This is a genomic window from Enterobacter cloacae complex sp. SHL018, assembly GCF_049237905.1.
GTDB lineage: Bacteria > Pseudomonadota > Gammaproteobacteria > Enterobacterales > Enterobacteriaceae > Enterobacter > Enterobacter hormaechei_C.
On record NZ_JBMKJE010000001.1, the window covers coordinates 1,536,397 to 1,592,200 of the forward strand.

59 protein-coding genes, 1 pseudogene and 1 other annotated feature (2 of these 61 running past the window's edge) are annotated in these 55,804 nt (G+C 54.2%); of the genes and pseudogenes, 30 read left to right on the forward strand and 30 right to left on the reverse strand.

What is annotated here, in order from left to right; genetic code table 11:
- On the forward strand, positions 1-513 hold the 3' portion of the coding sequence (sapD, locus tag ACOTY5_RS07455) for a putrescine export ABC transporter ATP-binding protein SapD (protein WP_003856840.1). Its footprint begins 480 nt before the window's first position; 513 of the gene's 993 nt are visible here — the last part of the coding sequence; its start codon lies off the left edge, out of view; it ends in the stop codon at positions 511-513.
- 1 nt (position 514) lies between these two features.
- Complete coding sequence (gene sapF / locus ACOTY5_RS07460) at positions 515-1,321, forward strand: putrescine export ABC transporter ATP-binding protein SapF (protein WP_003856838.1); 807 nt, start codon at positions 515-517, stop codon at positions 1,319-1,321.
- Here the strand turns inward: sapF and ACOTY5_RS07465 are convergent.
- On the reverse strand, positions 1,318-1,908 hold the full coding sequence (locus ACOTY5_RS07465) for a TetR/AcrR family transcriptional regulator (protein ID WP_015570397.1): 591 nt from the start codon (positions 1,906-1,908) through the stop codon (positions 1,318-1,320). The two genes, sapF and ACOTY5_RS07465, sit on opposite strands and share 4 nt — an antisense overlap.
- 132 nt (positions 1,909-2,040) lie before the next feature.
- Between ACOTY5_RS07465 and ACOTY5_RS07470 the strand changes: the two genes are divergently transcribed.
- From ACOTY5_RS07470 to pdeR, 5 genes are all read left to right on the forward strand, one after another.
- Positions 2,041-2,442, forward strand: coding sequence for a RidA family protein (locus ACOTY5_RS07470; protein ID WP_023296708.1), 402 nt, complete (start codon positions 2,041-2,043; stop codon positions 2,440-2,442).
- Between the two features lie 280 nt (positions 2,443-2,722).
- The gene (gene fabI / locus ACOTY5_RS07475; protein WP_003856831.1) at positions 2,723-3,511 is read left to right on the forward strand and encodes an enoyl-ACP reductase FabI; all 789 of its coding nucleotides are present in this window, start codon (positions 2,723-2,725) and stop codon (positions 3,509-3,511) included.
- 147 nt (positions 3,512-3,658) lie between these two features.
- Entirely contained in the window at positions 3,659-4,645 is a 987-nt protein-coding gene (locus ACOTY5_RS07480) for a CMD domain-containing protein (RefSeq protein ID WP_045142570.1), read from the forward strand.
- Between the two features lie 88 nt (positions 4,646-4,733).
- Positions 4,734-6,668, forward strand: coding sequence for an exoribonuclease II (locus ACOTY5_RS07485; RefSeq protein WP_039270613.1), 1,935 nt, complete (start codon positions 4,734-4,736; stop codon positions 6,666-6,668).
- 204 nt (positions 6,669-6,872) lie between these two features.
- Entirely contained in the window at positions 6,873-8,864 is a 1,992-nt protein-coding gene (gene pdeR / locus ACOTY5_RS07490; RefSeq protein ID WP_032103394.1) for a cyclic di-GMP phosphodiesterase, read from the forward strand.
- On the opposite strand, the gene ACOTY5_RS07495 is transcribed toward pdeR, so the two are convergent.
- Complete coding sequence (locus ACOTY5_RS07495) at positions 8,861-9,730, reverse strand: crotonase/enoyl-CoA hydratase family protein (RefSeq protein ID WP_017384209.1); 870 nt, start codon at positions 9,728-9,730, stop codon at positions 8,861-8,863. The two genes, pdeR and ACOTY5_RS07495, sit on opposite strands and share 4 nt — an antisense overlap.
- Before the next feature lie 191 nt (positions 9,731-9,921).
- On the opposite strand from ACOTY5_RS07495, the gene ACOTY5_RS07500 reads away from it, so the two are divergent.
- From ACOTY5_RS07500 to osmB, 3 genes are all read left to right on the forward strand, one after another.
- The gene (locus ACOTY5_RS07500; protein WP_003856825.1) at positions 9,922-10,104 is read left to right on the forward strand and encodes a hypothetical protein; all 183 of its coding nucleotides are present in this window, start codon (positions 9,922-9,924) and stop codon (positions 10,102-10,104) included.
- A gap of 37 nt (positions 10,105-10,141) precedes the next feature.
- On the forward strand, positions 10,142-10,894 hold the full coding sequence (locus ACOTY5_RS07505; protein ID WP_421631888.1) for a DNA-binding transcriptional regulator YciT: 753 nt from the start codon (positions 10,142-10,144) through the stop codon (positions 10,892-10,894).
- 262 nt (positions 10,895-11,156) lie between these two features.
- Positions 11,157-11,375, forward strand: coding sequence for an osmotically-inducible lipoprotein OsmB (osmB, locus tag ACOTY5_RS07510; protein ID WP_017384212.1), 219 nt, complete (start codon positions 11,157-11,159; stop codon positions 11,373-11,375).
- Between the two features lie 104 nt (positions 11,376-11,479).
- Here the strand turns inward: osmB and yciH are convergent, their stop codons facing one another.
- From yciH to pgpB, 5 genes are all read right to left on the reverse strand, one after another.
- Positions 11,480-11,806 (reverse strand): stress response translation initiation inhibitor YciH, encoded by a 327-nt coding sequence (yciH, locus tag ACOTY5_RS07515; protein ID WP_003856822.1) that lies wholly within the window; start codon positions 11,804-11,806, stop codon positions 11,480-11,482.
- Complete coding sequence (pyrF, locus tag ACOTY5_RS07520; RefSeq protein WP_023296715.1) at positions 11,806-12,543, reverse strand: orotidine-5'-phosphate decarboxylase; 738 nt, start codon at positions 12,541-12,543, stop codon at positions 11,806-11,808. Before pyrF ends, yciH begins: the two co-directional genes overlap by 1 nt.
- 184 nt (positions 12,544-12,727) lie before the next feature.
- On the reverse strand, positions 12,728-13,897 hold the full coding sequence (gene lapB, locus ACOTY5_RS07525; RefSeq protein ID WP_045142568.1) for a lipopolysaccharide assembly protein LapB: 1,170 nt from the start codon (positions 13,895-13,897) through the stop codon (positions 12,728-12,730).
- Between the two features lie 6 nt (positions 13,898-13,903).
- A complete protein-coding gene (locus tag ACOTY5_RS07530; protein ID WP_003856817.1) occupies positions 13,904-14,212 on the reverse strand; it encodes a LapA family protein in 309 nt (102 codons plus the stop codon).
- Positions 14,213-14,360: 148 nt separating this feature from the next.
- A complete protein-coding gene (pgpB, locus tag ACOTY5_RS07535; protein ID WP_003856815.1) occupies positions 14,361-15,128 on the reverse strand; it encodes a phosphatidylglycerophosphatase B in 768 nt (255 codons plus the stop codon).
- Between the two features lie 197 nt (positions 15,129-15,325).
- On the opposite strand from pgpB, the gene ribA reads away from it, so the two are divergent.
- Positions 15,326-15,916, forward strand: a complete 591-nt coding sequence (gene ribA / locus ACOTY5_RS07540; protein ID WP_003856813.1) for a GTP cyclohydrolase II — start codon at positions 15,326-15,328, stop codon at positions 15,914-15,916.
- Between the two features lie 37 nt (positions 15,917-15,953).
- On the opposite strand, the gene acnA is transcribed toward ribA, so the two are convergent.
- The 6 genes from acnA to topA all read right to left on the reverse strand — a co-directional run bounded on the left by acnA (position 15,954) and on the right by topA (position 23,439).
- On the reverse strand, positions 15,954-18,629 hold the full coding sequence (acnA, locus tag ACOTY5_RS07545) for an aconitate hydratase AcnA (protein ID WP_017693321.1): 2,676 nt from the start codon (positions 18,627-18,629) through the stop codon (positions 15,954-15,956).
- A 165-nt stretch (positions 18,630-18,794) separates the two neighbouring features.
- The gene (gene ymiC, locus ACOTY5_RS07550; RefSeq protein ID WP_032103392.1) at positions 18,795-18,893 is read right to left on the reverse strand and encodes a small membrane protein YmiC; all 99 of its coding nucleotides are present in this window, start codon (positions 18,891-18,893) and stop codon (positions 18,795-18,797) included.
- Between the two features lie 137 nt (positions 18,894-19,030).
- Complete coding sequence (locus ACOTY5_RS07555) at positions 19,031-19,201, reverse strand: hypothetical protein (RefSeq protein ID WP_006810843.1); 171 nt, start codon at positions 19,199-19,201, stop codon at positions 19,031-19,033.
- A 2-nt stretch (positions 19,202-19,203) separates the two neighbouring features.
- The gene (locus ACOTY5_RS07560; RefSeq protein ID WP_213083754.1) at positions 19,204-19,344 is read right to left on the reverse strand and encodes a YmiA family putative membrane protein; all 141 of its coding nucleotides are present in this window, start codon (positions 19,342-19,344) and stop codon (positions 19,204-19,206) included.
- Positions 19,345-19,680: 336 nt separating this feature from the next.
- On the reverse strand, positions 19,681-20,655 hold the full coding sequence (gene cysB, locus ACOTY5_RS07565) for an HTH-type transcriptional regulator CysB (protein WP_006810844.1): 975 nt from the start codon (positions 20,653-20,655) through the stop codon (positions 19,681-19,683).
- 186 nt (positions 20,656-20,841) lie between these two features.
- Positions 20,842-23,439, reverse strand: a complete 2,598-nt coding sequence (gene topA, locus ACOTY5_RS07570) for a type I DNA topoisomerase (RefSeq protein WP_003856806.1) — start codon at positions 23,437-23,439, stop codon at positions 20,842-20,844.
- Between the two features lie 398 nt (positions 23,440-23,837).
- Between topA and ACOTY5_RS07575 the strand changes: the two genes are divergently transcribed.
- Positions 23,838-24,089, forward strand: a complete 252-nt coding sequence (locus tag ACOTY5_RS07575; protein WP_003856804.1) for a YciN family protein — start codon at positions 23,838-23,840, stop codon at positions 24,087-24,089.
- Positions 24,090-24,124: 35 nt separating this feature from the next.
- Here ACOTY5_RS07575 and sohB read toward each other — a convergent pair whose 3' ends face one another.
- Entirely contained in the window at positions 24,125-25,171 is a 1,047-nt protein-coding gene (gene sohB / locus ACOTY5_RS07580) for a protease SohB (RefSeq protein ID WP_023296716.1), read from the reverse strand.
- Positions 25,172-25,423: 252 nt separating this feature from the next.
- Here sohB and ACOTY5_RS07585 point away from each other — a divergent pair, with 252 nt between their 5' ends.
- Positions 25,424-26,185 carry a YciK family oxidoreductase gene (locus tag ACOTY5_RS07585; protein ID WP_017384219.1) on the forward strand — a complete coding sequence of 254 codons (762 nt, stop codon included), beginning with the start codon at positions 25,424-25,426 and terminating at the stop codon, positions 26,183-26,185.
- Positions 26,182-26,772, forward strand: a complete 591-nt coding sequence (gene cobO / locus ACOTY5_RS07590; protein WP_015570385.1) for a cob(I)yrinic acid a,c-diamide adenosyltransferase — start codon at positions 26,182-26,184, stop codon at positions 26,770-26,772. The genes ACOTY5_RS07585 and cobO overlap by 4 nt, the downstream gene beginning before the upstream one ends.
- A 34-nt stretch (positions 26,773-26,806) precedes the next feature.
- Here cobO and rluB read toward each other — a convergent pair whose 3' ends face one another.
- The 3 genes from rluB to rnm all read right to left on the reverse strand — a co-directional run bounded on the left by rluB (position 26,807) and on the right by rnm (position 29,290).
- Positions 26,807-27,682: a 23S rRNA pseudouridine(2605) synthase RluB gene (gene rluB / locus ACOTY5_RS07595; RefSeq protein WP_003856794.1), complete on the reverse strand. Its 876-nt coding sequence runs from the start codon at positions 27,680-27,682 to the stop codon at positions 26,807-26,809.
- A gap of 97 nt (positions 27,683-27,779) precedes the next feature.
- Positions 27,780-28,400 carry an L-threonylcarbamoyladenylate synthase gene (locus ACOTY5_RS07600; protein ID WP_003856793.1) on the reverse strand — a complete coding sequence of 207 codons (621 nt, stop codon included), beginning with the start codon at positions 28,398-28,400 and terminating at the stop codon, positions 27,780-27,782.
- Positions 28,397-29,290 (reverse strand): RNase RNM, encoded by an 894-nt coding sequence (gene rnm / locus ACOTY5_RS07605; protein ID WP_026080677.1) that lies wholly within the window; start codon positions 29,288-29,290, stop codon positions 28,397-28,399. Before rnm ends, ACOTY5_RS07600 begins: the two co-directional genes overlap by 4 nt.
- Before the next feature lie 127 nt (positions 29,291-29,417).
- Between rnm and trpL the strand changes: the two genes are divergently transcribed.
- The 8 genes from trpL (at position 29,418) to yedF (ending at position 37,705) form a co-directional block, all read left to right on the forward strand.
- The gene (trpL, locus tag ACOTY5_RS07610) at positions 29,418-29,462 is read left to right on the forward strand and encodes a trp operon leader peptide (RefSeq protein WP_071524153.1); all 45 of its coding nucleotides are present in this window, start codon (positions 29,418-29,420) and stop codon (positions 29,460-29,462) included.
- Positions 29,439-29,533, forward strand: a sequence feature (Trp leader region). Its footprint overlaps the gene before it by 24 nt.
- A gap of 23 nt (positions 29,534-29,556) precedes the next feature.
- Positions 29,557-31,119, forward strand: a complete 1,563-nt coding sequence (locus ACOTY5_RS07615) for an anthranilate synthase component 1 (RefSeq protein WP_045142567.1) — start codon at positions 29,557-29,559, stop codon at positions 31,117-31,119.
- A complete protein-coding gene (gene trpD, locus ACOTY5_RS07620; protein WP_017384223.1) occupies positions 31,119-32,714 on the forward strand; it encodes a bifunctional anthranilate synthase glutamate amidotransferase component TrpG/anthranilate phosphoribosyltransferase TrpD in 1,596 nt (531 codons plus the stop codon). The genes ACOTY5_RS07615 and trpD overlap by 1 nt, the downstream gene beginning before the upstream one ends.
- 3 nt (positions 32,715-32,717) lie before the next feature.
- Entirely contained in the window at positions 32,718-34,076 is a 1,359-nt protein-coding gene (gene trpCF / locus ACOTY5_RS07625; RefSeq protein WP_045142566.1) for a bifunctional indole-3-glycerol-phosphate synthase TrpC/phosphoribosylanthranilate isomerase TrpF, read from the forward strand.
- A 10-nt stretch (positions 34,077-34,086) separates the two neighbouring features.
- Positions 34,087-35,280, forward strand: coding sequence for a tryptophan synthase subunit beta (gene trpB, locus ACOTY5_RS07630; protein WP_003856780.1), 1,194 nt, complete (start codon positions 34,087-34,089; stop codon positions 35,278-35,280).
- On the forward strand, positions 35,280-36,089 hold the full coding sequence (trpA, locus tag ACOTY5_RS07635) for a tryptophan synthase subunit alpha (protein WP_015570379.1): 810 nt from the start codon (positions 35,280-35,282) through the stop codon (positions 36,087-36,089). Before trpB ends, trpA begins: the two co-directional genes overlap by 1 nt.
- Positions 36,090-36,263: 174 nt before the next feature.
- A complete protein-coding gene (gene yedE, locus ACOTY5_RS07640) occupies positions 36,264-37,475 on the forward strand; it encodes a selenium metabolism membrane protein YedE/FdhT (protein WP_023296721.1) in 1,212 nt (403 codons plus the stop codon).
- Entirely contained in the window at positions 37,472-37,705 is a 234-nt protein-coding gene (yedF, locus tag ACOTY5_RS07645; RefSeq protein ID WP_003856774.1) for a sulfurtransferase-like selenium metabolism protein YedF, read from the forward strand. The genes yedE and yedF overlap by 4 nt, the downstream gene beginning before the upstream one ends.
- A gap of 286 nt (positions 37,706-37,991) precedes the next feature.
- Here yedF and ompW read toward each other — a convergent pair whose 3' ends face one another.
- A complete protein-coding gene (gene ompW, locus ACOTY5_RS07650; protein ID WP_017693317.1) occupies positions 37,992-38,624 on the reverse strand; it encodes an outer membrane protein OmpW in 633 nt (210 codons plus the stop codon).
- Between the two features lie 282 nt (positions 38,625-38,906).
- Between ompW and ACOTY5_RS07655 the strand changes: the two genes are divergently transcribed.
- The 5 genes from ACOTY5_RS07655 to yciA all read left to right on the forward strand — a co-directional run bounded on the left by ACOTY5_RS07655 (position 38,907) and on the right by yciA (position 43,494).
- Complete coding sequence (locus ACOTY5_RS07655) at positions 38,907-39,311, forward strand: YkgJ family cysteine cluster protein (protein ID WP_017384228.1); 405 nt, start codon at positions 38,907-38,909, stop codon at positions 39,309-39,311.
- Positions 39,312-39,336: 25 nt separating this feature from the next.
- Positions 39,337-40,080 carry a YciC family protein gene (locus ACOTY5_RS07660; protein WP_015570376.1) on the forward strand — a complete coding sequence of 248 codons (744 nt, stop codon included), beginning with the start codon at positions 39,337-39,339 and terminating at the stop codon, positions 40,078-40,080.
- 13 nt (positions 40,081-40,093) lie between these two features.
- Positions 40,094-40,633, forward strand: a complete 540-nt coding sequence (locus ACOTY5_RS07665) for a septation protein A (protein WP_003856762.1) — start codon at positions 40,094-40,096, stop codon at positions 40,631-40,633.
- A 180-nt stretch (positions 40,634-40,813) separates the two neighbouring features.
- Positions 40,814-43,000 carry a TonB-dependent siderophore receptor gene (locus tag ACOTY5_RS07670; protein ID WP_062933962.1) on the forward strand — a complete coding sequence of 729 codons (2,187 nt, stop codon included), beginning with the start codon at positions 40,814-40,816 and terminating at the stop codon, positions 42,998-43,000.
- Positions 43,001-43,098: 98 nt separating this feature from the next.
- A complete protein-coding gene (gene yciA, locus ACOTY5_RS07675; protein WP_003856759.1) occupies positions 43,099-43,494 on the forward strand; it encodes an acyl-CoA thioester hydrolase YciA in 396 nt (131 codons plus the stop codon).
- A 38-nt stretch (positions 43,495-43,532) separates the two neighbouring features.
- Here the strand turns inward: yciA and tonB are convergent, their stop codons facing one another.
- Entirely contained in the window at positions 43,533-44,261 is a 729-nt protein-coding gene (gene tonB, locus ACOTY5_RS07680; protein WP_017384230.1) for a TonB system transport protein TonB, read from the reverse strand.
- Positions 44,262-44,482: 221 nt separating this feature from the next.
- Between tonB and ACOTY5_RS07685 the strand changes: the two genes are divergently transcribed.
- Positions 44,483-44,779, forward strand: a complete 297-nt coding sequence (locus ACOTY5_RS07685) for a YciI family protein (RefSeq protein WP_045142564.1) — start codon at positions 44,483-44,485, stop codon at positions 44,777-44,779.
- 33 nt (positions 44,780-44,812) lie between these two features.
- On the opposite strand, the gene leuE is transcribed toward ACOTY5_RS07685, so the two are convergent.
- The 4 genes from leuE to ACOTY5_RS07705 form a co-directional block, all read right to left on the reverse strand.
- On the reverse strand, positions 44,813-45,448 hold the full coding sequence (gene leuE, locus ACOTY5_RS07690) for a leucine efflux protein LeuE (protein WP_006810877.1): 636 nt from the start codon (positions 45,446-45,448) through the stop codon (positions 44,813-44,815).
- 67 nt (positions 45,449-45,515) lie between these two features.
- Positions 45,516-45,926 carry an Exc2 family lipoprotein gene (locus ACOTY5_RS07695; protein WP_015570374.1) on the reverse strand — a complete coding sequence of 137 codons (411 nt, stop codon included), beginning with the start codon at positions 45,924-45,926 and terminating at the stop codon, positions 45,516-45,518.
- 11 nt (positions 45,927-45,937) lie between these two features.
- Entirely contained in the window at positions 45,938-46,063 is a 126-nt protein-coding gene (locus ACOTY5_RS07700) for a KPN_01571 family protein (protein ID WP_208971014.1), read from the reverse strand.
- 118 nt (positions 46,064-46,181) lie between these two features.
- Complete coding sequence (locus tag ACOTY5_RS07705; protein ID WP_017384232.1) at positions 46,182-46,355, reverse strand: YciY family protein; 174 nt, start codon at positions 46,353-46,355, stop codon at positions 46,182-46,184.
- 143 nt (positions 46,356-46,498) lie between these two features.
- Here ACOTY5_RS07705 and cls point away from each other — a divergent pair, with 143 nt between their 5' ends.
- The gene (gene cls / locus ACOTY5_RS07710) at positions 46,499-47,959 is read left to right on the forward strand and encodes a cardiolipin synthase (protein WP_003856750.1); all 1,461 of its coding nucleotides are present in this window, start codon (positions 46,499-46,501) and stop codon (positions 47,957-47,959) included.
- 33 nt (positions 47,960-47,992) lie between these two features.
- Positions 47,993-48,322 (forward strand): HI1450 family dsDNA-mimic protein, encoded by a 330-nt coding sequence (locus tag ACOTY5_RS07715; RefSeq protein ID WP_003856748.1) that lies wholly within the window; start codon positions 47,993-47,995, stop codon positions 48,320-48,322.
- A gap of 31 nt (positions 48,323-48,353) precedes the next feature.
- Here ACOTY5_RS07715 and ACOTY5_RS07720 read toward each other — a convergent pair.
- The 7 genes and pseudogenes from ACOTY5_RS07720 to ACOTY5_RS07750 all read right to left on the reverse strand — a co-directional run.
- Positions 48,354-49,221: pseudogene (locus tag ACOTY5_RS07720) on the reverse strand (ion transporter).
- 14 nt (positions 49,222-49,235) lie between these two features.
- Positions 49,236-50,240, reverse strand: coding sequence for a murein tripeptide/oligopeptide ABC transporter ATP-binding protein OppF (gene oppF, locus ACOTY5_RS07725; RefSeq protein ID WP_017384233.1), 1,005 nt, complete (start codon positions 50,238-50,240; stop codon positions 49,236-49,238).
- A complete protein-coding gene (locus ACOTY5_RS07730; protein WP_017384234.1) occupies positions 50,237-51,250 on the reverse strand; it encodes an ABC transporter ATP-binding protein in 1,014 nt (337 codons plus the stop codon). Before ACOTY5_RS07730 ends, oppF begins: the two co-directional genes overlap by 4 nt.
- 11 nt (positions 51,251-51,261) lie before the next feature.
- On the reverse strand, positions 51,262-52,170 hold the full coding sequence (oppC, locus tag ACOTY5_RS07735) for an oligopeptide ABC transporter permease OppC (RefSeq protein ID WP_003856740.1): 909 nt from the start codon (positions 52,168-52,170) through the stop codon (positions 51,262-51,264).
- A 12-nt stretch (positions 52,171-52,182) separates the two neighbouring features.
- Positions 52,183-53,103, reverse strand: coding sequence for an oligopeptide ABC transporter permease OppB (oppB, locus tag ACOTY5_RS07740; protein WP_003856738.1), 921 nt, complete (start codon positions 53,101-53,103; stop codon positions 52,183-52,185).
- Between the two features lie 82 nt (positions 53,104-53,185).
- Positions 53,186-54,817, reverse strand: a complete 1,632-nt coding sequence (gene oppA / locus ACOTY5_RS07745; protein ID WP_003856736.1) for an oligopeptide ABC transporter substrate-binding protein OppA — start codon at positions 54,815-54,817, stop codon at positions 53,186-53,188.
- 770 nt (positions 54,818-55,587) lie between these two features.
- Positions 55,588-55,804, reverse strand: the final stretch of a protein-coding gene (locus ACOTY5_RS07750; RefSeq protein ID WP_017384236.1) for a YchE family NAAT transporter. It continues 431 nt past the right edge of the window; only the last 217 of its 648 coding nucleotides appear in the window; its start codon lies beyond the right edge, outside the window; it ends in the stop codon at positions 55,588-55,590.

Below are 55,804 nucleotides of genomic sequence, written 5' to 3' on the forward strand. Positions count from 1 at the left end.
GACGGTGAATGCCAGAAAGTGATGATTGCCATCGCCCTGGCGAATCAGCCGCGTCTGCTGATTGCGGACGAACCGACGAACGCGATGGAGCCAACCACCCAGGCGCAGATTTTCCGCCTGCTCACGCGTCTGAATCAAAATAACAACACCACTATTTTGTTGATCAGCCACGACCTGCAAATGCTGAGCAAGTGGGCGGATAAAATTGACGTAATGTATTGCGGCCAGACGGTAGAAACCGCGCCAAGCGAAGACCTGGTGACAACGCCGCATCATCCCTACACGCAGGCGCTGATCAGGGCGATCCCGGACTTTGGCAGCGCGATGCCGCACAAAAGCCGTCTGAATACGCTGCCTGGCGCGATACCGCTGCTGGAATCGCTGCCCATTGGCTGCCGTCTGGGTCCGCGTTGCCCGTATGCTCAGCGTAAATGTATCGAAACACCGCGCCTGACAGGGCCGAAAAACCATCTGTTTGCCTGTCATTTCCCGCTGAACATGGAGAGAGAGTGAAATGGTCGAAACCTTACTGGAAGTACGTAACCTGAGTAAGACCTTTCGCTATCGCACCGGCCTGTTTCACCGTCAGACCGTCGAGGCTGTTAAACCGCTGAGCTTTACGCTGCGCGAAAAGCAGACGCTGGCGATTATCGGTGAAAACGGCTCGGGCAAATCGACCCTGGCAAAAATGCTCGCGGGTATGGTCGAGCCGAGCGGCGGTGAAATACTGATTGACGATCATCCTCTGGAATTTGGGGACTACTCTTTTCGCAGTCAGCGCATCCGGATGATTTTTCAGGATCCGTCGACGTCCCTGAACCCGCGTCAGCGTATTTCCCAGATTCTGGATTTCCCGCTGCGGTTGAATACCGACCTGGAGCCGGAAGCGCGTCGCAAACGGATTGTCGAAACCCTGCGTCTGGTAGGCCTCCTGCCCGACCATGTCAGCTATTACCCGCACATGCTGGCCCCTGGCCAAAAACAGCGTCTCGGTCTGGCCCGCGCGCTGATCCTGCGCCCGAAGGTCATCATCGCCGACGAAGCGCTGGCGTCGCTGGATATGTCGATGCGTTCGCAGCTCATTAACCTGATGCTGGAGTTACAGGAAAAACAGGGGATCTCGTATATCTACGTGACTCAGCACCTGGGCATGATGAAGCACATCAGCGATCAGGTGCTGGTAATGCACCAGGGAGAAGTTGTTGAGCGCGGCAGTACCGCTGACGTGCTGGCCTCCCCGCTCCACGATCTGACAAAACGCCTGATTGCCGGCCACTTTGGTGAAGCGTTGACAGCGGACGCGTGGCGTAAAGATCGTTAGCCGCTGCGTAACCCGCTTGCCAGCAGAGTAAACACCTCTATGGCATGCGGGAGAGTCTTCTGCGGTTCATCACTCGCGGCAATCAGCAGAGCCGCATTCAGAGCAGCGCCATTCAGCAGATGGGCTGCGACTCTGGCATCCATCTTTTTGATTACGTTGCACTCCATCATTTTTTCGATGGTCTGACGGGTCGACTCAAGGCAGCTGTTCTGGCTGGGCCATTGCGCCGGGTCGCCCAGAACAGCCGGGCCGTCAAGGAGGACGATACGCTGAACTTCCGGAACGAGCGCCATTTTGATATAGGCGATGCCCTCCGCCAGCAGTCGCTCCCAGTCATCTTCGGCGGCGGCGGCAATCGCTTTTGCGTTTGCTGCCATTTCGCTGTCTATCTGCGCGACCACCGCCGCCAGTAATCCCTTCTTGTCGTTGAAATTATGATATAGCGCGCCGCGTGTTAACCCCACGCTTGCCGTGAGTTCATCCATTGACGCTGCGGCATAGCCTTTTTCAGCAAATGCCTTTCGCGCCGCCTGAATCATTTTCTCGCGATTTTCCTGGGCCGTTTCAGCGCGACGTTTTGTAGCCATGCGACTTCCTTAATTAAGCGATAACTATAATTTGACATACGCGACGTATGTGAATTACATTTTTCACATACATCGCGTATGTTACTTCTACCGCGTAAGCACAACAATACCTCTGACAGAAAAGGAAAAGCCATGCCTTCACGTGATCCCGTCTTCCCGGCTAATCGCCATGCCCTCTATGAAGAGCATGGCTATTCAGCTGCAATCCGCTCTGGCGATCTGTTATTTGTTTCCGGTCAGGTTGGCAGCCGCAGCGATGGCACACCTGAACCCGACTTTCCCGCTCAGGTGCAGCTGGCGTTCGATAATTTACGGGCGATCCTGGCAGCCGCGGGATGTACTTTTGACGATCTGATTGATGTCACGACGTTTCATACCGATCCTGAAAACCAGTTCCCCGTTATCATGGAGGCGAAAAAACTGGCATTTCCCCACGCTCCTTACCCAAACTGGACAGCAATAGGCGTTAACTGGCTTGCGGGTTTTGATTTCGAAATTAAGGTTATCGCCAGAATCCCCTCGTCAGCGAATTAAGATCCGGCTGTATAAGCGTGAAGCTCCGGGCAGTCTCTGGTTGGATGAGGCGAACCCCGCGTGCGGTGATATACTGCTGAAATACACACGAAACAGCCTGATGAAGAGTCAGTTCAACCTCTTCCGTGAGCCCATTCACGGCGCAGGAGCGAAAAATATCGTGACACATGGGGCTGTGAGTGGGCTATAATTTCGAGCTAATTTCGAATGATTTTGAAATACTGCCTGTAACGCTATGAATTACAAGGCAAAATAAGCAATGAATATAAGGATTAAAGCTATGGGTTTTCTTTCCGGTAAGCGCATTCTGGTGACTGGCGTTGCCAGCAAACTGTCCATCGCATACGGCATCGCACAGGCAATGCATCGCGAAGGCGCTGAGCTGGCGTTCACCTACCAGAACGACAAGCTGAAAGGCCGTGTTGAAGAATTTGCCGCGCAGCTGGGTTCCAGCATTGTTCTGGAATGTGACGTTGCACAAGACGAAAGCATTGATGGCATGTTTGCTGAACTGGCAAAAGCATGGCCGAAATTCGACGGTTTTGTTCACTCCATCGGCTTCGCTCCTGGCGACCAGCTGGACGGCGACTACGTGAACGCGGTTACCCGTGATGGCTTCAAAATCGCCCACGACATCAGCTCCTACAGCTTCGTTGCAATGGCAAAATCCTGCCGCGCGATGCTGAACCCGGGCGCAGCCCTGCTGACTCTGTCCTACCTCGGCGCAGAACGTGCTATCCCTAACTACAACGTTATGGGTCTGGCGAAAGCATCTCTGGAAGCCAACGTGCGCTACATGGCGAACGCGATGGGTCCTGAAGGCGTGCGTGTTAACGCTATTTCTGCGGGTCCAATCCGTACCCTGGCCGCTTCCGGTATCAAAGATTTCCGTAAAATGCTGGCACACTGCGAAGCGGTTACCCCGATTCGTCGTACCGTTACCATCGAAGATGTGGGTAACTCTGCGGCATTCCTGTGCTCTGACCTTTCCGCGGGCATCTCCGGCGAAGTGGTTCACGTTGACGGCGGCTTCAACATCGCTGCAATGAACGAGCTGGAAATCAAATAAGCTTGTCACTCTCTTCCCGCCAGGGAAGAGAGTTTCCTCCCGCCCCTCGTTATTCCGTTCAGCTATTTGTTATCACCTAACAATATTTTTCCCCTCATCCGCCTTACGCCAGGATATTGATCGCCATTTTGAGATCAAGGAACGCCCATGGAACAACGCCGTTTTTCCGGCAAAGGCCACTGGTATCATGAAACCCAGTCGAATCATTCGCAGACGGACGTTCTGCCGCTGGTGCCCGAAGCCGCTAACGTCGACGACCGTTTTTTGCTCGATCTAGCCCTGCCCGATGACATTCTCGCAAGCTGTGTTGGTTGGCTTACGCCTGCCCGAACCCTCTGTCATCTTTTGTTCCCACTTGATACTCCCGTGAACCGTCTGCATACGCTCAGCGCCTACGACAGGCTGAGCACGGCATTAACGGTTGCCCAGGCGTGTGGCGTTCAGCGGCTCTGTAACCACTACGCTGCTCTGCTCGCCCCTCTTCCAGGGCCGGACTCCTCCCGGGAAAGCAATCGACGCCTTGCAGAAATTACCCAGTATGCCCGCCAGTTAGCCAGCTCACCCGATGTCATCGATGATAAAGCCCAAAACCAGCTTGATGAGGTTGGACTCACAACGTATGACATTGTGCTCATCAACCAGATCATCGGCTTTGTCGGTTTTCAGGCGCGAGTGGTCGCGGTATTTCAGGCATTGCTTGGCCATCCGGTACGCTGGCTGCCCGGGCATCACATTCAGCCCCATACGCTGCCGGTCAGCTTCAGCAGATGGACCGCCACCCTACCCGCGGTTGAGCTAAAATATGCCAGTGCGCTTCAGCTTGAGGCGCTCTCACGCTGGCAGGCGGAACCGGCGCTTGAAGCGCTTACTCCTGTGCTGTGTCATGAGCCGATGCTGCTTGATCTGACGGGCGAAATTCTGCTTAACCATCCGCGAAGTGAAGGCCCCGCGTCTTCGATGCTCTCAGCCGCTCGTGCGCTGCTTGTCGCCTCTCCGGATCGCTTTAGCGCCGCCCAGTTAACGCCCCTGACCGGGTCAGGTCTCTCGCCAGAGAAGGCCATCAACCTGCTTACCCGAGATGCATTTTATGGCTGGCTGGACCGTCTGCGCGTGGCGCTCGGCAAAGAGGAATAACCATACTCTTTACCTAAAGAGCGCTTGCTGTAGCAGTGAGATTCGCGTAAAACTGTCAGCCGCTCAATGGCTACGAAAATAGAACATTATGTTTCAGGACAACCCGCTGCTAGCGCAGCTTAAACAGCAACTGCATTCCCAGACGCCGCGTGCAGAAGGGGTCGTAAAAGCCACGGAAAAGGGCTTTGGCTTTCTTGAAGTTGACGGGCAGAAGAGCTACTTCATTCCGCCTCCTCAGATGAAGAAAGTGATGCATGGCGACCGCATTTCGGCCGTTATTCATACCGAAAAGGAACGAGAGTCTGCCGAGCCGGAAGCACTGATCGAACCTTTCCTGACCCGCTTTGTCGGGAAAGTGCATAAAAAAGACGATCGTCTTTCTGTCGTGCCGGACCATCCTCTCCTGAAAGATGCTATTCCGTGCCGCGCCGCGCGTGGCGTTGAGCATGATTTTGTTGAGGGTGACTGGGCGGTTGCTGAGATGCGCCGTCATCCTTTAAAAGGCGATCGCGGTTTTTACGCCGAGCTTACCCAATACATTACCTTCGGCGACGACCATTTCGTCCCATGGTGGGTGACGCTGGCGCGCCACAATCTCGAAAAAGAAGCGCCTGATGGCGTGGCGACTGAAATGCAGGACGAAGGTCTGGAACGTCGCGATCTGACGGCGCTGGACTTTGTCACCATTGACAGCGCCAGCACCGAGGATATGGACGATGCGCTGTATGCCGAAGAGACAGCCGATGGCAAACTGCATCTGACCGTCGCCATTGCCGACCCTACCGCATGGATTGTCGAAGGCAGCAAGCTGGACGAGATGGCCAAAGTGCGTTCGTTCACCAACTACCTGCCGGGCTTTAACATTCCGATGCTGCCGCGTGAACTCTCCGACGATCTTTGCTCGCTGCGTGCGCATGAAGTGCGTCCGGTGCTAGCCTGTCGGATGACCATTGCGGCTGACGGTACCATTGAAGAAGATATTGAATTCTTCGCCGCCACCATCGAATCCAAAGCCAAGCTGGCCTATGACGACGTGTCCGACTGGCTGGAGAACACGGGCAGCTGGAAACCCGAGTCCGACAACATTGCCGCACAAATTCGTCTGCTGCACCGCGTCTGCCTGAGCCGCAGCGAATGGCGTCAAACTCACGCGCTGGTCTTCAAAGATCGTCCGGACTACCGTTTTGTGCTGGGTGAAAAAGGTGAAGTACTGAATATCGTCGCTGAGCCGCGCCGTATTGCCAACCGCATCGTTGAAGAAGCGATGATTTCCGCCAACATTTGTGCTGCACGCGTGCTGCGCGACAAATTAGGCTTTGGCATTTACAACGTGCACACCGGGTTTGATCCGGCGAACACTGAAGCGCTGGCTGCCCTGCTGAAAACCCATGACGTACACGTCGATCCTGAGGAAGTGCTGACCCTGCAAGGTTTCTGCAAACTGCGCCGCGAGCTGGACGCACAGCCGTCAGGGTTCCTCGACAGCCGTATTCGCCGCTTCCAGTCCTTTGCGGAAATCAGCACCGAGCCAGGCCCGCACTTCGGCCTTGGCCTCGAGGCTTACGCGACCTGGACCTCCCCGATCCGTAAGTACGGCGACATGGTTAACCATCGTCTGCTGAAAGCGATCATCAAAGGGGAATCAGTTGCCCGCCCACAGGATGATACGACATTGCAGATGGCAGAACGTCGCCGTCTCAACCGTATGGCGGAGCGTGATGTCGGCGACTGGTTGTACGCGCGCTTCCTGAATGATAAGGCAGGGACTGACACCCGTTTCCCGGCTGAAATCATTGACATCAGCCGCGGCGGTATGCGCGTTCGTCTGGTGGATAATGGCGCCGTTGCCTTTATTCCTGCCCCGTTCCTGCATGCCGTTCGCGACGAACTGGTTTGTAGCCAGGAAAACGGGACCGTGCAAATTAAAGGCGAAACGGTTTACAAGGTCACTGACGTGATTGATGTCACCATCGCTGAAGTGCGCATGGAAACCCGCAGTATTATCGCGCGCCCTGCCGCCTGATAACCGCGTAAACTTCCGGCCGTTCCGTTAAGGGGTGGCCGGGAGTTCTCACCTGAATTATCTCCCGCAAAATCATCGTTTTTTCTCACACTTTTCTGTTTCCCATCGCCACATTTCGCCAGAATTATCTACAGTAAAAGAGAGCCGTCATTGTCGACTGCAAATGAATAATTTGTGCGCTACTCAGCAGCCGCGGGAGAAAACGTGATGGACGATCTGGAGCAGAATTTGCTGTTTCGTTACATGGGTACGCATAGCCCCTGGTGGCGACTGACAGCAGACAGCAATGCTCTGCATCTTGCTGCCAGTGAAAGCGCTGACATCATTCAGGTGGTTGCGCTGGATGATGAGCAGGCCGCGCTGATCCGCCAGCTCACCGTGATAACCTCCAGCATTGCCATGACCCTGCCCTTGTACGGTGTGGACGTTCCCGTTCATCTTGTCGGCCGTAAAATTAACAAAAATGAGTGGGCAGGAACGGCATCAGCCTGGAACGATACTCCTTCCGTGGCGCGGGACCTGGCGCAGGGGCTCTCCTTCGCCGAACAGGTAGTGTCCGAGGCTAACTCCGTGATTGTGATCCTCGACCAGAACGGGAATATTCAGCGCTTCAACCGTTTAAGTGAAGAATATACGGGCCTGAAGGAACAGGAAGTTATCGGGCAAAACGTGTTCAAACTGTTTATGAGTCGTAGCGAAGCCGCGGCCTCCAAACGCAACATCACCGGTTTTTTTCGTAACGGCAGCTCGTACGAAGTTGAACGCTGGATCAAGACCCGCAAAGGGCAGCGCCTGTTTCTCTTCAGAAATAAATTTGTTCACAGCGGCAGCGGGAAAAATGAAATCTTCCTCATCTGTTCAGGTACCGATATAACCGAAGAGCGTCGGGCCCAGGAGCGCCTGCGCGTACTCGCCAATACGGATACGATTACCGGTTTGCCTAACCGAAACGCCATCCATGAGCTGATCTCTGATGCCATCACCGCTCGGGGTGACACCCAGGTAGGCGTGGTTTATCTCGATCTGGATAACTTTAAAAAAGTGAACGATGCCTATGGGCATATGTTTGGCGACCAGCTGCTACAGGCCGTTGCGCTGGCGATCCTGAGCTGCCTGGACGAAGGACAAACCCTGGCGCGCCTGGGTGGGGATGAGTTTATCGTGCTGGCCACCGATACCTCGCAGGGCGCGCTGGAAGCCATGGCATCGCGCATACTGACCCGACTTCGTCAGCCTTTCCGCATCGGGCTGATAGAGGTTTACACCGGCTGCTCGCTGGGCATCGCGCTTGCGCCCCAGCACGGTAACGATCGCGAAAGCGTCATTCGTAATGCCGACACCGCCATGTACACCGCCAAAGAAAATGGCCGGGGCAAATTCTGCGTCTTCTCGCCAGAGATGAACCAGCGCGTATTTGAATACCTGTGGCTGGATACCAACCTGCGTAAAGCGCTGGATAACGATCAGCTGTTAATCCACTACCAGCCCAAAATAACCTGGCGCGGCGAAGTCAGAAGTCTGGAGGCGCTGGTGCGCTGGCAGTCGCCAGAGCGTGGCCTGATCCCGCCGATGGAATTTATCTCCTATGCTGAGGAGTCAGGGCTGATTGTGCCCCTGGGCCGCTGGGTTATGCTTGATGTGGTGCGCCAGGTGGCGAAATGGCGCGACAAGGGGATCAACCTTCGCGTCGCGGTCAACGTCTCCGCCCGTCAGCTGGCGGACCAGACCATCTTCAGCGACCTGAAGCAGGCGCTGAAAGACCTGAGTTTTGAATACTGCCCGATTGACGTGGAATTGACCGAAAGCTGTCTCATTGAAAATGAAGAGCTGGCCCTGTCAGTGATCCAGCAGTTTAGCCGCCTGGGAGCGCAAATTCACCTGGATGACTTTGGTACGGGGTACTCTTCCCTGTCGCAGCTGGCGCGCTTCCCTATCGATGCCATTAAGCTTGACCAGGCTTTCGTGCGGGACATCCATAAGCAGTCCATTTCACAGTCGCTGGTGCGTGCGATAGTCGCCGTGGCGCAGGCGTTAAATTTGCAGGTCATTGCTGAAGGGGTGGAAAGTGCAAAAGAAGACGCCTTTCTGACGAAGAATGGCGTCAACGAACGGCAGGGTTATCTTTTTGCTAAGCCCATGCCCGCTGCCGCATTCGAGCGATGGCTAAAGCGCTATCAGGCCAGAAATGTCCGTTAGCTGGCTTTGCGTAAGCCCGTCGCCTGATGGCGATTTTGCAGCATAACCAGCCGCTCCATGTAGGCGATATCCTTCGGTTCAAGGCAGAAGGCGGCATCAACCCAATCCTCAGTAATGTCCATCAGCTCGCTTCGTGGAAGTGGCAGCACGCGCGTACGCGCACGCAGCATGGCCCTTACGCCGTTGAGCTTCGGCTGTAGCGTGTCGATAAACGTCCGCACCGAAACATAGCTCTGTAACGGCTCGAATAAGAGATCCACAAGACCATACTGCTCATACCATTCCGCCGTATGCGTCTCACCTTTGTAGATCAGCGCCTCCGCCATTTTCATGCCGGCGCGACGCGCCACCAGTGAATAGCCGCCCATGCCCGGGAACAGATTGAACGCGATTTCCGGAAAGCCTAATCGGGCATCGCGCTGGGCCAGAATGAAATGATGCGCCAGCGCGGCTTCAAACCCGCCCCCTAACGCGCTTCCTTCCACCATAGCCAGCGTGACAGCACCGGTATCAAACCCTCGCGAGGCGGCATGAACGCAGTCCACACAAGCCCGGGCATAGGCGCGTAACGCTTCGCGTCGGTTGTTTTTGATGCACTCAACGAAGAACTGTAAATCACCGCCGGTATTGTAGATGTCGGGGACCAGCGATCCGGTGACCCAAAAATCAACGACAAATCCGGACTGTCGAACCAGCCAGGAGAGATTCATGATCTCCTCGATCAGCGCATGATTGAAGCAAGGCCGTGGCGTGGCACGTAACATCATCCACACCGTACGCCGTTCGGCCTCATAATAAGCCGCCAGTTGAGTGAATCGTTCAGCATCAGTAAACAATGTGCAGGTTGTCTGGTTGATAACTGTCATAGTCGAATTCCTCTTATAAAAAAGCGCGTTGCGCGCAGTTTTAGACTAATCCACCCCTACAACCCGCAGCATACGGGGGCCAAATTTATCACTTTCATTTATGAACTTTGGTTATTGCATTTTTTACCTTCTCTTTTGAATCAATTTTCTGCATCATTGATAATATTAACTTTTCGCTTCAGGGTGAGCTTATGTCTAACATTGATGCAACAGCCGTGGCACAGCGTATTGATACTGTGCTGGATATTCTTGTCGCAGGCGATTATCACTCTGCTATCCGTAACCTTGAAATCCTCAAGTCTGAACTGCTGGCTGAGAACGGCGCTGATAACGCTCCAGAATCCACTCAACCTAAAGCCCCGTGGGAAGTGTAGCCACGTCGTTTCCGCCCTTGCCTTTTAAATGGATGCTATGAATTCCCGACAACAAATCATTTTGCAGATGGTGATCGATCAGGGACGCGTAAGCGTGGTCGATCTCGCTAAAGCCACCGGCGTTTCTGAAGTCACCATTCGTCAGGATCTGAATCTGCTGGAAAAACAGAGCTACCTGCGGCGTGCGCACGGATATGCCGTTCCACTGGACAGCGACGACGTCGAAACCCGCATGATGAACAATTATGCGCTCAAGCGGGAGCTGGCGGAGTTTGCTGCATCCTTAGTGAATAACGGTGAGACCGTCTTTATTGAAAATGGCAGCAGTAACGCTCTTCTGGCGCGCACGCTCGCCGATCAAAAAGACGTTACCATAATCACCGTAAGCAGCTATATCGCCCATCTGTTGAAGGAAACTCAGTGCGAGGTGATACTGCTGGGCGGCATTTACCAGAAGAAAAGCGAAAGCATGGTGGGGCCATTAACGCGTCAATATGTTCAGCAGGTTCACTTCAGTAAAGCATTCATTGGTATTGACGGCTGGCAGCCCGACACCGGCTTTACCGGTCGCGACATGATGCGTTCAGACGTGGTTAACGCAGTGCTCGCCAAAGAGTGTAAAGCGATAGTGCTGACCGACAGCTCTAAGTTTGGCGCCGTACACCCTTATACGATGGGTCCGGCTTCACGCTTCAGCCGTGTGATTACGGATGAGCGTTTGCGCGATGAATATCGCCAGCAATTAGAACAAGACGGCCTGACTGTCGATATTGTGAAAAAAACGGCCTGATTATCCTGCTGCGCCCGAATAATGGGCGCACTTAAACCTTTCACTGAGAGTATTCTGACCCTGCCTTTAAGAGTTTTTACCTGTTGAAACCGTTCTAAACACGTAAAATTAATATTAGCGATATAACAGGAAGTGACTATCACCTGCGTGATGATGAAACGCCTGCGCGACCAGGTTTCACGGGAACAGAATTTAAGTATGGATATTGTCTATACTTAAAGTGCATTCCTTTCCGTGAATCGATAATTCAGGAGAAAGTATTATGACCTTTACCAGCAAAAAATTAGCCGCCGCTGTTCTGGCAATCACTGTAGCAATGTCCCTGAGCGCTTGCTCTAACTGGTCTAAACGTGACCGTAATACCGCGATTGGTGCCGGTGCTGGTGCGCTTGGTGGTGCAGTATTAACGGATGGTAGTACGCTGGGTACATTAGGTGGTGCTGCCGTAGGTGGTGTTATCGGTCACCAGGTGGGCAAATAATCTCCATAACGGCTCTCACCGGTATAATAATATATTTTGTATTTTCAGGTCTGACTTACGCACGTAAAAAAAAGAGCCACGGCAATGTCCGTGGCTCATTTATTTTAGCCGCCCGCCAGTTTAACTTTCATTCCTTTGGCTTCCAGCAGCGTTTTAATTAAATCCCGTTTATCACCCTGAATCTCAATAATGCCGTCTTTTACTGCCCCACCGCATCCGCACTTCTTTTTAAGTTCAGCGGCGAGCTTTACCAGGTCTGCATCATCCAGATCAATGCCAGTGACAAGGCAAACCCCTTTACCTTTCCTGCCGCTGGTCTGCCGCTGAATTCGCACGATACCATCGCCTTTCGGACGTTCAGCTTTCTCTTTTGGCTCTTCAATGCGCCCGGTATCCGTTGAATAGACCAGACGACTGTTGGCGTCACGCATTATGCCCCCTTTTTCAGTGATGCATTAATCGCTTTCAGGGTCTCTGCCGGATGAGCGGATTGCGTCACCGGGCGACCAATCACCATATAGTCTACACCCGCGCTCAGCGCCTGCTCTGGCGTCATGATGCGTCGCTGATCCCCAGACTCGGTGCCTGCCGGACGGATACCTGGCGTTACCAGTTTAAAGTCGCGGCCTAGCACAGATTTGAAGCGAACCGCCTCCTGAGCCGAACAGACCACGCCATCGAGCCCACACTGTTGCGTGAGGCGCGCCAGACGCTCCGCGTGTTCGGCAGGTGACAATGTCACACCCAGGTCGCGCAGGTCGGATTCATCCATACTGGTCAGCACGGTGACGGCGATCAGAAGCGGAGCGTCATTACCAAACGGCACCAGCGCTTCGCGCGCAGCCGTCATCATGCGTGCCCCGCCGGATGCATGAACGTTAACCATCCACACGCCCAGTTCAGCCGCCGCAGCAACGGCGTGCGCAGTGGTATTTGGAATATCATGGAATTTCAGGTCGAGGAAAACGTCGAAGCCACGCTGGTGCAGATCGCGGACGATTGACGGGCCGAACAGCGTAAACATCTCTTTGCCTACTTTCAGACGGCAATCGCGGGGATCAATGCCATCAACAAAGGCCAGTGCGGCGTCACGGTTATTGTAATCCAGAGCGACAACTACGGGAGAATCGGTAACTACGCGGGAAGTGGAGGATGTAACAGACGTCATGACCAGCCCTTTTCGTCTATGGGCGCGCAGCGGCGCGGAACAGATAAACGGCGTGCATTCTACCTGCCCTCGGGGTAAATGAACAGAATCGAATGATTTTCCTGCCGAACCCCAGACCGCACGGTGCTGACGAAATCACTGCAACCATTAGTATGTTGTAACTAAAATGCGGCGTTTTAAAAAATCACTGCCCGTCCAGACCTCGGATTGGCTTAATGGTGGACCACGCCCGGCAGGAAGGGCAATGCCAGTAAAGCGAATAGGCGGTGAAGCCGCATTTCTGGCAGCGATAGCGCGGTTTGCTGCGCACCTGTTCACCCACCATGTCTCGCAGCACCATCAGGCTCTCTTTAGCGCGCCCTTCTTCTGCGTCATTAAGGTGGTAATCCATCAGCTTATGGAATACCCGCATGGTAGGATGACGCTGCAACTGACGGGTAATGTATACCTGGGCGGTATCACTCCCTTCGTGCTCTTCAACGACGTCGGACAGCATCAGCTCGGCTGTGGCACCGGTGTTTTCTTCAACGCAGCGACGCAGAAACGCAACCCACTCGTCCTGCTTACCTAACTGCTGATAGCAGATTTGCAGCATTTCCAGCGTTTCGCTGACCAGCTCTTTGTCCTGATCGATAACGCGAAGCAGGCTCTCCACGGCTTTGGCGTAATCACCGTTAGCCATAAAGACCCGCCCCATCATGATCGAGATGCGCGCGCTGTTGCGATCGGCCGCAGCGCCTTTCTTTAACAATGCCATGGCTTTATCCATGTCATCGCTACCCATCTGCTGGAGAGCCAGCTCGCAATAGAAGTGGGCAATTTCGACGCGTTGTTTGTCTTTACCGAGTTTGACCAGCCGTTCGGCGGTATCAATCGCTTTTTGCCAGTCGCTGGTGGCCTGGTAGATTTGCAGAAGCTGCTGAAGCGCACCGATACGGAAGTCCGTCTCATCCACCAGCTGAGAGAACATATCCTCGGCGCGATCGTAAAGCCCCGCGGCCATGTAATCCCGCCCAAGCTGCTGCACGGCCAGCAACCGTTGCTCATAGGTCAACGAAGCGCTTTCCATCAGGGTCTGGTGGATACGAATGGCACGGTCAACCTCTCCGCGCGAACGGAACAGGTTTCCCAGGGTGAGATGCGCCTCTACGGTGCCGGTATCCTCTTTGAGCATGTCGAGGAACAGATCCACCGCTTTATCCTGCTGATTGCTCAGCAGGAAGTTCACCCCCGCTACGTAGTCACGGGAGAGTCGGTTTGCTTCATCCTGTTTTGTTTGTTGCGCGCTTCTGCGGCCCATATACCAGCCATAGGCTGCGGCGACAGGCAAAAGCAGAAACAACAACTCCAGCATATTCGATTATTCCTTGACTACCGGCACACCAGAGCTCGCCGGAATGTCAGACGCAGGCGTAAGTTGATGTTCAAGTCGTTTAATTTTACGTTCAGCGCGAACAAGAGAAACACGAACCTTAAGCCAGAACAGGCCGCATACAAGCCAGCCGATGACAAAACCCGCCGCGAATAACACCGCCAGCAGGCTCGACACCCGGTACTCGCCCTGCGCCAGCAGATAGTTAAAACTTACCTGTTGATCGTTTTGCGCGCCCAATGTGACTGAAATGACAAAAATCGCCAACACCAGTAAGAAAATGAGTAAATATTTCACATGACTTCCCGTTATGTGGTTCGAGCGTATAAAGCGTGTTCAACTCAATGCAATCAGCCTTATAAGCTACCATTTTAGTGGCGGGCGCGAAATGGAAAAAGTAACGCGCCCTACATGGATTTATGGTCAAAATGCGGAATATCAACCTTCAGGTTCCGCCAGACTCCCTTTCGGCTATTTCTTCCTTCTCTTCCGGCGGCGGCGTCAATGGTCCACAAAAACGTTGTGCAAGCCAGGTCGCCAGCGTCACCAGTACCCACGAGATCAGCGTTGCCACCACCAAATCACGCGGCCAGTGCATCCCCAGCAGCATCCGGCTGCCCATTACGCCTGTCGCCCAGACCAGCAAAATCGCAATCGTGAGGGTACGCCGACGCGGCCACAGCAGTCCCACGCCAAGTAGCGCCCAGCTGGCAGCAAACATCGTATGCCCGGAAGGAAACGCAAAGCCGGTCTCTTTTTGCCAGTGTTTGCGTAAAAAGGTCGGGATATCCTGCTGTTCTGCAAGCTGCTCCTTTACCAACGCACCGCGATCTTTACGCTTTAAATTGTAGAACTCATCCACCGGAACATGATGCGTTTTTTCCAGCCAGACGACGAAAGGACGGGGTTCCTGCACGCGATCCTTGACCCACGACTTCACCCCTTGCCCGATAAGTATGGCGCCGCCGAGAATAGCGAACAGTACCAGCGCCGCGCGAAGGCGAAAGCGCAGGCACCACAGGAACCAGCCACAGAGCAGCACGTGCGTAATAATCCCCCACGGCTGGGTGACCGTCTCGGTTATCCAGTATAAGGCTTTCAGCCACGTCTCGTTTTGTCCGGGCTGCCACATCCAGCCGGAGAACCAAACGACCAGGGGTATAACGAGCAATACGGCGGCTCCTGCGGCCGTTCGTCTGGCAATTGAAAGCATGTCCTCTCCTTTTTCACTAAGCACCACAATCATAACTGAATTTCATCATTCTGGTGGATATGTCGGATTGTGCGTTTAACGTTTGTAAAGCGTGGTGGTGATTAGGTGAAGTTGCCGGGCTTGTGGCAAAATAGTCCGATACAGAAAGCATAATGGGGCAAAGGCACGAAACGTGTCAGCCTGGTCTGGAGAATCACATGCAGCTTAAACGTGTGGCAGAAGCCAAACTGCCAACCCCATGGGGCGATTTCCTGATGGTGGGTTTTGAAGAACTGGCAACCGGGCAAGATCACGTCGCCCTGGTGTTCGGCGACATTTCGGGGCAAACGCCGGTGCTGTCCCGCGTTCATTCAGAGTGTCTGACCGGTGACGCGCTGTTCAGTCTGCGGTGCGACTGCGGTTTTCAGCTTGAAGCCGCCCTTTCTCATATCGCAGAGGAAGGACGTGGCGTTCTGCTGTATCACCGTCAGGAAGGACGCAATATCGGCCTGCTGAATAAAATCCGCGCCTACGCGTTGCAGGATCAGGGCTACGATACCGTCGAAGCGAACCATCAGCTCGGCTTTGCTGCTGACGAGCGAGATTTCACCCTGTGCGCGGATATGTTCAAGCTGCTGGGCGTGGACGAAGTGCGTCTGTTGACCAATAACCCGAAAAAAGTGGAAATCCTCACTGAAGCGGGCATCAATATTGTGGAACGCGTACCGCTGATTGTCGGCCGCAACCCGAAAAACGCGCACTACCTCGATACCAAAGCTGCCAAAATGGGGCATCTGCTGAGCGAGTAAACGCAAAACGCCCGGCACATGTGCCGGGCGAGTTTGATCAGTCCAGCATCTTACGAATCACATAATGTAAAATGCCGTCGTTCTGGTAATAGGTCAGCTCTGTTGCCGTATCAATACGACACCGGCAATCCAGCACTTCTGTCGTTCCATCTGCGCGCGTTAACTTCACCGGAACGGTTTTACCCGGTTGCAGATTTTGCAGACCGCTGATATCAATCTGCTCTTCCCCGGTCAAACCCAGCGTTTTACGCGTTACGCCCTGCGGGAACTCCAGCGGCAGGATCCCCATCCCGATCAGGTTTGAGCGGTGGATACGTTCAAAGGATTCGGCAATCACCACGCGAACCCCGAGCAGACGCGGACCTTTTGCCGCCCAGTCGCGACTGGAACCGGAGCCGTACTCTTTACCGGCAATAACGGCCAGCGGCGTACCCTGCTGCTGATACTTCATGGCTGCGTCATAAATTGAAATGACCTCTGTATCCGGCAGGTGGCGCGTCATACCCCCTTCCACGCCTGGGACCATTTCATTGCGAATGCGGATGTTGGCAAAGGTCCCGCGCATCATCACTTCGTGGTTACCGCGGCGCGAACCGTAGGAGTTGAAATCGCGACGTTCCACGCCACGACTTTGCAGATACCGACCTGCCGGACTGTCCGCCTTGATGCTACCCGCAGGGGAGATATGGTCGGTGGTGACGGAATCGCCCAGCATCGCCAGAATGCGCGCGCCGTGAATATCTTTCAGCGGTGCAGGCTCCGCCAGCATTTCGTCGAAGAATGGCGACAGGCGAATATAGGTGGAATCATCCTGCCAGTCATAGGTATCGGAACCCACTACGTCGATCGCTTTCCACTCCGCTGTGCCTTCGAACACTTCCGCATACTCTTTGCGGAACATCTCGGTGGAAACTTTCTCTACCGCGCGCGCAATTTCGCGCGATGATGGCCAGATGTCTTTCAGATAGACCGGTTCATTTTTGCGATCGTGACCAATCGGATCGGTCGCCAGGTTAATGTTCATGTTTCCGGCCAGCGCATAGGCTACAACCAGCGGCGGCGAGGCCAGCCAGTTGGTTTTCACCAGCGGATGAATACGCCCTTCAAAGTTTCGGTTACCGGAAAGTACCGCGCCAACGGTCAAATCCCCCTGCTTGATCGCCATTTCAATAGGTTCAGGCAGTGGACCAGAGTTACCGATGCAGGTCGTACAGCCGTAGCCCACCAGGTTAAAGCCCAGCTCGTCGAGGTAAGGCGTGAGTCTGGCCTGTGCCAGGTAATCGGATACCACTTTCGAACCAGGCGCCAGGGAGGCTTTAACCCAAGGCTGTGGCTTAAGCCCCAGCTCTACCGCTTTTTTTGCCAGCAGCCCGGCAGCCATTAACACACTCGGGTTGGACGTGTTGGTACAGGAAGTGATAGCGGCGATCACCACGGCGCCGTCAGGGAGCTGATACTGATGCCCGTTCAGAACATAGTCCACCGGACGGTGATCTTTTTGTGCGGCGTTAACTTCCAGCTCATTGCTGGCGGCAAAGGCTTTCGGAACGTTGCTCAGGGCGACGCGGTCCTGCGGACGTTTTGGCCCTGCGAGGCTTGCCTCAACGGTGCCCATATCCAGCTCCAGCGTACTGGTAAATACCGGCTCGTCACCCGGGTTACGCCACATGCCCTGCGCTTTGGTGTAGGCCTCAACGAGAGCCACCTGCTCCTCGCTGCGACCACTGAGGCGCATATACTCCAGCGTAACGCTATCAATCGGGAAAAAGCCGCAGGTCGCGCCATATTCTGGCGCCATGTTGGCGATGGTGGCCCGGTCCGCCAGCGGCAGTGAATCCAGACCATCGCCATAAAATTCAACGAATTTACCCACCACGCCATGCTTACGCAGCATCTGGGTGACCGTCAGAACCAGATCCGTGGCGGTAATGCCTTCGGACAACTTACCGGTCAGCTTAAAGCCCACCACATCGGGAATGAGCATTGATACCGGCTGGCCGAGCATGGCCGCTTCCGCTTCAATACCACCGACGCCCCAGCCCAGAACGCCAAGGCCGTTAATCATGGTGGTGTGTGAATCGGTGCCCACCAGCGTATCAGGGTAAGCCACCCACTCTTTATCCTGCAATTCACTCCAGACGGCTTTGCCGAGATATTCCAGGTTGACCTGGTGACAAATGCCGGTGCCCGGTGGAACAACGCTGAAGCGGCTGAACGCCTGCTGACCCCATTTCAGAAATACGTAGCGTTCATGGTTACGTTCCATCTCCAGACGGACGTTTTCGCCGAAAGCATCGTCGTCACCAAAGTGATCGACGGTGACGGAGTGGTCAATGACGAGGTCTACCGGGGACAAGGGGTTAACCTTAGCTGTATCGCCCCCGAGACGCTTTACGGCTTCACGCATGGCAGCTAAATCCACAACCGCTGGCACGCCGGTAAAATCCTGCATCAGCACCCTGGCCGGGCGATAGGCAATTTCTCTGTCTGCATGAGCATTTTTCAGCCACCCTGCCAGAGCCTGGATATCCTCCTCGGTAACCGAGTCGCCATCCTGCCAGCGCAAGAGGTTTTCCAGTAAGACTTTCAACGACTTGGGTAACCGCGAAATGTCCCCAAGCGTTCTGGCAGCCAGCGGTAAGCTGTAGTAGCGCCAGGTTTTATTTTCCGCCTGTAATGTGTCCTTACTGGCTTCGCGTAGGGTTAACGACATAAGCTCCTCCTTAAAAACAGGGATGTCCTGACAATCATCAGGGCTGTAATTAAAGATAACACAAAGATGTCGTAACGTTTTGATAACAACCCAAATTGATAAATTTAGGAATGGTCCAACGCGAGGGATAAAACAAAAAACCCCGCCGTGGCGAGGTTTTACGATTTAGTGCAGGGCCAGCCAGAGGAGCTGACACCAGAAGAGGATCGACGCTGAGAATACGCCGAGCCATGACCAGTATTTTACGGTTGTCATGTTATTCATCATAGGGACACCAGACTTTAATTATTTAAGGTTGCGAGGTCTGCCCTCGTTCTATATTGCTGATGTGTATTTATTAAGGAGTACAAAAGTGCACAGTCTATATTCAGACTATTTGCATCATTACGCAAAAATCAAAATTATTGTTTTTTGGGTTCGTCTTCCGCGAACACATCAATAAAGGCCTGCTGCTGCGGCGTCAGTTTCCAGGAAGCTGGCACGCTGGTTGCTGGCGCCTTACGGGCTTTGTGAGCATTATCACGAAGCTGACACATCTCTTTTCTCGCTTCTGTACGCACCGTCATGACCATAATCAACCCCAGTAATTCCAGACAAGAAGAGCAACCACCACCCAGAACAGGGCAGAGCCAAGAAAGACCGCCAGCCAGGCTTTACGCTTAAGCGCGGGATCCCTTTGCGGTTCTTCACTTCCTGACGGCATTGCTAACCTCATACAATCGATATCGCTTATCATTTAGAGACCAAACAATTGGCACAAGTAATCATCTGATGAGATAAATCCTAAAGAAACTTTAGCCGAAAAGCCAGTGAATTTACGTATCCGAGCCCGGGAAAATTCAATCTTTTGACCAGAAATAAATAATTGAAAAGAATAATTTGCACAGCTGTAAATTAGTTTCTACTTTTGTCGCAAATTTGCGACAGTAAAACCATAGTCATCAAATGGGTTATGACGATATATGACAGTGGGCGTAGATGATGATAATTCTAATTCAGGTTTAAAGCGGAATGACGGTATCTTTCCGCAAGAGAAAGATACCAGGAGTGATTATTTGGCGGGAAGTTTAATGTCTTTAAACATCTCTTCGATGTCTTCATTGGAGCGTAACGCCACAGCTGTATCCACCACATCGCGCGTTAAATGTGGCGCAAAGCGTTGAATAAAATCATACATATAGCTGCGCAGGAACGTGCTGCGACGAAAACCTATCTTGGTGGTGCTGTGACTGAAAATATCATGCGCATCCAGACGCACCAGATCCGGGTCTGAGACAGGATCCACCGCCATGCTGGCAATAACCCCAACGCCCAGGCCCAGACGCACATACGTTTTTATGACGTCCGCATCCGTCGCCGTAAAGACAATCCGTGGCGTTAATCCGGCGCGGTTAAACGCGGTGTCCAGTTCAGACCGGCCCGTAAAGCCGAACGTATAGGTCACCAGCGGGTATTGCGCCAGTTCTTCGATTGTCACTTCGCCCTTCCCCGCCAGCGGGTGATCCGGGGTCACGACAATAGAGCGGTTCCAGTGGTAGCACGGGAGCATGACCAGATCATCGTACAGATGGAGCGCTTCCGTCGCGATAGCGAAGTCTGCATTGCCTTTAGACACGGCCTCTGCGATTTGCGTCGGTGAGCCCTGATGCATATGCAGGGAAACGCGGGGATAGCGTTCTATGAAGCCTTTGATCACCCCGGGAAGCGCATAACGTGCCTGTGTATGCGTGGTGGCAATATACAGAGAGCCTTTATCCGGCCAGGTATGTTCCCCGGCGACGGATTTAATGGCGTCGACTTTGGAGAGCACTTCCCGTGCGATGCGTATGATTTCCTGTCCTGCCGGGGTGACCTGAGTCAGGTGCTTACCGCTGCGGGCAAATATCTGAATACCTAACTCATCCTCCAGCATACGCACCTGCTTACTGATGCCGGGCTGAGAGGTATAAAGACCTTCTGCGGTGGAAGAGACATTGAGGTTATGATTGACGACCTCAACGATATAGCGAAGCTGCTGTAATTTCATGCCAGACCATCCGATTTAGCGCATGCGTCAATCGCTTAAGACGATTTGATAATAAGAAACGGGTTAACTATAACCACTATATCATTTATAGCCAGGCTGTATAGTACGGAACAAAAAATAATAACTACGTAATAAAAAAGGGCCGGAAGTCCGGCCCTTTTACAGGTAAGTTACGGTAAGGGAAGATTATTTCTTGCCTTCAACCCATTTCCCGTCGACAAAGAAGGCTGACCATCCGGTCGCTTTGCCCTCTTTCTCTGCCGCCACGTACTGCTGCTTCGTTTTACGGCTGAAGCGCACCACGGTTTTGTTGCCTTCCGGATCCTGCTGTGGCGCATCGGCCAGGTAACGCAGTTTCTCCGGCAGACGATCGCGGAAGCGGTACAGCTCTTCTACCAGCGGCGCACGGGTTTCGCGCGATTTCGGGAAGGTGTTGGCCGCCAGGAATACCCCGGCAGCGCCGTCACGCAGCACGAAATACGCGTCTGACTTCTCGCACGGCAGCTCAGGAAGCGGAACCGGATCTTCCTTTGGCGGCGCAACTTCACCGTTACGCAGGATCTTACGCGTGTTTTTACAGTCGTCGTTGGTGCATGCCATGTACTTACCGAAGCGTCCCATTTTCAGGTGCATTTCGGAACCACATTTCTCACACTCAACGATTGGACCGTCATAGCCCTTAATACGGAACTCACCTTCTTCGATCTCATAACCATCGCAGGTCGGGTTATTGCCACAAACGTGCAATTTGCGTTTGGGATCGATCAGGTAGCTGTCCATCGCCGTGCCGCATTTCTTACAGCGGCGCTTGGCGCGCAGTGCGTTGGTCTCCGCATCGTCACCTTCCAGCACGTTGAGAACTTCGTTCTCCGGCACGAGGTTGATGGTGGTTTTGCAACGCTCTTTCGGCGACAGCGCATAACCAGAGCAACCGAGGAACACGCCCGTGGTCGCGGTACGGATCCCCATTTTACGGCCACAGGTTGGGCAGTCGATGCTAGTCAGCACCATCTGGTTAGGCAGCATGCCGCCCTCTTCAGGATCTTTCTCGGCTTTCTCAAGCTGATTGGTAAAATCGCTGAAGAAGCTGTCGAGAACTTTCTTCCACTCTGCCTTATGGCTGGCAACCTCATCGAGGCTGTCTTCCATCTGCGCGGTGAAGTCATAGTTCATCAACTCGCGGAAGTTCGCTTCCAGACGGTCGGTGACAATCTCACCCATTTTTTCAGCATAGAAACGACGGTTCTCGACGCGAACGTATCCACGATCCTGAATGGTCGAAATGATTGACGCATAGGTGGACGGGCGACCGATGCCGCGTTTTTCCAGCTCTTTCACCAGCGATGCTTCGCTGAAGCGCGCAGGTGGCTTGGTGAAGTGCTGAGCCGGGACCAGATCAACCAGCGACAGCTCGTCACCTTTGTTGACTGAAGGCAGCGTTCTGTCTTCATCGCCTTTACGCAGCGCAGGCATCACTTTTGTCCAGCCGTCGAAGCGCAGAATGCGGCCGCGCGCTTTCAGGCGGAAATCACCCGCGCCGACGGTCAGCGTGGTGGAGTCGTATTTCGCTGGCGTCATCTGGCAGGCGACGAACTGGCGCCAGATCAGCTGATACAGCTTCTGGGCGTCCGCTTCCATATCTTTCAGCGATTCTGCCAGAACGGAAACGTCAGAAGGACGAATCGCTTCGTGCGCTTCCTGAGAATTCTCTTTGCTGGCGTACTGATTAGGACTGTCCGGCAGGTATTTCTTACCGAAGTTGTCCTCGATATAGCCACGCACCATGTTGACAGCGTCCTGGCTCAGGTTGGTGGAGTCAGTACGCATGTAGGTGATGTAACCCGCTTCATACAAACGCTGGGCCATCATCATGGTTTTCTTCACGCCGTAGCCCAGACGCGTACTCGCCGCCTGCTGGAGAGTTGACGTGATAAACGGTGCGCCAGGCTTGCTGCTGGTCGGTTTGTCTTCACGATCCAGAACCTGATAACGCGCTTTTTCCAGCAGCGCCACGGCGGCCATGGTTTGATCGCGATTTTCAGGACGGAACGGTTTGTCGTTGTGGTGGCTCACCTGCAACGGCAGCGCATCGCCGCCCGGCGTGGTGACATTCGCATCCACTTCCCAGAACTCTTCCGGGACGAACGCTTTGATCTCGCGTTCACGCTCTACAACAAGACGAACAGCCACAGACTGCACACGCCCCGCAGACAGGCCGCGAGCGACCTTTTTCCACAGCAACGGCGAGACCATGTAGCCTACAACGCGGTCCATAAAGCGACGCGCCTGCTGAGCGTTAACACGGTCGATATTCAGTTCACCCGGCTTTTCAAACGCCTGACGAATCGCATTCTTTGTAATTTCGTTGAACACTACACGGCTGTAGCGTTTGTCATCACCCCCGATCACTTCCCGCAGGTGCCATGCAATGGCCTCCCCTTCGCGGTCAAGGTCGGTTGCGAGATAAATGTGGTCTGCTTTTTCAGCAAGCTGTTTCAGCTCGTTAACGACTTTTTCTTTGCCTGGCAGCACTTCGTAATGTGCATCCCAGTTGTGCCATGGGTTAACACCCATGCGGTTGACAAGCGCGCTACGTTCATCCTTTTTAGGCTTTTTAGCCCCTTTGGTGGAGGTAGAGTCTGCGCTCTTTTTGCTGGCTGAGCCACTGGTCGGCAAATCGCGAATGTGACCAACGCTGGACTTAACCACGTAGTCATTGCCCAGATATTTATTGATCGTTTTGGCTTTTGCCGGGGACTCAACGATGACGAGAGCTTTACCCATATTCACCTTTACCTAATTTAATTCTTCCAGGAATACGCCGCACGTTGATTTCCCTTCCGCTGACGACGAGCCATTGATATTGCGACATCGTCAGGGGATATCAACCCCTATGTGTTACCGAACGTCAGAATGGCGACATCCAGGTCATTGAGTTTTCGGGTATTTTTCTCACATCAAAGTTCATTCGTGACGAATTCCCGGTCGAATGTCAAGCAATTCTGTTGCCAGAATGACGAAAGCGCACACTGTACCTGATAAAATTCGTTACGCAACTTTATTAGCATGCAAAAGCAAATCCCGCCAGCCAGCCCCTGTTTCTTATCCCCTCGGATAACAGGGAAAATTTGCCCCCGAAGCGACCCAGGCGTAGACTATTGTCACTGTTTAAGGAGTGGAATATGCAGAATACGACCCAACCCATTGACCGAGCTTCATTGCTTATCGAAGCAAACAAACTCATTCGCGACCATGAAGACACCCTGGCGGGAATTGAAGCGACTGGCGTGGAACAACGTAATGGCGTGCTGGTGTTCAGCGGTGAATACTTCCTTGATGAACAAGGGCTACCCACCCCGAAAAGCACCGCCGTGTTTAACATGTTTAAATACCTGGCGCATACCCTCTCAGAGAAGTACCACCTGGTCGATTAAAACGAAAACGCGAGGCATCTGCCTCGCGTTTTTCTTTACAGCAGCGGCTTTTGGCCGCGCTGCAACCAGCGTAGCAGCAGGCGATCCGCGCTTTCTGCCGCGCTATTGGTAAAACGGTCGAGCAGGCGCTTACGTCGGGTGAAGCGCACCCCCACCAGCTCACGGCCTTCCATCAGGTTGAGCAGGAGGTCGTCGCTGGTACCCACTTCATCCACCAGCCCTTTCTCCTGCGCCTGCGTGCCGTACCAGTGTTCGCCCGTAGCCACCTGCTCAATGTCCAGCGTTGGGCGCATGCGGTGCACGAAATCTTTGAACAGATGGTGGGTTTCGTTCAGATCTTCCCGGAATTTCTGCCGTCCCTCTTCGGTATTTTCGCCGAGCAGCGTCAGCGTACGTTTGTACTGACCCGCCGTATGCAGTTCGATGTCGATCTCTTTATTTTTCAGGAAACGATTGAAGTTAGGGATCTGCGCGACCACCCCAATCGAGCCGATAATGGAGAACGGTGCCGCGACGATTTTATCCGCCACGCACGCCATCATATAGCCGCCACTCGCCGCGACCTTATCTACCGCAACGGTGAGTGGGATCTGTTTGTCCCGCAGACGTTGTAACTGCGAAGCCGCCAGTCCATACCCATGCACTACGCCGCCCGGGCTTTCAAGGCGTACCACCACCTGATCCTGGGCTGTCGCCACGGCCAGCACCGCCGTCACTTCTTCACGCAGAGAGGAGACTTCATGCGCATCCATGCTACCTTTAAAATCGAGCACATAGACGCGCGGTTTTGCGTCAGCCTGTGGCGTGGCGAGCTTAGCTTTCGCCTTCGCGGCTTTGGCGTCCTGCTTATGTTTTTTCTTCTGGGCTTTTAGCCACAGCTTCTGTTGATGATCGTCAAGCAGCGCCAGAGACATCTCCTCCTGCATCTCTTTATACTGCTCGCTCAGGCGGGTAATGCGTAACTCACCACGCTGACGCTTACGCTGCGTCAGGTTGACAATCAGGACGGCAATCACCGCGACAGCAATAACCACCGTCGCGATTTTGGCCAAAAACAACCCATACTGAGAAAGTAATTCCACGCGTTCCACCTTGATTTAACCACGAATCTTTCACGCCAGTGTACAACAGCCCTGCGCAGGCGTCTCGCTCTGGACATTACCTCTGCGAGGCGGCTTCAGGAATCCCCCGCTTCTGGTTTAAATCTTTGCAAATTGTTAATTTCCCAGCGTTCTGTCCTGTAGACTGATTGAATTCTGACGCTGTTTCGGGCATAAAGCCGAAAAGTCATAAATAAAGGTGCAAGTCACGCCCAATGCGCCTGAGGAGCCACCGTGCATTATCAGCCACAAAAAAACCTTCTACAGAACCGCATCATTCTGGTTACCGGTGCCAGCGACGGGATTGGTCGCGAAGCGGCGCTGACCTATTCTGAATACGGTGCGAGCCTTATTCTGCTGGGACGTAATGAAGAAAAGCTCAAGGCCGTCGCCCGTGAAATCGAAAACGCCGGCGGTACCCCCACGCCCTGGTATACGCTCGATCTGCTGACCTGCACGCCAGCGTCATGTCAGGCCCTTGCCCAGCGGATCAGCACACATTATCCGCGTCTGGACGGCGTACTGCACAACGCGGGGTTACTGGGCGAAGTGCGCCCGATGGATGAACAGGATCCGGAAATTTGGCAGCAGGTGATGCAGGTTAACGTCAACGGGACGTTTTTCCTGACCCAGGCCTTGCTTCCTTTATTACTCAACTCCGATTCCGGCTCGCTGGTATTTACCTCCTCCAGCGTGGGGCGTCAGGGGCGTGCGAACTGGGGGGCTTACGCCGTCTCAAAATTTGCCACCGAAGGAATGATGCAGGTGCTGGCCGAAGAGTATCAAAGCCGCCACCTGCGGGTTAACTGTATTAATCCAGGCGGTACGCGCACCAAAATGCGCGCCAGCGCCTTCCCGACAGAAGATCCGCAGAAGCTTAAAACCCCGGCCGATATCATGCCCCTTTACCTGTGGCTGATGGGTGACGACAGCCGTCGCAAAACCGGAATGACCTTCGATGCCCAGCCAGGCCGCAAACCGGGGATATCGCAATGAGTGATGATCGTCATCAGCAGCGCCAGCAGCGTCTGAAAGAACAGGTTGATGCACGCGTGGCGGCCGCTCAGGACGAGCGCGGTATCCTCATCGTGTTCACCGGCAACGGCAAAGGCAAAACCACCGCCGCATTTGGGACCGCCACCCGCGCAGTCGGGCATGGGCAGAAAGTGGGCGTGATCCAGTTTATCAAGGGTGAATGGCCCAACGGCGAGCGTAATCTGCTCGAGCCGCATGGCGTTGAGTTTCAGGTAATGGCAACCGGTTTTACCTGGGATACCCAGAACCGGGAAACCGATACCGCAGCCTGCCTCGCCGTCTGGGAGCATGCCAAAAGAATGCTTTCAGACCCGTCGCTGAACATGGTGTTGCTGGATGAGATCACCTATATGGTGGCGTATGACTACCTGCCGCTGGAAGCCGTGCTGGAGGCCCTCAGGAACCGCCCTGCACACCAGACGGCGATCGTCACGGGGCGCGGGTGTCATCGGGACATTCTGGAGCTGGCCGATACCGTCAGCGAGCTGCGTCCGGTTAAGCATGCGTTCGATGCGGGTATCAAAGCGCAAATTGGGATTGATTACTGAAAAAAAAGCCCGGTATATTCACCGGGCTTTTCAATTAACCGTTGTTATTACGGCTGCCAGAGCGGCGATTGCTGCTGACCTGGCTATGACGTTTCACCGCACGGCGGATTTGATTCGCCTTCATGCGACGACGATCTTTCTCTACCGCCACTTTCGACGTGGTTTCTGGCGTCAGGCCAACCAGATCGCGCAGGTAGTTGGTTTGCGTCAGATCCAGTTCGGTATAGCCGCCACGTGGCAGGCCTTTCGGCAGCAGAATGTCGCCATAGCGGACGCGAATCAAGCGACTCACCTGGACACCGACCGCTTCCCACAGTCGACGCACCTCGCGGTTACGTCCCTCTGTCAGGGTAACGTTGTACCACTGGTTAATGCCTTCACCACCGGTAAACTTGATGGTTTTGAACGCCGCAGGGCCGTCCTCCAGCTGAACACCACGCGACAGGTCGCGCAGTTTGTTCTCATCAACCTGGCCGAAAACACGAACGGCGTATTCACGTTCCACTTCACGACTCGGGTGCATCAGACGGTTTGCCAGTTCACCATCGGTGGTGAACAGCAGCAGGCCGCAGGTGTTCACGTCCAGACGGCCTACGGCAATCCAGCGGGCGCCACGCAATTTTGGCAGACGGTCAAACACCGTCGGGCGGCCTTCAGGATCGTTGCGGGTACACAGTTCGCCTTCCGGCTTGTAGTAAGCCAGTACGCGGCAGATCTGTTCAGCAGACTCTTTCACGGAGATAAGATGGCCGTCAATGCGGATCTTCAGCCCCGGTACGATTTCAACGCGGTCACCGAGCGTGGCGATTTTACCGTCCACACTCACGCGGCCTGCTTCAATAATGGCTTCGATTTCACGGCGCGAACCGTGGCCGGCGCGCGCCAGCACTTTCTGTAACTTCTCGCTCATTGAGCTTCCTCAGGTGTCGCCTTCACAGGCGTCGAATCAGGTCAAAAACAGGGCGGCGCCCTGCTTTGATGGCCGCGTAGTATATCTGCTTACACCCTTACAAGAAAGGCTTAACATCGCCCACGCCTTCACGAATCACTTCTGGCGCGTCTTCGGTGAGATCCACCACGGTGGTCGGCTGCTGACCAAGATAGCCGCCATGAATAATCAGCTCCACCACCTTCTCCAGACGATCTTTGATCTCTTCCGGGTCGGACTCGGTAAACTCACTGCCCGGCAGCATCAGCGATGTGGAGAGCATCGGCTCGCCGAGGGTTTCCAGTAGCGCCTGGGCAATCGGGTTCGACGGCACGCGCATGCCGATGGTTTTACGTTTTTCCTGCAACAGACGACGCGGCACCTCTTTTGTCCCCTTCAGAATGAAGGTGTAGTTACCCGGCGTGTTGTTTTTAATCAGACGAAAGGCCACGTTATCAACATAAGCATAGGTCGACAGCTCAGAGAGATCGCGACACATCAGGGTGAAGTTGTGGCCATCCGGCAGCTGGCGGATGCGACAGATGCGCTCCATCGCCCCTTTATCCTCAATTTTACAGCCCAGCGCGTAGCCAGAATCGGTTGGGTAGACAATAACGCCGCCTTTGCGGACGATCTCCACGGCCTGATTAATCAGACGTGGCTGGGGGTTATCCGGATGGATATAGAAAAACTGACTCATACTTCCCTCTCTTCAATTTGCTGTGGCTGTTCCCAGAGCTGCCAGACAGGCTCAACGCCCGCGGGTAACCAGAGCTTGCGCCCCAGTTCAATCCACGCGCAGGGCTGATGGAAATCTGAACCCTGTGACCCAAGCAGACCAAACTGACGGGCGTAGGTCGCGAGCTGCGAACGCTCATTGGGTGCCTGCTGACACTGGGCAACTTCCATCGCCTCACCGCCGCATTCGGCAAAGTGTGCCAGCAGTCTTTTCAGCCATTTAGCAGAAAGATTATACCGCCCCGGATGGGCCAGCACGGCCTTACCGCCAGAATGATGAATCACATCAATAGCTTGTTTTATTGTACACCACTGTGGGGGAACGTATCCGGTTTTCCCGCGCGCCAGATACTTTTTAAAGACATTCGCCATGGTCGTCGCCTTACCGGCATCCACCAGAAAACGGGCGAAATGGCCGCGCGTCACCGCCCCACCGTTCGCCAGCTTTCGCGCGCCTTCCAGCGCACCGGGAATATGCGCTTTTTCCAGACGTTCGCCAATCATCTCCGCGCGTTGATTGCGGCGTGTTTTTTGTTCTTGCAAAAAAGCACGCATGGCCGGATGTTCTGTATCGATATTCAGGCCAACGATATGAATTTCGTGGTTTTCCCAGACCGTCGAGATCTCAACCCCGGCCACCAGATCCAGCGCCAGTCCGCTGCGGGCAATCTCGGCGCGCGCGGCGGGAATGCCGTCAGTGGTATCGTGATCGGTTATTGCCAGCGTGCCGACACGCATTTCAACGGCGCGATGGACCAAGGCTTCGGGTGTCAGCAGGCCATCTGAAGCCTGCGTATGGCTGTGTAAATCATAAATTACGGCGTAGGTGGTATCGCTCAAAGCACTTCCCATAACAGGTTGGAGACATCCGAAGCCCCTATGATACCGACTAACCGCGAAATACTGAAATCAGGGGTTGACAACACGCCATCGAACTAGTTAACTAGTACGCAAGTTCACACGAGAAAGGTATCTGAAAATGACAGCACATTTCGCTTTGCACGGTTGGTGGCGTACTTCCTGATCTTCGGGCAGTGTCACGCGTCTGCGAAATGCAAACAGATACCCGGCCCGCTACCCAGCGGGCTTTTTTTTGAACAGAATATGAGAACAACAACATGCAAACAGCCAAACCTCATCTCGAACTGCTGACCTGCGAGGCGGCCTATCGCCATAACCCTACCGCGCTGTTTCATCAGGTGTGCGGCGCACGTCCCGCGACGCTGCTGCTGGAGTCAGCTGATATCGACAGTAAGGACGACCTCAAAAGCCTGCTGCTGGTTGACAGCGCGCTGCGCATTACCGCGTTAGGTGACACCGTCACTATCAGGGCGTTGTCTGACAATGGCGCGTCGCTCCTGCCGCTGCTGGATGCGACGCTGCCTTCAGGCATTGAAAATGAACGCCACCCGGACCTGCGTATTCTGCATTTCCCGCCGGTGAGCCAGCTGCTGGATGAGGATGCCCGCCTCTGCTCGCTCTCCGTTTTTGACGCCTTTCGCCTGCTGCAAAATCTGGTGGCCGTGCCGGAAGTTGAGCGCGAAGCAATGTTCTTTGGCGGGCTGTTTGCTTACGACCTGGTTGCTGGCTTTGAAGATTTACCGGAAACCGAGCAGGGTAACCGCTGCCCGGACTACTGTTTCTACCTGGCCGAAACCCTGCTGGTGATCGACCATCAGAAAAAATACACCCGCATCCAGGCCAGCCTGTTCACGCCGTCTGTGTCTGAGAAAAATCGCCTCGCGCAGCGCATCGCCCAACTGCAACAGCAGATGTCGGAAGCACCGCCCGCGCTGCCAGTGCAGCGTGTTGAAAAGATGACCTGCGAGGTGAGTCAGACCGACGATCAGTACGGCGCGGTGGTGCGTCAGATGCAAAAAGCGATTCGTGCCGGGGAGATTTTCCAGGTAGTGCCGTCCCGTCGCTTCTCACTGCCCTGCCCGTCGCCGCTGGCGGCTTACGATGTGCTGAAAAAGAGCAACCCAAGCCCGTACATGTTCTTTATGCAGGACAATGATTTCACCCTGTTTGGCGCGTCGCCGGAAAGCTCCCTCAAGTACGACGCCACCAGCCGCCAGATTGAGATCTACCCGATAGCGGGAACCCGTCCACGCGGCCGTCGTGCCGATGGCTCCCTGGACCGCGATCTCGACAGCCGCATCGAACTGGAAATGCGTACCGACCATAAAGAGCTCTCCGAACACCTGATGCTGGTTGACCTGGCGCGTAACGATCTGGCACGCATTTGTACGCCTGGCAGCCGCTACGTGGCGGACCTGACCAAAGTCGACCGCTACTCCTTCGTCATGCACCTGGTATCCCGCGTGGTGGGTGAACTGCGCCACGACCTCGACGTTCTGCACGCCTACCGCGCCTGCATGAACATGGGCACCCTGAGCGGCGCGCCGAAAGTCCGCGCTATGCAGCTGATCGCCGAAGCGGAAGGACGCCGTCGCGGCAGCTACGGTGGTGCCGTGGGCTATTTCACCGCTCACGGTGACCTTGATACCTGCATCGTGATCCGCTCCGCCTACGTTGAGGACGGCATTGCCACCGTCCAGGCCGGGGCCGGGATTGTGCTGGATTCTGTTCCGCAGTCGGAAGCCGACGAAACCCGCAGTAAAGCGCGCGCGGTACTGCGCGCCATTGCTACCGCACATCATGCACAGGAGATTTTCTGATGGCTGACATTCTGCTGCTCGATAATATCGACTCCTTTACCTACAACCTGGCAGATCAGCTGCGTGCGAATGGTCACAATGTCGTTATCTATCGCAACCACGTTCCGGCCCAGACGCTAATTGACCGTCTGGCGACCATGCAAAACCCGGTGCTGATGCTCTCCCCGGGCCCAGGCGCACCGAGCGAAGCAGGCTGTATGCCTGAGCTGTTGACCCGTATGCGCGGCAAGCTGCCGATTATCGGCATCTGCCTCGGCCACCAGGCGATTGTCGAAGCCTACGGCGGTTACGTGGGTCAGGCGGGGGAGATCCTCCATGGTAAAGCGTCAAGTATTGAACATGACGGTCAGGCGATGTTTGCCGGTCTGCCGAACCCGCTTCCGGTAGCGCGTTACCACTCGCTGGTCGGCAGCAACATTCCGGCCGGGCTGACCATTAACGCCTCGTTTGAAGGGATGGTGATGGCGGTGCGTCACGATGCGGATCGCGTCTGCGGGATGCAGTTCCACCCGGAATCTATCCTGACGTCCAACGGCGCGCGTCTGCTGGAGCAAACGCTCGACTGGGCGCTACAAAAGCTGGAGCAGACCAACACCCTGCAACCGATTCTGGAAAAACTGTATCAGGCTCAGACCCTGAGCCAGCAGGAGAGCCATCAGCTGTTCTCCGCCGTCGTGCGCGGCGAGCTGAAGCCTGAGCAGCTGGCCGCTGCGCTGGTGAGCATGAAGGTACGTGGCGAAAGCCCGCAGGAGATCGCCGGCGCGGCAACCGCGCTGCTGGAAAATGCCGCCCCGTTCCCGCGCCCGGACTATCCGTTTGCCGATATTGTCGGGACCGGTGGCGACGGCAGTAACAGTATCAATATTTCCACCGCCAGCGCCTTTGTGGCCGCGGCATGCGGTCTGAAGGTGGCGAAACACGGCAACCGCAGCGTGTCCAGCCGTTCAGGATCGTCCGACCTGCTGGCGGCTTTCGGTATCAACCTGGACATGAACGCCGAGCGTTCCCGTGAAGCGCTGGATGACCTGGGCGTCTGTTTCCTGTTTGCGCCGAAGTATCACACCGGTTTCCGCCACGCGATGCCGGTTCGCCAGCAGCTCAAAACCCGTACGCTGTTTAACGTGCTCGGTCCACTCATTAACCCGGCGCACCCGCCGCTGGCGCTGATTGGCGTTTACAGCCCGGAACTGGTCCTGCCGATTGCGGAGACGCTGCGCGTCCTCGGTTACCAACGCGCCGCCGTGGTACACAGCGGCGGGATGGATGAAGTTTCCCTGCATGCGCCCACGCTGGTGGCGGAACTGAATAACGGCGAAGTGCTGAACTATCAACTTGAGGCCGCTGACTTCGGGTTGACCCCGTACCATCAGGACGCCCTGGCGGGCGGCACGCCGGAAGAAAACCGTGACATTCTCACGCGCTTATTACAAGGTAAAGGTGAGGCCGCCCATGAGGCCGCCGTGGCGGCCAACGTAGCCATGCTGATGCGTTTACATGGCGAGGAAGATCTGAAAGCCAACGCCCAAAAAGTTCTGGACGTACTGCGCTCCGGTGCAGCTTACGATCGCGTTACCGCACTTGCGGCAAGAGGGTAAATAATGCAGACCGTTTTAGCGAAAATCGTCGCCGATAAGGCCATCTGGGTGGAAGCCCGTAAGCAACAGCAGCCGCTCGCCAGTTTTCAGAATGACGTCGTTCCGAGCAGCCGTCGTTTTTATGATGCGCTCCAGGGCGCGCGTACCGCGTTTATTCTGGAGTGTAAAAAAGCGTCTCCGTCCAAAGGCGTGATCCGCGACGATTTCGACCCGGCGCGTATTGCCGGTATCTACAAGCATCATGCGTCTGCCATTTCTGTGCTGACGGATGAGAAATATTTCCAGGGCAGCTTCGATTTTCTGCCCGTAGTCAGCGGCATCGCGCCGCAGCCGATACTGTGCAAAGACTTTATTATCGACCCGTATCAGATCTGGCTGGCGCGCTTTTACCAGGCAGATGCCTGCCTGCTGATGCTCTCCGTGCTGGATGACGAGCAGTATCGCCAGCTCTCCGCCGTCGCGCACAGCCTGAATATGGGCGTGCTGACCGAAGTGAGCAACGAAGAGGAGCTGGAGCGCGCCATCGCGCTGGAAGCCAAAGTGGTCGGCATTAACAACCGCGACCTGCGCGACCTGTCGATTGACCTCAACCGTACGCGCCAGCTTGCGCCGCGTCTGGGCGCGGGCGTCACGGTGATCAGCGAATCCGGGATTAACAGCTACGCTCAGGTGCGCGAACTCAGCCACTTTGCCAACGGTTTCCTGATAGGTTCCGCAATGATGGAACACGAAGACCTTAACGCGGCCGTGCGCCGCGTGCTGTTGGGTGAGAACAAAGTCTGCGGCCTGACCCGTGAACAGGATGCGCAGGCCGCATATGAAGCGGGCGCAATCTATGGTGGTCTGATCTTTGTCGAGTCCTCTCCTCGCACAGTAAATGAAGAACAGGCGCGCAAGGTGATCGCGGCTGCGCCACTGAGCTACGTGGGCGTGTTCCGCAATGCGGATATTAACGACGTTGCGGCAAAAGCGGACGCGTTATCCCTGAGCGCGGTCCAGCTGCACGGCGATGAAGATCAGGCGTACATCGATGCTCTGCGACATGTTCTGGCGCCTCAGGTTCAGATCTGGAAAGCGCAAAGCGTTGGCGCCACCCTGCCCGCGCGTAACCTGAAGCATGTTGATAAATACGTGCTCGACAACGGCCAGGGCGGCACGGGGCAGCGTTTTGACTGGTCACTGCTGCGTGGCGAAGTGCTGGACAATGTCCTGCTGGCGGGGGGATTAAGCCCCGATAACTGTGTGGAAGCGGCCAAAACCGGCTGCGCAGGCCTCGATTTCAATTCAGGCGTAGAGTCCCAACCGGGCATTAAAGACGCCAGCAAGCTGGCATCGGTATTTAAAACTCTGCGTGCATATTAAGGAAGAGAAGATGACGACATTACTTAACCCGTATTTTGGTGAGTTCGGTGGGATGTATGTCCCACAAATCCTGATGCCCGCGCTGCGCCAGCTGGAAGAAGCGTTCGTGAGCGCACAGAAAGATCCGGCGTTTCAGGCGGAGTTTACCGACCTGCTGAAAAACTACGCCGGTCGTCCGACGGCGCTGACAAAGTGCCGCAACCTGACCGAAGGCACTAAAACTACGCTGTATCTTAAGCGTGAAGATCTGCTGCACGGTGGCGCGCATAAAACTAACCAGGTGCTTGGCCAGGCGCTGCTCGCGAAGCGGATGGGTAAAACCGAAATCATCGCCGAAACCGGCGCGGGACAGCACGGTGTGGCCTCAGCGCTCGCCAGCGCCCTGCTCGGTCTGAAATGCCGCATTTACATGGGGGCGAAGGACGTTGAGCGCCAATCGCCAAACGTGTTCCGTATGCGTCTGATGGGGGCGGAAGTGATCCCGGTGCACAGCGGTTCTGCCACGCTGAAAGATGCCTGTAATGAAGCGCTTCGCGACTGGTCTGGCAGCTACGAAACCGCCCACTACATGCTCGGTACCGCCGCGGGCCCGCACCCGTTCCCGACCATCGTGCGTGAATTCCAGCGCATGATCGGCGAAGAGACTAAAGCGCAGATCCTCGAAAAAGAGGGTCGCCTGCCGGATGCGGTGATCGCCTGCGTTGGCGGCGGATCTAACGCCATCGGCATGTTTGCCGATTTTATCGACGAAACCAGCGTTGGGCTGATTGGCGTTGAGCCTGCCGGCCACGGTATTGAAACGGGCGAGCATGGTGCGCCGCTGAAGCATGGCCGCGTGGGGATCTACTTCGGCATGAAGGCCCCGATGATGCAGACCGATGAAGGGCAGATTGAAGAGTCTTACTCAATCTCTGCCGGGCTGGATTTCCCGTCCGTAGGGCCGCAGCACGCGTTCCTCAACAGCACCGGCCGCGCGGATTATGTCTCCATCACCGATGACGAAGCGCTGGAGGCCTTCAAAACGCTGTGCCGCAATGAAGGGATCATCCCGGCGCTGGAGTCTTCCCACGCGCTGGCGCACGCGCTGAAAATGATGAAGGAAAACCCGGAAAAAGAGCAGCTGCTAGTGGTAAACCTTTCCGGTCGCGGTGACAAAGATATCTTCACCGTTCACGATATTCTGAAAGCACGAGGGGAAATCTGATGGAACGCTACGACAACGCATTTGCACAACTGAAAGCTCGCCAGGAAGGCGCCTTCGTTCCCTTCGTGACGCTGGGCGACCCCGGCCCGGAGCAGTCGCTGAAGATTATCGACACCCTGATTGATGCCGGTGCCGACGCGCTGGAGCTCGGTATTCCGTTCTCCGATCCGCTGGCGGATGGCCCGACCATTCAGAACGCAACGCTACGCGCGTTTGCCGCGGGCGTGACGCCGAGCCAGTGCTTTGAAATGCTGGCGGCGATCCGTCAGAAGCACCCGACCATTCCGATCGGCCTGCTGATGTACGCCAACCTGGTGTTCAGCCGCGGTATTGATGCGTTTTACGCAGAGTGCGCCCGCGTGGGCGTTGACTCCGTGCTGGTGGCTGACGTGCCCGTTGAAGAGTCTGCGCCATTCCGTCAGGCGGCAATGCGCCACAACGTCGCGCCGATTTTCATCTGTCCACCGAATGCCGATGACGATCTGTTGCGCCAGATTGCCTCTTACGGACGAGGTTACACCTACCTGCTCTCCCGTGCGGGCGTCACCGGTGCGGAAAACAAAGCCGCGCTGCCGCTGCATCATCTGGTGGAGAAGCTGGCAGAATACCATGCTGCACCGCCGCTTCAGGGCTTTGGCATTTCCTCACCGGATCAGGTTACTGCGGCGATTGACGCGAAAGCCGCCGGAGCCATTTCCGGTTCGGCTATCGTGAAAATTATCGAGAAGAACGTGGATAAGCCAGAGCAGATGCTGGCTGAGTTACACGCATTCGTCACATCCATGAAAGCGGCCACGCGCAAGGCGTAACCGTTAACACCGTCTGGCCCCGGCGTCAGGCGGTTTTCCCTTCTCTCATCCGGAAAGAAGCAGGTCAAAATTGATCCTGTCGATATTTTCGGTGTGAATGACTTTCCAAACTTTCGCGTAAGCGTATGATCTGGGCTCTTTTTAGCGTTACCCTTCTGAGTTCAGAGGTTATTCATGTCATGGCATTCCTTCAAACAGACTTACCTGGTTAAGTTCTGGTCACCTGTTCCGGCCGTTATCGCGGCAGGCATTCTCTCTACTTATTATTTCGGTATTACCGGCACCTTCTGGGCTGTTACGGGCGAGTTTACCCGCTGGGGTGGGCAGCTATTACAGCTGGCAGGTGTCCATGCCGAAGAGTGGGGCTACTTCAAACTGATCCATCTTGAGGGCACACCGCTGACCCGCATCGACGGGATGATGATCATTGGCATGTTCGGCGGCTGTTTTGCGGCCGCGCTGTGGGCCAACAACGTTAAGTTGCGCATGCCGAAAAGCCGCATCCGCATTATGCAGGCCGTGGTCGGCGGCATCATTGCCGGGTTTGGCGCCCGCCTGGCGATGGGCTGTAATCTGGCCGCGTTCTTTACCGGTATTCCGCAGTTCTCGCTGCATGCCTGGTTCTTTGCCGTCGCCACCGCCATCGGCTCCTACTTCGGTGCTAAATTCACCCTGCTGCCGCTGTTCCGCATTCCGGTGAAAATGACGAAAGTTAGCGCTGCCTCTCCGTTAACGCAAAAACCCGATCAGGCGCGTCGTCGCTTCCGCCTCGGTATGCTGGTCTTTTTTGCCATGGTTGCCTGGGCGATTTGCACGGCGATGAATCAGCCAAAACTCGGCCTGGCCATGCTGTTCGGCGTCGGTTTTGGTCTGCTGATTGAACGCGCGCAGATCTGCTTCACCTCCGCGTTTCGCGATATGTGGATCACCGGACGCACCATGATGGCGAAGGCGATCATTGCCGGTATGGCCGTGAGCGCGATCGGCATCTTCAGCTACGTTCAGCTCGGCGTGGAACCGAAAATCATGTGGGCGGGCCCAAATGCCGTCATTGGCGGGCTGCTGTTTGGTTTTGGCATCGTGCTGGCGGGCGGGTGTGAAACCGGCTGGATGTATCGCGCTGTGGAAGGCCAGGTGCATTACTGGTGGGTGGGTCTGGGTAACGTGATTGGCTCTACCATTCTGGCCTACTACTGGGATGACGTCTCTCCGGTACTGGCAACAAACTGGGACAAGGTCAACCTGCTGAATACCTTTGGTCCACTCGGGGGGCTCCTGGTGACCTACGCCCTGCTGCTTATCGCCTTCTTACTGGTTGTTGCACAAGAGAAGCGCTTCTTCCGACGCGCCACCGCCAAAACTGAAACTCAGGAGAATGCCGCATGAAAGAGATCGTGCCTGACTATCGTCTCGATATGGTGGGTGAACCTTGCCCTTACCCGGCCGTCGCCACGCTTGAAGCGCTACCGCAGCTAAAGAAAGGTGAAATTCTGGAAGTGGTGAGCGATTGCCCCCAGTCGATCAATAACATTCCGTTGGATGCCAAAAATCACGGCTATACCGTGCTGGATATCCAGCAGGACGGACCAACCATTCGTTATTTAATTCAGAAGTGACTTCACGATCTAAAAAGGCCTCTCAGAGGCCTTTTCTAGTTTACTGGCTTTGGCCACCGTCGTCGTCTGAGCTTCGGCAGGCATGAATGAATGGTGAGACGTGTTCCGCAAACGGAACAGATAGCACCGTGAGGTAGGCTATGTGCTGGGCTGAACGTCGTGAACTGAAACTGTTTACCTGCACAAACCGGACACTCAAATTTGATGTTGGGGATATCCCCTCCAGCCAGGTGTGTGGAACAACCACCATACAGCAATCACCGGCTGACAGGGGATATATCTTCTGTCAGAAACGATAGCCTGCTGAGAACATAAATACCCACGGATCCAGACGGGTATTGATACTTTGCTGCTGGCCGCCAGCTTTAAAGCGCACGTCCGTATCAATGTCCATATACCAGACCGAGGCGTTGATCAGCCAGTCACGGTTAATCAGATAATCCAGACCAACCTGCCCCGCCATGCCCCACGAGTCTTTCAGGCTGAGATCGGAGAGCCCGGCCTCTTTACCGGTATCGTTAAATTTCTCATCAAAGAAGGTGGTGTAGTTAACCCCTGCACCAATATAAGGGCGCACCTTGCTGCTGGAATCGCCGAAGTACCACTGCGCCATCAGCGTTGGTGGCAAATGGTGAACCGTGGCAATGTCCCCGGTCGGTCCTAAACCGACGCGGTGACGGAATGGCGTGGCGGCTAAAAGCTCGACGCCAACGTTATCCGTTGCCATATACGTAAACGTCAGGCCTAACTGGGTGTTATTGCTGACGTTAAACCCGCCCATACCCAGTACATTATCGGACCCTTCCGTTGGACGCACCGTTGCCGAACCGGCACGAATAAAGAATTCGCCTGCTTCATGCGCGTACGCGCCGCCAGAGAGACTGCTTAAGATAAGGGCTGCCACCGCTAATTTTTTCATATCCGCTCCATCGTTGTGGTTTTAATTGCGGAGGAGAATATACTCACAAATGAGTAATAAGTGATCTAACACAGATCACATTAAAACCAGTAAGTTAACATTCATTGATCTAGGTTAATTTTTGGTGACGCCTCATAAAGCAATAAGTTGTTACCGCGTCAATTTTTGGCATTTCATGGTTACAAAATTTTCTGTTTTCCCTCTCTTGCGCTTCCTGTAGCGGCTGGATAATTTATCGCTCTCACAATGTGATTTGATGCGTTCTACTTTTGCAGGTGTGCCATGAGTGATCATAACCCGTGCATGACGTGCGGAGCCTGTTGTGCGTATTTTCGAGTCTCTTTCTACTGGGCTGAAGCCAGCGATGGCGGCGGCACCGTTCCGGTTGATCTCACTGAACCCTTAACCCCTTTTCTGCGCTGTATGCGCGGCACCAACCAAAAACAGAGCCGCTGTGTGGCACTGCAAGGTGAGCCTGGGGTATCCACCCGCTGTTCCATTTACGCGGATCGCCCCAGCCCGTGTCGCACTTTCGCGATGTCGGGAGAGGATGGGCAGGTCAATGAGGCATGCAATCGCGCCCGCGCCCGCTATGGATTACCGCCGCTTTACAAAGATATGCTTTTCCATACAAGCCTTGATGCTGCCACCAGCGTGTTATCCGGTGTACAATTGCCGGCTAATTAACACCTGCAATACTCAAGGAGAGTGCATGTCTATCACGGCGAAGTCTGTCTACCGTGACACGGGAAATTTTTTCCGCAATCAGTTCATTACCTTTTTACTGATCGCGTTGTTGTGCGCCTTTATTACGGTGGTGCTGGGTCATGCGTTCTCACCCAGTGATGAACAGATTGCCACGCTGAGCCAGGGGGAAAATCTTGCAGGCAGCGCAGGGTTGTTTGACCTTGTGCAGAATATGACGCCAGAGCAACAGCAAATCTTGCTGCGCGCATCTGCGGCATCTACCTTCTCGGGCCTGATTGGCAACGCCATTCTGGCGGGTGGCGTGTTGCTGATGATCCAGCTGGTGTCTGCCGGCCAACGCGTCAGCGCGTTACGTGCAATCGGGGCCAGCGCTCCGGTGCTGCCAAAACTGTTTATCCTCATCTTCCTTACCACGCTGCTGGTCCAGATGGGGATAATGTTGGTTGTCGTTCCGGGCGTGCTGCTGGCTATCGTGCTTTCATTCGCGCCAGTAATGGTTGTGCAGGACAAAATGGGCATTTTCACCGCCATGCGCAGCAGCATCAGGCTCGCATGGGCCAATATGCGACTGGTCGCCCCGGCCGTTATCAGCTGGCTGCTGGCCAAAACTCTGCTGTTGCTGTTTGCGCCGAATTTTGCGGTGTTAACGCCAAACGTCGGAGCGGTTGTCGCCAATACGCTGAGCAATCTGATTTCAGCCGTGCTGCTGGTCTATTTGTTCCGCCTGTACATGTTAATTCGTCAGTAACTGGGATCGCAGAATGAAGCAGTTTCTTGATTTTTTACCGCTGATCGTATTTTTCGCTTTTTATAAGCTGTACGACATTTATGCCGGCACGCTGGCGCTGATTGTGGCAACGGCTGTGGTGCTGATTTACAGCTGGGTTCGCTATCGCAAAGTTGAAAAGATGGCGCTCATCACCTTCCTGATGGTGGCGGTGTTTGGAGGTCTGACGTTGTTCTTCCACAATGATGAATTTATCAAATGGAAGGTCACGGTGATTTACGGCCTGTTTGCGGGCGCACTCCTCATCAGCCAGTGGGTGATGAAGAAGCCGCTGATCCAGCGCATGCTGGGGAAAGAACTGACCCTGCCACAGGCTGTGTGGGGGCGTCTGAATATCGCCTGGGCGCTATTTTTTATTCTGTGTGGTCTGGCGAATATCTATATCGCATTCTGGCTGCCGCAGAATATCTGGGTCAACTTCAAGGTGTTTGGCCTGACGGCGCTGACTCTTATCTTCACCCTGCTCAGCGGCGTTTATATTTATCGCCACATGCCGCAGGATGACAAGCACTGATCCTTCTGGCCAGATCGCCACGCGGTCTGGCCTCTTTTCCCGCCTTCTCTTTTCTCTACATCCTTCCTGCGAAAATGTCTGAATCATGAAGATTTTATGGAGTTTGCTGTCACTTTATTGTAATGAGAATGACTATCATTAATATTCGTCATCGCATTTTTAACAAATGGAAATGAGTTGATGAATAACATAATAAGATTTGCCCCGGCTACACTTACGCTCGCCATTCTTTCAACGCTTTATCAGAGCGCACACGCAGCGGAAGATCCTCTCGCCGATGGTGAAACAATGGTTGTTCAGGCCACCGCTGAAGAGGCTCTGAAGCAACAGCCGGGGGTTTCCATCATCACGGCAAAGGACATAGAAAAGGATCCACCGGTTAACGATCTTTCAGAAATTATTCGCAAAATGCCCGGGGTTAACCTCACCGGAAACAGCGCGACAGGCAGCCGCGGTAACAACCGCCAGATCGACATCCGCGGTATGGGGCCGGAGAACACGCTGATTCTGATTGACGGTGTGCCGGTGTCGTCACGTAACTCGGTGCGCTACAGCTGGCGCGGGGAGCGCGACACCCGCGGGGATACCAACTGGGTTCCGCCAGAGATGGTTGAGCGCATTGAAGTGCTCCGGGGACCTGCTGCCGCCCGCTATGGTTCGGGGGCGGCCGGCGGCGTCGTCAACATCATTACCAAACGCCCGACCAACGACTGGCACGGCTCGCTCTCCCTGTACACTAACCAGCCTGAAAATGATAAAGAGGGAGCGACGAAACGCGCTAATTTTGATCTGAGCGGCCCCCTTGCGGGCGATGCGTTAACGATGCGCCTGTACGGGAATATCAACAAAACTGACGCAGATGCTCAGGACATCAACACCGCGCAAAACGGCTCTTACGCCGCCGGACGTGAAGGCGTGCGCAACAAGGACATTAATGCCCTGCTCTCCTGGAAACTCACGCCACAGCAGATTATCGATTTCGACTACAGCTACAGCCGCCAGGGCAATATCTACGCGGGTGATACTCAATACAGCAACAGCAACGTCAGCCCTGACGGTCTGGTGTCGTCCCTGTATGGACACGAAACGAACCGAATGTACCGCCAGTCCTATGGCATTACGCACAACGGCATCTGGGACTGGGGTCAGTCTAAGTTCGGTGTTTATTATGAAAAGACCAACAACACCCGCCTGGAAGAAGGCTCTACGGGCAAAGTTGAGGGGATGATCAATAGCGATAAATACGATACCAGCCGGCTGGAGTCATACCGTTCAACGGGTGAACTGAACATTCCTTTCTTCTGGCTGGTCGAACAGACGCTAACCGTGGGTGCAGAATGGAACCGTGATGAACTGAACGATCCGGCCTCAATGCAGGCGACAAATGTGTCGGGAGAAGTGATTAACGGCGTTCCCGGCACGGCTTCTGAGCGCAACAGCAAAAACAGCGCTGACCTCACTGGCATCTATCTTGAGGACAATATTGAAGCGCGTCAGGGCACCAACCTGATCCCAGGGCTCCGCTTTGATTATCACAATCAGTTTGGCAGCAACTGGAGTCCTAGCCTGAACCTCTCTCAGGATTTGGGTGACATGTTCAAGGTTAAAGCGGGTATCGCTCGGGTATTTAAAGCGCCAAACCTGTATCAATCCAGCGAAGGCTATCTGCTTTCCACCCGCGGCAATGGCTGCCCGAACAACGTTTCCGAAGGAAGCTGTTACCTGTTAGGTAACCCGGATCTGGATCCTGAAATCAGCGTGAACAAAGAGATTGGCCTGGCCTTTGCGCTGGAAGGCTACGAGGCTGGCATAACCTGGTTCCGCAACGATTACAAAAACAAGATTGTTTCGGGAACGGACGTGCTGGGCCAGACAAGCAGCGGCGCAAATATCCTTCAGTGGCAGAACGGAGGAAAGGCTGTTGTTGAGGGGCTGGAAGGCAACCTCACCGTCCCGGTTATCCGCGACACGCTAACCTGGCGTACCAATGCGACGTATATGATTCAGTCTGAAAGTAAGGACACCGGCAACCCTCTGTCGATTATCCCAAAATATACCGTCAACACGATGCTCGACTGGCAGGTTAACAGCAAACTTTCAGCGAACATTGGCTGGACGATGTATGGTCGCCAGAAGCCAAGAGAAAATGCTGAAATCCGCAAAGAGCAGAATGCGATGTCAGATAAAGAGATTGGCGCCTATTCCATCGTTGGGATCGGTAGTAACTATCAACTGACAAAAGATGTCCGCCTGAATGCCGGGATCAGCAACCTCCTTGATAAGCAGATTTACCGAGAAAATGACGGTGCATCGACCTATAACGAACCTGGCCGTGCGTATTACGCCGGCGTGACCCTGTCGTTCTGACCCGCTTGCGCCTGCTCTGCGGGCGCTAACCCTATTCTCTCCAGCCAGAAATCATAGTAGCATCCCGCCTGAAGTCTTCAGTTACGAGTTTAAAAACAATGACAACAAATGACGCCCCTCAGGGCGAACTGGTTTTACGCACACTGGCAATGCCTGCGGATACGAATGCCAATGGCGATATTTTTGGCGGCTGGTTGATGTCGCAGATGGATATGGGCGGTGCAATCCTGGCAAAAGAGATTGCACACGGGCGCGTGGTAACCGTCCGGGTCGATGGCATGACCTTCCTGCGCCCTGTCGCGGTGGGGGACGTGGTGTGCTGTTATGCACGCTGCGTAAAACGCGGCAATACGTCTGTCTCCATCAACATTGAAGTATGGGTGAAAAAAGTCTCTTCTGAGCCGATTGGTCAGCGCTATAAGGCGACGGAGGCATTATTCATCTATGTGGCGGTGGATAGCGACGGTAAGCCCCGCCAGCTCCCACGGAGCTGATCCTCAGGTAAAAAAAAGCCTCCTTGCGGAGGCTTCTTTTATTCCATCTGTGCCCCGCCGTTCAGGCGGAAGACAATGTTCACAATCAACCCATTGCCGGGTTTACCGGCTTCATAGCGCCACCTGCGCATGGCCGATTTAACTTCGCGTTCAAACATATTCGCCGGCTGTGCGGACAGGATTTCCACGTTATCGACACGTCCATCGGCCGTAACGTCGAATTTCACCCGTACACGCCCTTCAATACGTAACGCCTGGGCACGTGCCGGGTACTGCGGCTGGTTACGGCTCAGCGCGCGCGGGCCCGCGGGCGCCGTTACTGTCGGTTTTGTCGCGGTCGTGGTGTTATTCATCAGCGGACGTGATGGGGCGGCATTTTCAACCGGCTGCGTGGCGCGTGGCTCAACCGGACGCACTTCGCGTTTCGGACGCTCTTCCACCTTTTTGACCGGCTTTGGTTTTGGCTTCGGCTTAGGTTTCGGCTCCGGCTTATGAATCACTACCGGCGCTTCTTTCGGCGGTTCAGGAACCGGCTCTGGCTCTGGCTCCGGCTCGGGTTCAACAACGGGCTGTGGCGGCGGCGGCGCAACCTGCGGCGGCTCAAGATCCGCAGGCGATACCATGGTCACAGAAATTGGCTGCGCAGGCGCCGGCATTTCAATAACCTGATGAACCGAGGTATAGAGCAGACCCGCCACGACAGCACCGTGAATAACGACGGAAAGCAGCGTCGGCCATGGAAAGCGGCGAGGTAAATCAAGGGTCATCGAAGTCATAATCATCAACGTTAAAAAACCGAACCTCGATTTTAAATGCAAATAGCAATCATATTCAATAAGACACTTTGTCCTGGCGCAATTTAAGCGTACATGAGGGCAAAAAAGGGGCATCCAGATCAGGGTTTTAACATTGTTATTATCTTTACATTGCAGTCATTTGTGCTTTCACATAACGTAATTGTCACTTTTACCGGTTAAGGAGCTTTGCCGTGCTTTACGTGATTTACGCTGAAGATGTACCTGATTCTCTGGAAAAACGTCTTTCCGTTCGCCCTGCTCATCTGGCGCGTTTACAGTTGCTACAGGATGAAGGTCGGTTGCTGACCGCAGGCCCGATGCCTGCCGTTGACAGCAACGATCCGGGCGCGGCGGGTTTTACCGGCTCCATGGTGATTGCCGAGTTTGAATCTCTGGAAGCCGCGCAGGCCTGGGCAGAAGCAGACCCGTACGTCGCAGCCGGCGTGTACGAGAAAGTCACGGTTCGTCCGTATAAAAAAGTATTCTGAAACGAAAGGCTCCCTCGGGAGCCTTTTCTTCATTCAGTGCAGCGACGCCAGCCTCGCCGCAAATCCGACAAACAGCAGACCTATCAGCCCGTTCCCCAGCTTCGCCAGTTTCTTTTTGGTTTTGAGGTAACGCGTGACAAACGCGCCTGAGAAAATCAGGAAGCTCATGTACATGAAGCTGATCAGCTCAAGCGTTGTGGCGAGGATCAGGAACGACGTGCCGGTATTCTTCGCATTGACATCAATGAACTGCACGAAGAACGACACGTAAAAGAGAATCGCTTTCGGGTTCGTCAGGCTAAGCACCAGCGAACGCTTAAGGATTGCGCTTGCCGGTTCGGCGCTACTTTCGTGCGCATTTTTTTGACGCGTCATAACGGACCAGAGCATTTTTCCGCCCAGCCACAGCAGATAAAACGCGCCCAGATAGCGGACAATATTAAATAAAACCGGAGTGGTCTGGATCAACGCGGCGACGCCCGCCCAGGCCAGAAACATCAGCACGGCATCACCAATAAACACACCGGTGGCTGCCAGATAGCCTTTCTTAACGCCGTGGCCAATCCCTGTTTTCAGCACAAACAAGGTGTTCGGTCCTGGAACCAGCACGATAAAAAATGCGCCGACAACATAGGTCCAGAAATTCAGTACACCAAACTCCGCAAACACGTCTCACTCCTTTCGTTCAAAAACAGCGGGGATACCGGTAATTACGGTATCCCCTGAATCAGTTGCGCTATTGTACGCCGTTATAGCCATCAAGATAAGTCGCAGCCAGTTCGTTACCAAATAACAGGGCGTCTTTACTGTCCATGTCCGAAGACCATTTATCCTTCGCGTTGCCTGCGAACAATTCCTGCGACTTCGCATTTTCTTTTAGCTGATCGCGAATGCTTTGCGCGTATTCACTGGCTTCAGCCTCAGTCCGCCCTTCCGCGCGGTCAGCTTTGCCACGGGCATAAAGCTCGCGGAACTGCGCCACGTTCAGCTGATAATTTTTCTGCACGCTGGAGGTGTAATTGCCGCCAGTAAAGCTGGACTGATGCGACACGAAATAAAACGCGTGCCGTTCGGGTGAGGTTTTGCTGCTGGCACAACCGCTTAATATCGCAATCCCAAAGAGTGCTGCCATTACTTTTCCGTTCATCCTTTTTTCCTTTAATAAAAATGTATTCCCCATGCGAAAACATAATCTGCCAATGAGGAAAATGACGAAAGTCCTAAATCTTCCCTGAGCGCATCCAGCGCCAAAAGTACAATAAAAATCCAGAGATAAGGATTCATCTTTTAATATCATGACGTTATGGGGACTTAGTATATCGCGGAAAGCAAACGGAAGGAGACTGCAAAAATTGATAGCCTGGATGTTTAATGGGCACCTTTACGGTGCCCTTCATGCTTTTCAGATGTCCTGGACCGCGAACAACAGCGCGTTACGGTGTCTGTTCAGGCCACATTTTCTGATGGCGTGGATACGCATATTGCGGCGGGATTGTGCTTCCAGCCAACGAGCCTTACGACGACTCACCTGTCGCAACATGCGCCAGCGCCCAACTTCAGTTCTACTGCGCTTCATGTCTACAACTCTTTCTCTAACAGAGATGCCATTATATGCCTAAGCAGGCGGCAAACCAGCGCTTTTATCTGCCGTTTTTATTTGCCAGATGAATCCTGATGCGTAAACTCATAACAATACGCTTTCAAAAGGATTTTTTATTTATGACAACCTTCTACACCGTGGTGAGTTGGCTGGTCATTTTAGGATACTGGCTGTTAATTGCCGGGGTGACGTTGCGCATTCTGATGAAACGCAGAGCGGTACCTTCCGCCATGGCCTGGCTTCTGATTATCTACATTCTGCCGCTGGTGGGCATCATCGCCTATCTCTCTTTCGGTGAACTTCATCTGGGTAAACGCCGCGCCGAACGCGCCCGCGCCATGTGGCCCTCCACGGCGAAATGGCTTGCCGACCTTAAAGCCTGCAAGCATATCTTCGCTGAAGAGAACAGTAGCGTGGCCGCATCTCTGTTCAAGCTGTGCGAACGCCGCCAGGGGATTGCTGGGGTAAAAGGCAATCAGCTGCAACTGATGACCTCTTCTGATGACGTGATGCAGGCGCTGATCCGTGATATCCAGCTCGCCCGACACAATATCGAGATGGTGTTTTATATCTGGCAGCCGGGCGGCATGGCGGACCAGGTCGCCGAATCGCTAATGGCCGCTGCACGTCGCGGTATCCACTGCCGCCTGATGCTGGACTCCGCCGGCAGCGTGGCCTTTTTCCGTAGCCCGTGGGCAGGCATGATGCGTAACGCCGGTATCGAGGTGGTCGAGGCGCTGAAAGTGAATCTTTTCCGCGTCTTTCTGCGTCGCATGGATCTCCGCCAGCACCGGAAAATGGTTCTGATCGATAACTATATCGCCTACACCGGCAGCATGAACATGGTTGACCCCCGCTTCTTCAAGCAGGATTCCGGCGTGGGGCAATGGATCGATCTGATGGCGCGGATGGAGGGACCGATCGCGACCTCAATGGGCATCGTCTACTCCTGCGACTGGGAAATTGAAACCGGGAAACGCATTCTTCCCCCGCCGCCGGATGGCAATATCATGCCGTTTGAGGAAGCCAGCGGGCACACTATCCACACTATCGCCTCCGGTCCTGGCTTCCCGGAAGATCTGATCCATCAGGCACTGCTTACCGCCGCCTACTCCGCGCGGGAATATCTGATCATGACCACGCCCTATTTCGTTCCCAGCGACGACCTTCTGCATGCCATCTGTACAGCGGCACAGCGCGGAGTGGATGTGAGCATTATTATGCCGCGCAAGAACGATTCGCTGCTGGTGGGATGGGCAAGCCGCGCGTTCTTTAGTGAGCTGCTGGCCGCAGGCGTTAAAATTTATCAGTTCGAAGGCGGCCTGTTACACACCAAGAGCGTGCTGGTGGACGGAGAGCTGAGCCTGGTGGGTACCGTCAACCTCGATATGCGCAGTCTGTGGCTGAATTTTGAAATTACGCTGGTCATTGATGACGCCGGGTTCGGTGGCGATCTGGCGGCGGTTCAGGACGATTATATCTCCCGCTCACGCCTGCTGGACGCCAGACTGTGGGCGAAACGTCCGCTCTGGCAGCGAATTGCCGAACGACTGTTTTACTTCTTTAGTCCGTTGCTGTAAAACGTGCCCAACGATGTTTAACAGGTAGTCATCATGGAAATGGATCTGAACAATCGCCTGACCGAAGACGAAACGCTCGAACAGGCCTACGATATTTTTCTCGAGCTGGCGGTCGATAATCTCGACCCTGCTGACGTCATTCTTTTCAACCTGCAATTCGAAGAGCGTGGCGGTGCTGAGCTGTTCGATCCGGCTGAAGACTGGGCCGAACATGTCGATTTTGATCTCAACCCGGACTTCTTCGCCGAGGTGGTGATTGGCCTGGCAGATGAAGACGGCGGAGAAATTAACGACATCTTTGCCCGCGTCCTGCTGTGCCGCGAGAAAGATCACAAACTGTGCCATATCCTCTGGCGCGAATAATAAAAAAGGCTGCCCGCGCAGCCTTTTTTATTTAATCCGGTAAGGCATTTCCACAGCGGTGACAAAACCGCGCGCCGGGTTCATGATTCCCCTGCTGACAATTCGGACATTTGCGTTGCTGCTTGCTGTTCTGGAAGGCGCTGCTCATATGGGTGGTAATTAACCCCGTCGGAATCGCTATCACCGAATAGCCTATCAGGATAAGAACCGATGCCACAATACGTCCGAGCGGCGTATGCGGGGTAATATCGCCATAGCCCACGGTGGTCACCGTGACGATAGCCCAGTAAACAGACGCATTAAGCGTGGTAAACCCGTATTTCGGCCCTTCGATTAAATACATCAGGGAGCCAAAAACGATCATCACGATAGCAATAAACGAATAGAAGAGAATCAGCTGGTGGCGGGCGCTGACAATGGCAACCCAAAAAACCCGCAGCGACGGCATAAAGCGCAGCAGTTTGAGAATCCGTAACACACGAATCGCCCGCATTGCACGCCAGGCAAACACATAATTCAGGCTGATCTCAGGCCACAGCCACATGACATACAGCGGCAGGATGGTGGCTAAATCAATAAATCCCCAGAAGCTGAAAACGTATTTCGCCGGATTTGGCCAGCTAATGACCCTCAGCACATATTCCGCAGTAAACACCAGCGTGACAATCAATTCCAGCCAGACGAAAACGTGCCACTCCTCATACGTCATGTGGTACTGCGTTCCGGCGCCGGATTCGATAAAGATAATAATGACGCTAATCAGCGCAAATAAACCACACAGACCCTCGAAGCGGCGACCGGAAACCGTTTCAGGATCAAATAAAAGGTGATACAGCCGCTGACGGGCCGACGTGAATAATCGCGACACATTAACCTCGAAAAATAAGGGCTGACATCATGTCAGCCCTTGCGATTATAACGGGTCTACTTTCAGGCAGGAAACCGCATGTCGGAAACTGCCCTCCAGAACCGGCCGTGTTTTTGCACATTCCGGCCCGGCTATTGGGCATCGAGTACGGAATACGCAGCCTGAAGGCGGGTTGATTGGCGAAGGCAGTTCACCTTCCAGAAGCTGAATGGTTTTATTTTTTTCCAGATCGGGGTCCGGAACGGGAACCGCAGACATCAGCGCTTTGGTATAAGGGTGCAGAGGATTGTGGTACACCTCATCATACGTGCCCAGCTCTACGGCGTGGCCCAGATACATGACCAGCACACGGTCCGAAATGTGTTTTACCACCGCCAGATCGTGGGCGATGAAGATCAGCGACAGCCCCATTTCCCGTTGCAGTTTCTGTAGCAGGTTAACCACCTGGGCCTGGATGGAAACGTCCAGCGCCGAAACCGGCTCATCACAGATAATCAGTTTTGGTTCAAGGATCAACGCGCGTGCGATACCGATACGCTGGCACTGACCGCCGGAAAACTCGTGTGGGTAGCGGTTGATGAGGTTAGGCAGCAGACCCACCTTGAGCATCATCGCTTTCACCCGATCGCGAATTTCCTGGCGCGGCATCTTCGGATGATAGGTGCGCAGCGGCTCGGCAATGATTTCGCCAATGGTCATACGCGGGTTCAGGGACGCAAGTGGATCCTGGAAAATCATCTGGATGTCGCTGCGCACGTCGCGCCATTCATCCGGCTTCATCCCCAGCAGATCTTTGCCAAGCCAGGCCACTTTCCCGTCGGTGGCCTTCACCAGGCCGATGATCGCACGCGCAAACGTCGATTTGCCGCAGCCGGATTCGCCTACCACGCCCAGAGTTTCGCCTTCGTACAGGCGCAACGTGACGCCATCCACCGCTTTCAGGGTTTTGGCAGGCTGCCAGAACCACTGTTTACCGTCTTTGATATCGAAATGGACCTTCAGGTCAGCGATTTCGAGCAGCACATTTCTTTTTTCGTCGATCGCGTTCATACCAGCTCCTCCAGCGGCTTAAAGCAGGCGCGCAGACGGCCTGGGGCAAACGCTTCCAGCGGCGGTGCGCTGTTACAGATTTCCATCGCATGCGGACAACGCGGCTGGAACGGGCAGCCTTTTGGCAGGCGCAGCAGGTTTGGCGGGTTACCCGGGATAGTCAGCAGCGACTCCCCTTCCGCATCAAGACGCGGAACGGCATTTAGCAGCCCGATAGAGTACGGATGGGCTGGCTGGTAGAACACATCGCGAGCATTACCGTATTCCATCGTGCGGCCTGCATACATGACTAACACTTTGTCGCAGATCCCGGCAACGACGCCTAAATCGTGGGTAATCATGATGATGGCGGTGTTGAACTCGCGCTTCAGCTCATTCAGCAACGTCATGATCTGCGCCTGAACGGTCACGTCCAGGGCGGTGGTCGGTTCATCAGCGATCAGCAGTTTTGGTCGGCAAAGCAATGCCATCGCGATCATGACGCGCTGGCGCATACCGCCGGAGAACTCGTGCGGATACATGCGCATGCGCTTGCGTGCTTCAGGCATTTTCACCGCATCCAGCATTTTGACGGACTCTTCAAACGCTTCGGCTTTACCCAGCCCCTTGTGGAGCATCAGCACTTCCATCAGCTGTTCACCCACCCGCATATAGGGGTTGAGGGACGTCATCGGATCCTGGAAAATCATTGAAATCTGCTCGGCGCGCAGCTTGTTCAGCTCATGTTCCGGCAAATTCAGGATCTCTTTCCCGTTAAACGTCGCCGAACCGCCGATCACGCCGTTTGACGCCAGCAGGCCCATCAGCGCGAATGCGGTCTGGGATTTACCGGAACCGGATTCGCCCACAATGCCCAGCGTTTCACCGGCACGCAGGTCGAAGTTGAGATCGTTAACGGCAGTAACATCACCGTCGGGGGTTTTAAACGTCACGCGGAGGTCTTTAACGTCCAGCAGTGCGCTGGTCCGCTGTTGTGCCTGTGGCGCGGTTGCCGTTTCAATAATGGTCATGACGGCGCTCCTTAACGGTCTTTCGGGTCGAGGGCATCACGCAGGCCATCGCCGATAAAGTTGAAACAGAACAGGGTGACGACCAGGAAGCCCGCCGGATACAGCAGTAACCACGGTGACACTTCCATGGAGTTTGCGCCATCACTTAACAGAGCGCCCCAGCTACTCAACGGCTCCTGCGTACCTAATCCCAGGAAGCTCAGGAAAGATTCAAACAGGATCATACTTGGCACCAGCAGGGAGGCGTACACCACCACCACGCCCAGCACGTTAGGAACGATATGACGCACCACAATATTGGCGGTAGAAACGCCACCAACCTGTGCGGCTTCGATAAACTCCTTACGTTTAAGGCTCAGCGTCTGGCCGCGCACAATACGCGCCATATCCAGCCAGGACACCATCCCGATCGCCACGAAGATCAGCAGGATATTTTGACCAAAGAAGGTCACCAGCAGAATGACGAAGAACATGAACGGGAAGGAGTTCAGGATTTCAAGCAGACGCATCATCACGGAGTCCACTTTCCCGCCGAGGTAACCGGAAAGCGAGCCGTAAAGCGTGCCGACGATCACCGCCACCAGCGCCGCCGCGATGCCAACCATCAGGGAGATACGGCCGCCAATCGCCACACGCACCAGCAAATCACGCCCGGAGGAGTCGGTGCCGAAATAGTGCCCGGATTCCATATCCGGCGCGCTGGACATCATGCCCCAATCCGTATCGAAATAGGTGAACTGAGAGAGCATTGGTGCCAGGGTTACGAACAGCGCGATAAGCACCAGCACGACCAGGCTGGCAACGGCGGCACGGTTATGCATAAAACGACGGCGGGCGTCCTGCCAAAGGCTACGACCTTCGACCTCCAGCTTTTCACTGAAGTTTTCCAGCGCCTCGCTGTTTTTCTTACTCAACATCATGGCGTGCTCCAGTTAGTAACGGATTTTCGGGTCGATAACGGCATACAGCACATCGACAACGGCATTAAACAGAATGGTCAGCGCGCCCACGAGGATCGTCAGGCTCAGCACCAGCGAATAGTCACGGTTAAGCGCCCCGTTAACAAACAGCTGCCCGATGCCCGGCAGGCCATAAATGGTTTCAATCACCATTGAACCCGTGATAATGCCGACAAAAGCCGGACCCATATAGGAGAGTACCGGTAACAGTGCAGGCTTGAGGGCATGACGGAAAATAATCCGGCGCATCGGCAGCCCTTTCGCACGGGCGGTACGGATGAAGTTCGAGTGCAGGACTTCAATCATTGAACCGCGGGTAATACGGGCGATGCTGGCGATGTAGGCCAGAGATAATGCCACCATCGGCAATATCATGAACTTCAGCGCCCCGCCGTTCCAGCCGCCCCCGGGAAGCCATTTCAGGGTTATGGCGAATATCATGACCAGCAACGGCGCGACAACGAAGCTGGGGATAACCACCCCGGTCATTGCGACCCCCATTACGGCGTAATCCCATCGGGTATTTTGTTTTAGCGCAGCGATAACGCCCGCAGTGACACCGAGAACAACGGCCAGGATAAATGCAGCAGCCCCTAATTTAGCCGATACCGGGAAGCTGGACGCCACCAGGTCGTTAACGGAATAGTCTTTATATTTAAATGACGGACCAAAATCACCGTGTGCAAGTTGCTTCAGATAGTTGAAGTACTGCGTGGTGATAGGATCGTTTAAATGGTATTTCGCTTCGATGTTGGCCATAACTTCTGGCGGAAGCGTGCGTTCACCGGTAAAAGGACTGCCCGGTGCAAGACGCATCATGAAGAAGGAAATTGTAATTAGAATAAATAACGTTGGAATCGCTTCAAGACAGCGACGCAGGATAAATTTCAACATTGCCCGTACCTTCTGGCGTGTGCCTGATGAATGTTACAAAATAGACACAGTGGGGCAAGCTCGCTCGCCCCACGTATTGCCATTAATGCTTGATAATATAAAGATTCTTAACGGAAATATTATCCAACGGGTCTTTACCGGTATAACCCCCTACCCATGGTTTCACCAGGCGGGCGTTAACGTAGTAGTAAACCGGAACGATCGCAGAGTCTTTATCGAGCTGTTGTTCTGATTTCGCGTACAGATCGGCGCGCTGGGCGTCATCTGCCACCTTCAGGGTTTCGCCAATCAGCTTATCAAACGCCGGGCTCTTATAGTGTGCGGTATTGTTCGAACTGTCGCTCAGCATGGTGTTCAGGAATGAGGTCGGTTCGTTATAGTCCGCACACCATCCTGCACGAGCCACGTCAAAGGTTCCCTGGTGGCGCGTATCGAGGAAGGTTTTCCATTCCTGGTTTTCCAGCTTCACGTTCACGCCGAGGTTTTTCTTCCAGATTGACGCGACGGCAATAGCCAGCTTTTTATGCAGATCGGAGGTGTTGTACAGCAGGCTAAAGGTCAGCGGCTTGTCGGCGGTATAGCCAGCTTCAGCCAGCAGTTTTTTCGCTTCTTCGTTACGTTTTTCCTGGGACCATTTGAACCATTCAGGTTCAACCAGCTTCATACCGTCGGTGTAAGGCGGGGTGTAGCTGTAAGCCGGCAGGTCGCCCTGATTCTTCACTTTATTCACGATAATGTCGCGATCCAGAGCCAGCTTCAGTGCGGTACGAACTCGTACGTCGGTGAACGGTGCTTTCTGGTTGTTAATTTCGTAATAGTAGGTGCACAGATACGGATCGACGTGAACTTCTTTAGGGATCTCTTTTTTCAGCTTCTGGAACAGTTCAATCGGCATATTGTTATAGGTCATGTCGATTTCACCGCTGCGGTAGCGGTTTACGTCCGTCACTTCAGAAGAGATTGGCAGGTAGGTGACCTGATTGATAACGGTCTTCGCATTATCCCAATACTGCGGGTTACGCTCCAGCACCATACGTTCGTTAACGACCCAGTCCTTCAGCTTATATGCACCGTTGGTCACGATATTCGCAGGCTGCGTCCATTTTTCACCAAATTTTTCTACTGCGGATTTTGGTACCGGGGAGACGGACGGGTGAACCAGCAGCTTATAGAAGTACGGAACAGGTTCGCTCAACGTCACTTCAAAGGTGTTGGCATCGATGGCTTTTACGCCCAGGTCGGTAACTGGCTTTTTACCCGTGATGATGTCATCGATATTGGCAATATGGCCATACTGGAGGTAACTCGCATACGGGGAGGCGGTATTCGGATCCGCCAGACGCTGCCAGCTATAGACGAAATCTTCGGCGGTAACCGGCGTACCGTCGGACCATTTCGCATCTTTACGCAGATGGAAGGTCCAGACTTTAAAATCTTTGTTGTCCCATTTTTCCGCCACGCCCGGAGCCGGGTGGCCGTCTACGTCAGTCACCAGCAGACCTTCAAACAGATCGCGGTTAACGTTAGACTCTGGAACACCTTCAATTTTGTGCGGATCAAGAGACTGCACTTCCGCACCGTTATTACGTACCAGCGTTTGCTTCTCAGCCAGCTGAACACCAGCAGGAACGTCCGCAGCCATTGCAGCGTTGCCCGCGATTAGCGCAGTTAAAATCCCCGCCGCTACCAGACTTTTTTTTGTGATGATGGACATTGTGTTGATACTCCACTCATTATAATGACCGGCCTTCGCCAGTTGTGTAATCCCCTGTTGGGGCCTGTACAGCGCAGGAGTTTTTTTTGCTACTGTCAGGTTCTTTTTTTACTTCTTGCTATCACCGACTTCATTATTACTGACCGCTCGTACGGCGGTCTTGCGTCGATTCTTTACACCTCTCCCCTGTCAGAGAGATGCGTTGGATATCTTATGTGAGGGCTACATGAAAATAGTTCTCATCAACTTGTTTAATGCTGCAAAATATAAGGCCGGAAAGTACCAAATGGTGCCAACTCTCGCCAATACATTTTGCAAATTTGTTAAGCATTTCTCTTTTACGATGGCTGGCATAACTATGGTGCCAACCCTGGCTTACGCCGAAATCAACAAAAAGAGATGTAATTCATACAGATAATAAATTTTGTTGCTACAAACGCGACGACAAAGCTTGGCTAAACGATTTTTCACGATAATTTAACAATTGATTATTATTTAGCACATTCGTCTGAGTCAGCGTCGAAATTACTAATATCATTTCGGTTATCTGTCAGCAAGCCCCAGAGTATCATGTGAGTAAAATAACAGAGGGTTTGAGGGATTTATGCGCGGCAAGGGGAAATGAAAATAAACAACCCCTTGAAAAACAACAGAAGAGGATTATTAGTAGAACTTATTATGACTGGCGCCTATTTCAACTTTATTTATATGATTTGCAGATAATCACGTAAAAAAAACGGAGCCGCTGGCTCCGCTCTTTCAAATGAAAGTCAGTGTACTAACCCGGGGAATATACTTTTTATACCGGTAACGATAAATTCGATGCCCAACGCCATTAACAACAGACCCATGATACGGGTAATCACGTTGATGCCCGTTTGTCCAAGCAAGCGAACCAGCCATGGCGCCATACGAAATACGCCCCAGCAGCACAGCGCGAACAGCGCAATGGCAACAGAAAAGCCAATCAGGTGCATCAGGCTGTGG

What these genes read in the sequence shown, in the direction of transcription:
- sapF (WP_003856838.1), top strand. Translation starts at nt 515, where the DNA reads ATGGTCGAAACCTTACTGGAAGTACGTAACCTGAGTAAGACCTTTCGC.
- ACOTY5_RS07465 (WP_015570397.1), bottom strand. Translation starts at nt 1,908, where the DNA reads ATGGCTACAAAACGTCGCGCTGAAACGGCCCAGGAAAATCGCGAGAAA.
- ACOTY5_RS07470 (WP_023296708.1), top strand. Translation starts at nt 2,041, where the DNA reads ATGCCTTCACGTGATCCCGTCTTCCCGGCTAATCGCCATGCCCTCTAT.
- fabI (WP_003856831.1), top strand. Translation starts at nt 2,723, where the DNA reads ATGGGTTTTCTTTCCGGTAAGCGCATTCTGGTGACTGGCGTTGCCAGC.
- ACOTY5_RS07480 (WP_045142570.1), top strand. Translation starts at nt 3,659, where the DNA reads ATGGAACAACGCCGTTTTTCCGGCAAAGGCCACTGGTATCATGAAACC.
- ACOTY5_RS07485 (WP_039270613.1), top strand. Translation starts at nt 4,734, where the DNA reads ATGTTTCAGGACAACCCGCTGCTAGCGCAGCTTAAACAGCAACTGCAT.
- ACOTY5_RS07495 (WP_017384209.1), bottom strand. Translation starts at nt 9,730, where the DNA reads ATGACAGTTATCAACCAGACAACCTGCACATTGTTTACTGATGCTGAA.
- ACOTY5_RS07500 (WP_003856825.1), top strand. Translation starts at nt 9,922, where the DNA reads ATGTCTAACATTGATGCAACAGCCGTGGCACAGCGTATTGATACTGTG.
- ACOTY5_RS07505 (WP_421631888.1), top strand. Translation starts at nt 10,142, where the DNA reads ATGAATTCCCGACAACAAATCATTTTGCAGATGGTGATCGATCAGGGA.
- osmB (WP_017384212.1), top strand. Translation starts at nt 11,157, where the DNA reads ATGACCTTTACCAGCAAAAAATTAGCCGCCGCTGTTCTGGCAATCACT.
- yciH (WP_003856822.1), bottom strand. Translation starts at nt 11,806, where the DNA reads ATGCGTGACGCCAACAGTCGTCTGGTCTATTCAACGGATACCGGGCGC.
- pyrF (WP_023296715.1), bottom strand. Translation starts at nt 12,543, where the DNA reads ATGACGTCTGTTACATCCTCCACTTCCCGCGTAGTTACCGATTCTCCC.
- lapB (WP_045142568.1), bottom strand. Translation starts at nt 13,897, where the DNA reads ATGCTGGAGTTGTTGTTTCTGCTTTTGCCTGTCGCCGCAGCCTATGGC.
- pgpB (WP_003856815.1), bottom strand. Translation starts at nt 15,128, where the DNA reads ATGCTTTCAATTGCCAGACGAACGGCCGCAGGAGCCGCCGTATTGCTC.
- ribA (WP_003856813.1), top strand. Translation starts at nt 15,326, where the DNA reads ATGCAGCTTAAACGTGTGGCAGAAGCCAAACTGCCAACCCCATGGGGC.
- acnA (WP_017693321.1), bottom strand. Translation starts at nt 18,629, where the DNA reads ATGTCGTTAACCCTACGCGAAGCCAGTAAGGACACATTACAGGCGGAA.
- ymiC (WP_032103392.1), bottom strand. Translation starts at nt 18,893, where the DNA reads ATGAATAACATGACAACCGTAAAATACTGGTCATGGCTCGGCGTATTC.
- ACOTY5_RS07555 (WP_006810843.1), bottom strand. Translation starts at nt 19,201, where the DNA reads ATGGTCATGACGGTGCGTACAGAAGCGAGAAAAGAGATGTGTCAGCTT.
- ACOTY5_RS07560 (WP_213083754.1), bottom strand. Translation starts at nt 19,344, where the DNA reads ATGAGGTTAGCAATGCCGTCAGGAAGTGAAGAACCGCAAAGGGATCCC.
- cysB (WP_006810844.1), bottom strand. Translation starts at nt 20,655, where the DNA reads ATGAAATTACAGCAGCTTCGCTATATCGTTGAGGTCGTCAATCATAAC.
- topA (WP_003856806.1), bottom strand. Translation starts at nt 23,439, where the DNA reads ATGGGTAAAGCTCTCGTCATCGTTGAGTCCCCGGCAAAAGCCAAAACG.
- ACOTY5_RS07575 (WP_003856804.1), top strand. Translation starts at nt 23,838, where the DNA reads ATGCAGAATACGACCCAACCCATTGACCGAGCTTCATTGCTTATCGAA.
- cobO (WP_015570385.1), top strand. Translation starts at nt 26,182, where the DNA reads ATGAGTGATGATCGTCATCAGCAGCGCCAGCAGCGTCTGAAAGAACAG.
- rluB (WP_003856794.1), bottom strand. Translation starts at nt 27,682, where the DNA reads ATGAGCGAGAAGTTACAGAAAGTGCTGGCGCGCGCCGGCCACGGTTCG.
- ACOTY5_RS07600 (WP_003856793.1), bottom strand. Translation starts at nt 28,400, where the DNA reads ATGAGTCAGTTTTTCTATATCCATCCGGATAACCCCCAGCCACGTCTG.
- rnm (WP_026080677.1), bottom strand. Translation starts at nt 29,290, where the DNA reads ATGGGAAGTGCTTTGAGCGATACCACCTACGCCGTAATTTATGATTTA.
- ACOTY5_RS07615 (WP_045142567.1), top strand. Translation starts at nt 29,557, where the DNA reads ATGCAAACAGCCAAACCTCATCTCGAACTGCTGACCTGCGAGGCGGCC.
- trpD (WP_017384223.1), top strand. Translation starts at nt 31,119, where the DNA reads ATGGCTGACATTCTGCTGCTCGATAATATCGACTCCTTTACCTACAAC.
- trpCF (WP_045142566.1), top strand. Translation starts at nt 32,718, where the DNA reads ATGCAGACCGTTTTAGCGAAAATCGTCGCCGATAAGGCCATCTGGGTG.
- trpB (WP_003856780.1), top strand. Translation starts at nt 34,087, where the DNA reads ATGACGACATTACTTAACCCGTATTTTGGTGAGTTCGGTGGGATGTAT.
- trpA (WP_015570379.1), top strand. Translation starts at nt 35,280, where the DNA reads ATGGAACGCTACGACAACGCATTTGCACAACTGAAAGCTCGCCAGGAA.
- yedE (WP_023296721.1), top strand. Translation starts at nt 36,264, where the DNA reads ATGTCATGGCATTCCTTCAAACAGACTTACCTGGTTAAGTTCTGGTCA.
- yedF (WP_003856774.1), top strand. Translation starts at nt 37,472, where the DNA reads ATGAAAGAGATCGTGCCTGACTATCGTCTCGATATGGTGGGTGAACCT.
- ompW (WP_017693317.1), bottom strand. Translation starts at nt 38,624, where the DNA reads ATGAAAAAATTAGCGGTGGCAGCCCTTATCTTAAGCAGTCTCTCTGGC.
- ACOTY5_RS07655 (WP_017384228.1), top strand. Translation starts at nt 38,907, where the DNA reads ATGAGTGATCATAACCCGTGCATGACGTGCGGAGCCTGTTGTGCGTAT.
- ACOTY5_RS07660 (WP_015570376.1), top strand. Translation starts at nt 39,337, where the DNA reads ATGTCTATCACGGCGAAGTCTGTCTACCGTGACACGGGAAATTTTTTC.
- ACOTY5_RS07665 (WP_003856762.1), top strand. Translation starts at nt 40,094, where the DNA reads ATGAAGCAGTTTCTTGATTTTTTACCGCTGATCGTATTTTTCGCTTTT.
- ACOTY5_RS07670 (WP_062933962.1), top strand. Translation starts at nt 40,814, where the DNA reads ATGAATAACATAATAAGATTTGCCCCGGCTACACTTACGCTCGCCATT.
- yciA (WP_003856759.1), top strand. Translation starts at nt 43,099, where the DNA reads ATGACAACAAATGACGCCCCTCAGGGCGAACTGGTTTTACGCACACTG.
- tonB (WP_017384230.1), bottom strand. Translation starts at nt 44,261, where the DNA reads ATGACCCTTGATTTACCTCGCCGCTTTCCATGGCCGACGCTGCTTTCC.
- ACOTY5_RS07695 (WP_015570374.1), bottom strand. Translation starts at nt 45,926, where the DNA reads ATGAACGGAAAAGTAATGGCAGCACTCTTTGGGATTGCGATATTAAGC.
- ACOTY5_RS07700 (WP_208971014.1), bottom strand. Translation starts at nt 46,063, where the DNA reads ATGAATCCTTATCTCTGGATTTTTATTGTACTTTTGGCGCTGGATGCG.
- ACOTY5_RS07705 (WP_017384232.1), bottom strand. Translation starts at nt 46,355, where the DNA reads ATGAAGCGCAGTAGAACTGAAGTTGGGCGCTGGCGCATGTTGCGACAG.
- cls (WP_003856750.1), top strand. Translation starts at nt 46,499, where the DNA reads ATGACAACCTTCTACACCGTGGTGAGTTGGCTGGTCATTTTAGGATAC.
- ACOTY5_RS07715 (WP_003856748.1), top strand. Translation starts at nt 47,993, where the DNA reads ATGGAAATGGATCTGAACAATCGCCTGACCGAAGACGAAACGCTCGAA.
- oppF (WP_017384233.1), bottom strand. Translation starts at nt 50,240, where the DNA reads ATGAACGCGATCGACGAAAAAAGAAATGTGCTGCTCGAAATCGCTGAC.
- ACOTY5_RS07730 (WP_017384234.1), bottom strand. Translation starts at nt 51,250, where the DNA reads ATGACCATTATTGAAACGGCAACCGCGCCACAGGCACAACAGCGGACC.
- oppC (WP_003856740.1), bottom strand. Translation starts at nt 52,170, where the DNA reads ATGATGTTGAGTAAGAAAAACAGCGAGGCGCTGGAAAACTTCAGTGAA.
- oppB (WP_003856738.1), bottom strand. Translation starts at nt 53,103, where the DNA reads ATGTTGAAATTTATCCTGCGTCGCTGTCTTGAAGCGATTCCAACGTTA.
- oppA (WP_003856736.1), bottom strand. Translation starts at nt 54,817, where the DNA reads ATGTCCATCATCACAAAAAAAAGTCTGGTAGCGGCGGGGATTTTAACT.